We start from the raw sequence: 45,841 nt of genomic DNA, 5'->3' as shown, positions 1-45,841 counted from the left end.
GTGCCGCAGAAGAGGCCCGCATCGCTGCCGACGCCCGCGCCGCAGAAGAGGCGCGCATTGCTGCCGATGCCCGCGCCGCAGAAGAGGCCCGTATTGCTGCCGATGCCCGCGCCGCAGAAGAGGCCCGTATTGCTGCCGACGCCCGTGCCGCAGAAGAGGCCCGCATCGCTGCCGAAGCTTGTGCCGCAGAAGAGGCCCGCATCGCTGCCGAAGCTCAGGCTGCGGAAGAAGCCCGTATCGCCAAAGAGGCCCAGCGAGCGGAAGATATGCGCCTGGTCGCCGCGATGGAGGCTGAGGCCGCCGCACTGGCTGCTCTGCCGCTGGCCGCCAAGGTGGACGACGACACCCAGGAGAAGCCGCAGCGGGAGGGCTTCTTTGCTCGCCTCAAGCGTAGTCTGGTGCGCACCAAGGAGAATATCGGTTCCGGTTTCTTCGGCCTGTTCCGTGGCAAGAAGATTGACGATGAGCTGTTCGAAGAGCTGGAGACCCAGCTGCTGACCGCCGATCTCGGCGTGGATACCACCACTCGCATCATCGAGGGGCTGGTGCAGCATGCGGACCGCAAGCAGCTCAAGGATGCCGAGGCGCTCTACGGCCTGCTCAAGCAGGATATGGGCGAGATGCTGGCCAAGGTGGAGCAGCCGCTGGTGATCGACACCAGCAAGAAGCCTTACGTGATCCTGATGGTCGGCGTGAACGGTGTCGGCAAGACCACCACCATCGGCAAGCTGGCCAAGCAGTTTCAGGCTGAAGGCAAGAGCGTGATGCTGGCCGCGGGTGACACCTTCCGTGCCGCTGCGGTCGAGCAGCTGCAGGTATGGGGCCAGCGCAACAATATTCCGGTGATTGCCCAGCATACCGGTGCCGACTCCGCTTCAGTTATTTATGACGCCATCGAGGCTGCCCGTTCCCGCGGGGCTGACGTGCTGATTGCCGACACCGCAGGTCGCCTGCAGAACAAGAGCAACCTGATGGAAGAGCTCAAGAAAGTGGTGCGGGTGATGAAGAAGCTGGATGAAGAGGCCCCCCATGAGATCATGCTGACTCTGGATGCCGGCACCGGCCAGAACGCCCTGAGCCAGGCCAAGCTGTTCAGTGAGGCAGTGGGCCTGACCGGCATCACCCTCACCAAGCTGGATGGCACGGCCAAGGGCGGCGTCATCTTCGCGGTGGCCGACAAGTTCCAGATCCCGATCCGCTATATCGGGGTGGGCGAGGGGATCGACGATCTGCGCCCCTTCGTGGCCAACGACTTTATCGAAGCGCTTTTCAGTCGCGAAGAGTAAGCAGCGCATGCCCCGGCTCAGGCCGGGGTTTGTCAATGTCAGGGAACCGTTATGATTCGTTTTGACAAGGTCAGCAAGGTATACAGCGGTGGTCATCAGGCGTTGCAAAAGGTCAGCTTTCACCTGCGCAAGGGTGAGATGGCCTTTCTGACCGGTCACTCGGGGGCGGGCAAGAGTACCCTCCTCAAACTGATTAGCGTGATGGAGCGGCCAACCGATGGCCGCGTCTTCTTTCATGGTGACGACGTCAGCCACATCAAGCGTGATGAGATACCCTATGTTCGCCGCCAGATTGGGATGATCTTTCAGGATCATCGGCTGCTGATGGACAGAACCGTGTTCGACAACGTGGCGCTGCCGTTAGTGATCGATGGCTACAGCCATGCCGATATCAACAAACGGGTGGCCGCGGCTCTCGACAAAGTCGGGCTACTCGGCAAGGAGCGCTACCAGCCGCGGATGCTCTCCGGTGGTGAACAGCAGCGGGTCGGCATCGCCCGCGCCATCGTCAACAAGCCGCCGCTGCTGCTGGCGGATGAGCCGACCGGTAACCTGGATCCCCAGCTCTCCATGGATATCATGCGGTTATTTCAGGAGTTCAACAATTTTGGGGTCTCGGTACTGATTGCCACCCATGATCTGGGGTTGATCGCCCGCATGCGCTATCGCACCCTGACCCTCAAGGCGGGGCGCATGTATTCGGCCGGGGAGGAGCTCTGATGGCTATCGTTCGTCATAAACAACCGCCACTGCGCCGCCTGATGATGTACGGGGTTGACCATGTGCGGCAGGCGTTTGCCAGTCTCGGGGAGTTGTGGCGCAATCCGCTCGCCTCCCTGATGACGCTGGCGGTGCTTGGTGTCAGTCTGGCACTGCCCTCCTGTTTCCACGTATTGTTGAAAAACGCCGAGGTGGTGGAGGGGAGCTGGCAGACCAGTTCCCAGATCTCCCTTTACCTGCGTAAAGATCTGCCGGAACAGAGTATTCTCGAATTGCAGCACAGGATCCTGCTCTATCCCGAGGTGGATTCGGTCACTTATCTGAGCCGGGACGATGCGTTGCGCGAGTTTCGCGAGATCTCCGGCTTCGGCGATGCCCTCGATTATCTGGACAGCAACCCGCTGCCGCCCGTGTTGAGCGTTATTCCTGACCCGCGCTGGCAGAACCCGGAAGGGGCTGCCGAGTTGCTGGGCAAGCTCAACAACGAAGTTGGCGTTGAGCAAGGCAAGCTGGATCTGCAGTGGTTGACCCGACTGCAGGGGATCATGAACCTGCTGCGCCACACCATTACCGGCATCGCAGTGCTGCTGCTCTCTGCCGTGTTGCTGATTGTCGGCAATACCCTGCGTCTCAACATTCTGAATCAGCGTTCCGAGATCGAAGTGCTCAAACTGGTGGGGGCGACCGACTCTTTTATTCATCGCCCCTTCCTCTATACCGGCATCTGGTTCGGGGTGATCGGTGGCATGTTGGCCTGGTGGCTGACCGAAGTGATGGTGATCTGGAGCGAAGGAGCGGTGAAGGCGCTGGCTGGCTTGTATAACAGTAATTTCCGGTTGGTCGGCATGGGGGCGGTAGACGGGATCAATCTGATCTTGCTGGGCGCTCTGCTGGGGCTGATTGCCTCCTGGTTCTCGGTTCATCGCCACATTCGTGACATAGAGCCATCCTGATTACTTTATCATCAAAGTAAATCGCTGGATTTTGCGAGGCGGATCAAGTAAAAGAGGGGCCGTTTCTGGCTTGGCCCCCCTAGTCAGAGTATTCTGAATAACAATGATCTGCCGGATCTTCGCTGGATCCAGTGAACCTTCTAATTTATAAGCAGTCTATTAAAGCTGAAGCATTTATACGAGTGTGGCCCCTCTGCCTTGCTCGTCAGACTTGGCAAGCATGTGAAGGTTGCGAGCTCCGCAACAATGGACTTAGCATGCTACTTTTCGGGGGTCCTTCATTGTGACCCCCTTTTTTTGACTGTTCATTCATGATTCATTCTGCAGGCTTAAGATAAGCCGGTCTAAAACTGGGCATGTTCCTTGATACACGCCGCAGAATGGCATCCGGTCAGTAGACAGGCCCTCTCAGGGTGTTAGACTGATTCGATTGAAAAGTAAGAGGTAACAGATGGGAACTTCATTGCAGCGCACTATGGCTCTGATTCCGCAAGGTAGTCTGGAAAGCTATATCCAGGCAGTCAACTCGATTCCGGTGCTGAGCGCAGAGGAAGAGCGTGAACTGGCTGAGCGTTTGCAGCGGGATGGCGATCTCGAGGCTGCCCGTCAGCTGGTTATGTCGCACCTGCGCTTTGTCGTTCATGTCGCCAAGAGTTATGCCGGTTACGGTCTGCCTCAGGCTGATCTGGTACAGGAAGGCAACATCGGCCTGATGAAGGCGGTCAAGCGCTTCGATCCGACGGTCGGCGTGCGTCTGGTCTCCTTCGCCGTGCACTGGATCAAGGCCGAAATCCACGAATATGTCCTGCGCAACTGGCGCATGGTCAAGGTGGCGACCACCAAGGCCCAGCGCAAGCTCTTCTTCAACCTGCGCAAATCCAAAAAGCGTCTGGGCTGGCTGAACCACGAAGAGGTGCAGGCAGTGGCGGCCGATCTCGGCGTCTCTGCCAGCGATGTGACCGAAATGGAAGCGCGGATGGCCAACTACGATCAGGCGTTCGATCTGGTTGGTGATGATGAAGAAGAGGGCGGTTTCGCGCCTGTTCACTATCTGGAGGACAAGTCCTCCGATCTGGCCGCGACCATCGAGAACGACAACTGGGACGATCACGCGACCCGTCGCCTGAGCTTGGCCCTTGCCACCCTGGATGAACGCAGCCAGCACATCATCCGCGCCCGCTGGCTCGATGATGACAGCAAGACCACGCTGCAGGAGCTGGCCGATACCTACGGCGTCTCTGCCGAGCGGGTGCGTCAGCTTGAGAAAAACGCACTCAAGAAGCTGAAAGATGCCATGGAAGCCTGATGCTTCCTCTCATAAAAACAGGGCCTGATGGCCCTGTTTTTGTTTGGCTGGGATCTGGTCGGCCTTGCCTTTGTTACCCTTGTCTATGTTATGTTGCCGCTACTGCCACAGTAGGGAGAGCAGATAGTGAAACTGTTGAACGACCTGTTTACCAACAACCGTGAGTGGGCCGAACGGATCAAGGCCGAAGATCCCAATTTCTTTGCCACCCTTTCTGCCCAGCAGGCCCCTGAATACCTCTGGATCGGTTGTTCCGACAGCCGGGTCCCCGCCAACCAGCTGATGGGGTTGTTGCCGGGGGATGTCTTCGTCCACCGCAACGTCGCCAATCTGGTGGTGCACACCGATTTCAACTGTCTCTCCGTGCTGCAATACGCGGTGGAGGTGCTCAAGGTAAAGCACATCATCGTCTGCGGCCACTACGGCTGCGGCGGCGTCAAGGCAGCGATGCAGAATCAGGAACTGGGGCTCATCGATAACTGGCTGCGTAACATCAAGGATGTCTACTTCAAATATGATGAAGAGCTCGAGGCCATCGAGGATGAGCATGAGCGCTTCGACTACCTGTGTGAGCTGAACGTGGCCGAACAGGTCGCCAACGTCTGCCACACCACCATCATCCAGAACGCCTGGCGCAAGGGGCAGGAGCTGGCCGTTCACGGCTGGATCTACGGGATCAAGGATGGCTTGCTGCACGATCTCGATCTCTGCATCAGCGGGCCGGATCAGATCCCCGATGTCTACCGCGCCTGGCCGGACATGCGTCCGCCCCACCGTCGGCGCTAGGGCGCTTCATGGTGGCGCCAGCTCTCTATCTGCAGATCAAGCAGCACATTCTGGACGGGATCCGCGAACGCCACTATCAGGCGGGGGACAGGATCCCGACCGAAGTGGCCTTGTGCGAGCAGTTCACCGTGAGCCGGATGACGGTCAACCGGGCACTGCGGGAGCTGGTGGCTGAGGGGTGGCTGGTGCGTACCGCCGGTTCCGGCAGTTTCGTGGCGGACAGACGTACCGAGTCGCCGCTGCTGGCTATTCGCAATATTGCCGACGAGATTGCCGAGCGGGGCGGCGAATATAGTGCCCGGGTGATCCGGCTGCAGCGACTGGCCGCCGACGAGAAGGTGGCGGTACAACTGGGGCTGCGGGTTGGCGCCCCCATCTTTCACAGCCTGATCGTCCATCAGGCCGATGGTGAGCCGCTACAACTGGAAGAGCGCTTTGTCGATGCCGGGCGCCTGCCAGGCTATGGCGAGCAGGACTTTACCCAACAGACCCCCAACCGCTATCTGATGGATGTCTGCCCCCTCTCCGAGATGGAACACGTGGTGGAAGCCGTGCTGCCGAGCGCCGGTGAGGCGGGATTGTTGCAGATCCGCGTAGATTCCCCCTGCCTGTTGTTGCACCGGCGTACCTGGTCGGAGGGATATCTGGTCTCCTACGCTCGTTTGCTCTCCCCGGGCTCCCGTTACAAGTTGAGTTCCAAGACTCACATGACATAGGTGTATATACAAATCATCTGTTCTCAAGCCCACCTCTGGTGGGTTTTTTTGTGCTTAAACTCTAAGCGTGACGCTGTTATCAGGATGTAAATAGTGTTCTTCCTTTTGTCGAATAGATCGACTATAAGAATATGTATATACATTTGAGGTCGCTATGAACAAGGAACTGTTGAACTGCGAGCGGGTCTGGCTCAACGTGACGCCCGCTACCCTGAATGATGAGCTGGCCGACTACGGCCTGCTGCCGCTCCATGCCATCGGCGTGAGGGATGGCAAGATCCACTCCCTGGTGCCGATGGCCGAGTTGAAGGGGCCGTATCCCGCCCATTGGCTGGATATGCAGGGCAAGCTGGTCACCCCCGGCCTTATCGATTGCCACACCCATCTGGTCTTCGCCGGCAGCCGTGCCGAGGAGTTCGAGCTGCGCCAGCAGGGGGTGCCTTATGCCGAGATCGCCCGTCGGGGCGGTGGCATCATCAGTACGGTGCGTGCCACCCGCGCCGCCAGCGAGGAGCAGCTCTATGAGCTGGCGCTGCCGCGGATCAGGTCCCTGATCCGCGAAGGGGTCACCACGGTGGAGATCAAGTCCGGCTACGGCCTGACGCTGGATGACGAACTCAAGATGCTGCGGGTGGCCCGCCGACTGGGAGAGGCGTTGCCGATCCGGGTCAAGACCACTCTGCTGGCGGCCCATGCGGTGCCGCCGGAGTATCGCGACGATCCCGACTCCTGGGTCGAAACCATCTGTCAGGAGATCATCCCGGCCGCCGCCGAGGCGGGTCTGGCCGATGCGGTAGATGTTTTCTGCGAGCACATCGGCTTCTCGCTGGCCCAGACCGAGCAGGTCTATCTGGCGGCGGATCAATATGGCCTGCCGGTGAAAGGGCATATGGATCAGCTCTCCAATCTCGGTGGCAGCACCCTCGCTGCCAACTTTGGCGCCCTCTCGGTGGATCATCTGGAGTATCTGGATCCGGAAGGGATCCAGGCGCTGTCACATCGCGGCGTGGTCGCCACCCTGCTGCCCACCGCCTTCTATTTTCTCAAAGAGACCAAGCTGCCGCCGGTTGCCGCCCTGCGCAAGGCGGGGGTGGCGATGGCGGTCTCCTCCGACATCAACCCGGGTACGGCCCCCATCGTCTCGCTGCGGATGGCGATGAACATGGCCTGCACCCTGTTTGGCCTGACCCCGCTGGAGGCCATGCTCGGGGTGACCCGCCACGCCGCCAAAGCGCTTGGTGAGCAGGAACACCTTGGCCAGCTCAGGGTGGGGATGGCGGCTGATTTTCTGATCTGGCACTGCGCTCATCCGGCCGAGCTGAGCTACATGGTCGGCGTCGATCAGCTGGCAAGCCGCATCTTCAACGGCGAGGAGAGCCTCCATGGATAAGTTCAACCCGGTCGATATGTCGCTCTGGCAGGGACGGCAGGATCCGGAAGATGGTGAACTGGCCCTGCGCTGGCATGACAAAGTTCTGCCTTGGCAAGAGGCGCAGCCCTGGACCGCCGGGGCACAAGACACTGCCGGTGTGGTGCTGCTCGGTTTTGCCTGCGATGAAGGGGTGCGCCGCAACAAGGGTCGAGTGGGGGCGGCCGGTGCGCCGCAGGCCATTCGCAAGCTGCTGGCCAACACTGCTTGGCACCTCAATAGCCCCGTCTACGATGGTGGGGATGTGAGTTGCCTCGATGGCGATCTCGACGCTGCCCACGGCCGGCTGGCCGAGCGGGTCGCCGCTGCGCTCGATTTGGGCCACTTCCCGCTGGTGCTGGGGGGCGGCCACGAGGTGGCGTTTGGCAGCTGGAGCGGCCTCAACCGTCATCTTGGTGGCGAGGGGCGGGTCGGGATCATCAATTTCGACGCCCACTTCGACTTGCGGATGAAGCTGGAGCTGGCGAGCTCAGGCACCCCCTTCTTCCAGATTGCCGAGCAGTGCGCCGCTCAGGGCGCGCCGTTTCACTACGCCTGCCTCGGGGTAGCCGAGACCGCCAATACCCAGGCGCTGTTTGCCCGTGCCAAGGCGTTGGGAGTGTGGCATGTGCTGGATGAGGCGATGACCCAGGCCGAGCTGCCAGCCTTGCTAAGCGGGCTGGATGCCTTTATCGCCGATTGTGATCACCTCTATCTGACCATCGATCTCGATGTGCTGCCGGCGGCTGTGATGCCGGGAGTTAGCGCTCCCGCCGCCCGCGGCGTGGAGCTGGCGGTGATCGAACCGCTCATTGCCCATATCCGGGCCAGCGGCAAGCTCAGGCTTGCCGATCTGGCCGAGTACAACCCGACGCTGGATCAGGACAACCGCAGCGCCCGTGTGGCCGCGCGGCTGGTTCATCTGTTGACCCGTTAACCCTTTGGCCGCATATCGCCGAAGGCACCCTATTGATACAACAAGGAGTGTGTATGTCTGTGCAACAGCAGGATCCCCGTCATGATCCGAACCGCGTGATCCGTGCCCCGCACGGCACTGAACTGACCGCCAAGAGCTGGCTCACCGAGGCGCCGCTGCGGATGCTGATGAACAACCTGGATCCCGAGGTGGCCGAGCATCCCCAGTCGCTGGTGGTCTATGGCGGCATCGGCCGTGCTGCCCGCAACTGGGCCTGCTATGACAAGATTGTCGAGGTGCTGACCCGGCTTGAGGAGGATCAGACCCTGCTGGTGCAATCCGGCAAGCCTGTCGGGGTGTTCCAGACCCACAAGGATGCGCCTCGGGTGCTGATCGCCAACTCCAATCTGGTGCCGCACTGGGCCAACTGGGAGCACTTCAACGAGCTCGATAAGCAGGGCCTGATGATGTACGGCCAGATGACCGCCGGCTCCTGGATCTACATAGGTACCCAGGGGATCGTGCAGGGCACCTACGAAACTTTCTTCGCGGTGGCCAACCAGCACTTCAACGGCTCGCCTGCGGGACGCTGGATCCTCACCGGTGGTCTCGGTGGCATGGGCGGTGCCCAGCCGCTGGCCGCCACCATGGCCGGTTTCTCGATGATCGCCGTCGAGTGCGACGAGACCCGTATCGATTTTCGTCTGCGCACCCGCTATGTGGACAAGAAGGCTCACACTCTGGATGAGGCGCTGGCCATGATCGAAGAGGCCAAACGCAGCGGTACCGCTGTCTCGGTCGGTCTGCTCGGCAACGCCGCCGACGTCTTTGCCGAGCTGGTGGCCCGTGGCATCACCCCGGACGTGGTGACCGACCAGACCTCTGCCCACGACCCGGTGCACGGCTACCTGCCGCAGGGCTGGAGCGTGGCAAAGTGGCGCGAGCTGCAGCAGAGTGCCCCGCAGGAGGTGAATCTGGCCGCCCGTCGCTCTATGGCCCGCCAGGTGGAGGCGATGTTGACCCTGCAAGAGCGCGGCGCGGCGACGCTCGATTACGGCAACAACATCCGTCAGATGGCGCTGGAGGAGGGGGTTGCGAACGCCTTCGACTTCCCCGGCTTCGTCCCCGCCTATATCCGCCCGCTGTTTTGCGAGGGGGTCGGCCCATTCCGCTGGGTGGCCCTCTCAGGCGATCCGGAAGATATCTACAAGACCGATCAGAAGGTGAAAGAGCTGATCCCCGATGATCCTCACCTGCACAACTGGCTCGACATGGCCCGCGAGCGCATCGCGTTTCAGGGGCTGCCGGCGCGGATCTGCTGGGTGGGGGTCAAGGATCGGGTGCGCCTGGGCCTGGCCTTCAACGAGATGGTGAAAAACGGCGAGCTGAAAGCCCCCATCGTCATTGGCCGCGACCATCTGGATTCCGGCTCGGTGGCGAGCCCGAACCGCGAGACCGAGTCGATGATGGATGGCTCCGATGCCGTCTCCGACTGGCCGCTGCTCAACGCCCTGCTCAACACCGCCGGTGGCGCGACCTGGGTGTCGCTGCACCACGGCGGCGGGGTCGGTATGGGCTTCTCCCAGCACTCCGGCGTGGTGATCGTCTGCGACGGCTCCGATGACGCTGCCAAGCGGGTCGGTCGGGTGCTGCGCAACGACCCGGCCACCGGGGTGATGCGCCACGCGGATGCCGGCTACGAGATTGCCATCAACTGCGCCGTTGATGCGAAACTGGATCTGCCGATGATTGACGGCGCCAACGGTGTCAAAGGAAAGGTGTAACACCATGTTTGAATTGACTATTACTCCGGGCGAGCTGGGTCTTGCCACCCTGCGCCGCGTCAGCCGCGAGCCGGTACATGTTTCACTGGATCCGGCCGCGCTGCCGGGGATCCACGCCTCCGCTGCCGTGGTTACCAAGGTGATCGAGCAGAACCGGGTGGTGTATGGCATCAACACCGGCTTTGGCCTGTTGGCCAACACCCGCATTCCGGTGGAGCAGCTGGACGAGCTGCAGCGCTCCATTGTGCTTTCCCATGCCGCGGGCATCGGCGAATACATGGATGACGCCACCGTGCGGTTGATGATGGTACTCAAGCTCAACTCGCTAGCGCGGGGCTTCTCGGGCATCCGATTGACGGTGCTTGAGGCCCTGATACGGCTTATCAACGCCGAAGTCTATCCGGTGGTGCCGAAGAAGGGCTCCGTTGGTGCTTCCGGCGATCTGGCACCGCTGGCCCATATGAGCTGCCTGCTGATCGGTGAAGGCAAGGCCCGCCACAAGGGCGAGCTGATCGACGCCGCCACGGCCCTCAAGATTGCCGGGCTCGAGCCCATCTCGCTGGCACCCAAAGAAGGATTGGCCCTGCTCAACGGCACTCAGGCCAGCACCGCCTTTGCGCTGGAGGGGCTGTTCCACGCCGAGGATCTCTACGCCGGTGCCATCACCATAGGCGCCATGAGCGTGGAGGCTGCCCTTGGCAGCCGCCGCCCGTTCGATGCCCGCATCCACGCGGTGCGAGGTCAGCGTGGCCAGATCGACGCGGCTGCCTGCTACCGTCACCTGCTGGTGGATGGCAGCGAGATCGGCATGTCCCACCACAACTGCGAGAAGGTGCAGGATCCCTACTCATTGCGCTGCCAGCCGCAGGTGATGGGGGCCTGCCTGACCCAGATCCGCCAGGCCGCCGAAGTGCTGGTGTGCGAGGCCAACGCGGTCTCCGACAACCCGCTGGTGTTTGCCGAGGATGAAGAGATCCTCTCCGGCGGCAACTTCCATGCAGAGCCGGTCGCCTTCGCCGCCGACAACCTGGCGCTGGCCATCGCCGAAATCGGCTCACTTTCAGAGCGGCGGATGGCACTGCTGATCGACTCGCGGATGTCCGGTCTGCCGGCGTTTCTGGTCAATAACGGCGGGGTCAACTCCGGCTTTATGATCGCTCAGGTCACCTCGGCGGCGCTCGCCTCCGAGAACAAGACTTTGGCCCATCCCGCCTCGGTGGACAGCCTGCCTACGTCGGCCAATCAGGAGGATCACGTCTCCATGGCGACCTTCGCCGGCCGCCGACTGGCCGATATGGCCGAGAACACCCGCGGCATTCTGGCGGTCGAACTGCTGGCTGCGGCACAGGGGCTCGATTTTCGCGCTCCCCTGCGCAGTACTGAGCTTATCGAGCTGGCCAAGGGACGACTGCGGGCAGAGGTGAGCTTCTACGACAAGGACAGGTACTTCGCGCCGGATATCGAAGCGGCCGCCGCCCTGCTGGGTCGTGCCAGCTACAACGACCTGATCCCCGCCGGGGTGCTGCCCAGCCTGTAAGCCTTGCTCCCCCTTCTCCCCTGGCGGGAGAAGGGTAGAAGATGAGGGGAAGCTGCTTCTCTGGCGCCCTTGAGATCCGGGAGTAGATAACAAAAGACCGCCCAATCGGGCGGTCTTTTCGTGTTTGTTGTTGATTGAGCGCAGCTATGCGTGCTCGAACATCAGGAACAGATAGACCACGAACAGCACCAGATGAGTGGCGCCATGGAGCACATTGGTACGGCCGCTACTGAAGGTCACCTTACACACCATCAGAGTGGTGATGAGTAGCACCATGTCAGCGGGAGAGAGACCGAGGCGCACCTCCTGATCCAGCATGGAGCCGATAAAAAGCACGGCAGGCACGGTGAGGGCGATGGTGGCCAGCACAGAGCCGAAATAGAGGTTCATCGCCCGCTGCAGCTGGTTGTTGAAGGCGGCCTTGATGGCGCCGACTGCTTCGGGGGCCAGCACGATGCAGGCAACGATAAAGCCGCCCAGTGCGGCGGGTGCTTCCATCACATGCACCCCGTAGTTGATGGGGATAGCCAGGGTCTTGGCCAGCAGGATCACCACCAGCAGGTAGGCGAGCAGCAGCAGGGTGTGATAGACGTTGCTCTGCAGCGGGCCGTGGTGCTCCTCATAATCCTCGTGATCGCTGTCGACGAAGAAGTGGCTGTGGCTGCGGGTCTGGATCAGCAGAAAGACCCCGTAGAGCAGCACTGAAATGATGATCAGCATCCAGGACATAGCCCGCGACATGCTGCCGAGCGCGCCACCCTCGGTGAAGTTGGGCAGCACCAGACAGAGCAGCGCCAGTGGAATGATGGCCACCAGATAGGATTTGACCCCCTCCAGATTGAAGCTCTGGCTGTGGTAGCGCCAGCCGCCAAACAGCAGGGTGAAACCGACCAGACCATTGGTGACCAGCATCACTACGGCAAACATGGTGTCGCGGGCCATCACCGGGTTGGGTTCACCGGTCAGCATCACCGAGGAGATCATCACCACCTCCAGCGAGATGACCGACAGGGTGAGGATCAGGGTGCCGAAGGGCTCGCCCAGCTTGATGGCGAGGGCATCGGAGTGGCGTACTACCGAGAAGATGGCCCAGGTGACGATGGCCAGCAATGCCGCCGACACCGGAAGATAGATCCCGAGTGGCGTTGTCTCTGTCAGCAGGTCACTGCCCAACGTCTTGAAAAAGAGCAGGGTCAGCAGGCCAACGGGCAGGGCAATCTCTTGCCGGATAACTGTCTTCATAGGCAATGGTTCTCGTCTCGGGGCGGCACAAGCCGGCAGGGATTGTGGGAGGCGTGCGTAAAGGTGCGCACGGTAGCCGAATGCCTATGATAAGGGTTCCCATCCGCTTAGGGGCAGATCATTTTGTTGCCAAATGTTAATCGCAGACTAATCACGGATATTTTTCGGGTTTACTGCCAGAGGCTCTGCCACTTGAGCAACTGCGCCAGTGACATGGGCTTGCCATAGACATAACCCTGGATTAGATAGACACCTTGTTGGCTCAGATACTCCACCTGCTCTCTGGTCTCGACCCCTTCAGCGATCATCTCCATCTCTGATTCCCGGCCAAATGCGATAATGGCATCCAGCACGCTGCGCTTCAGATCGTTGGTGCCAATGGTATCAACGAACATCTTGTCGATTTTTATCTGGCGAATTCCGAGGCGTTGCAGATAGGAAAAGCCACCATAGCCGGTGCCGAAATCATCCAGCTTGAAGTGGTAACCACGCTGTTGCAAAACGGTGATCTCCCGGGCTGCAGCCTCGATATCAGTGATGGGGTTACGTTCGGTCAGCTCGAAGGTGAGACGCAACGGAGAGGGCCAGTGATGGCGCTGCAGTAGTGCCCGCAGTCGGGGCTGTTCGATGTGGGCAGCCACCAGATTGACGCTGACCCACTGCCCGGCGCCGAGCACGGTGAGATCCTTGATCACCTGTTCCAGCAGTTGTTCGGTCATCGGCATGATCAGACCTTGCTCTTCGGCATAGTCGATAAATGCGCCGGGGGGGACCTGATCGCCCCCGCGCTGCCAACGCAGCAAGGCTTCAAAACCAACCACTTGCTGAATACGACTGTCTACGATGGGTTGGTAGAAGGGGCTGAATTCACGGCGTTCAATACCAGCCTCCAGCAGGCCTTTCAATGAGCGCCGATAGTTGCGCAGCAGCCAGTAGATGGCGACCAGCCCCACGCCGAGCGCGGCGCTCCCCCAAAAGCCGTAAAGATATACCTGCTCTCTTGCATATTCGCGCAGTGCCGCGCCAGCCCACAAGGTCTGCTTTAGCTGGCTGGAAGGGCTGACGGCACTCAGGCTCTGGCTAGCTGGCTCTTGCTGGATGGCGCTCTCCCCTCTGGTAAATAGCAGGGCGTGCTGGCTTGTCTCCAGCGGGGTAAATTCGACAAAGAAGCAGTTGGCACAGGGTGTTTTCAGCAGGTCATGGGTCCAGCTGTTGTTGAGCACCCAATAGATGGTATTGCGGCCTATACGAAAGTAGGCAACCAGCTCCTGTTCGGTATGAAACTGGCTGGCGGTGGCCGTTAGTCCGCGCTCCTTTGAGGGAGGATGGTCCGATAAACCGACCGCCACGGGGGGAATGGCAGGCCCCAGACTGGAACACCCCTCGCCAGAGGCGAGTTGTAATCCCTGCAGCCGTATATGGTTGTTATAAAATTTGGGATCGCGCAGCAGTGCCAGGTCACCGGCACCACAGTCAAAGGTGAAGCGGCTCATCTGCTCGCGCAATACCTGATCCAGGTCTTGGTGGCGAATCTGCTGGGCGAGCAGTATTTGCTCCAGCTTGCTGCTCAGCAGATGGTGGGCCCAGAGATTAGTGGCCAGTGGGCTCAGGGGCAGAACAACCAGTACGGGGGCCAGCAACAGCAGCAGGCTGTTCCAGAGCGGAGAGATGCGCAGCAAGGGACACCGAGTAACAGGATGCAAATGAGAAACACATCATAGGGCATTAGCTGAATCGATGGAAATGCTCAGCTCTATTCATGCGTAATAAATATGTAAGCTTTTGAAAAATATAGCCTTTAATAAGTTTGCTTTCTGGATTCAATCGTTGACCTGTCATAAGTGACAATTGCTCAGCTTATCCGAACTCATTAGATTGGCCCTGCGGTTTGACTCACCGTGTGTTCAATACTCCTGTATCTGTTTTTTGTCAGTAGCACAGAGTGTTAGTTTTGATATGAGTGTTCCTTTTGGTCCCCTTTGAGGGACCATTTTTCTGCCTGTTATTCCGCCCTTTCCCCTCGGCTGCCCATCATGCTTGGTATTATCTCGCTGCTTTGGGTTATCCTTGCCCGCTTAAATTGCAGAAGCGGGATCTTCGTCCATAGCTGTGGCCCGATCGCCGCTGCTACCATGAGGCGACACGGATGATGCCGAGCATACGGAAAGGCGCATGAAACTCACAACACAGCTTGTCTCATTTATCACCCTGTGCGTGATTGCCGCCATGGCGACCGTGCTGATTGGCGGGGTGTTCAGCTTTCGCGAGCTGGGCATGGAGTTGCAGCAAAAGAAGGTCGATGCGCTGGTCGAAGTGATCGACAAGCAGCTCGATGTTGCTCACGACATGGAAGATATGAGTCACTGGCTGCCCACCCTGCTGCGTGCCGCCCATGTGGTAGAGCTGGAAGTGCGCCAGCATAACCAGCGGGTCTACTGGTTCCGCGATGTGCGCAATCCGGTCGATGAACAACTGCTGGTGCCATACAGCCACCCCTTGCCCCATCAACCCGGTATGCAGGCCAACTTCAAACTGGAGCGCCCCTTCAAGGAGGTGGAATACTCCATCAAAGCGATGTCCGGTATCTCGCTGGGTATCTTTATCGTGGTGTTTGGTCTCTGGTACTCCATCCGCTGGCTGCGTCAGCAGCTGTGGGGGGCTGAGCTGCTGGGCATTCGTGCCCAGCTGATCCTCGATGACAAACTCTCCAAACTGAGTCATGACCCCGCCGAAGAGTGGCCGGTGGCCGCCAGTCAGGCCCTCGATCATCTGCTCGCCGAGTTGGCGGATGCCCGCAAGGAGCGCAGCCGCTTCGACAACTTCATTCGCAGCAACGCCTTCGTCGACAAGCTGACCGGCATTGGCAACCGGCTGTTTTTCGACAATCGGCTGGAGAGCGCCATCATGGAGGCGAGTGTGATGAGCGGCGGTGTGCTGCTGATCGAGCTCGCCTGTCTGGAGGAGCTGGAGGCCGATCAATTCGAGCGTCTGGGGCACGATTTGATGATGGAGGCGAGCGCCACCATAGGTGCCTTCGTGCGCAAACATAACGGCGCCCTGCAGGCCCGCTACGCAGGTCATGTCTTTGCGGTGCTGCTGCCCAATATGTCTGAAAGCGAGATGGTGGATGGTGCCAGTCAGCTGCTCAAGAGCCTGCAGCGGCTGCACTGGCCGCAGCAGATTAACCCCGAGACGGCGGTCTATCTCGGTGCTGTTTGCTATCAGGCGCAAGACTCTCTGCTCAAGGTACAGGAGGAGGCGGAGCTGGCTCTCAAGAGTGCCCGCCTGCAGGGCCACAATGGCTGGTTCCTCTACGAGAAGCAGCTGGATGAGGAACAGAGCAGCAAGGGCACAGTACGCTGGCGCACCCTGATCAGCCGTCGCCTCGAAGAACGCGGTATCGAATTCTACATCCAGCCGATCCAGCAGGATCGGGGGCAGGTGGTATTGCAGCAGGAGCTGCTCACCTATCTGCACGACGAGCAGGGACGAGCTCTGCAGGCGGGGATCTTTATGCCGATGGCGGAGAAGGTGGGCCTGCTGCTGCAACTGGATCGGCTGGTGGCAGAGCAGACCCTTGCTCTGCTGCGCCAGCGCTCCGAGCAGAGCTGCCCCATCAGCCTGACCCTCAGTGCCCAGAGCCTGATCAACCGCGAGTTCCAGCGCTGGCTGTTCTTCGCCCTGTTCCAGCTGCCGCGCAGCACCAACGAGCGGCTGATCCTGCAACTCTCGGAATCCCAGGTGACCCGCCACTTTGAGGCACTCAAGCGGCCGTTGCGCTCCTTGCGGATGCTGGGCTGCCAGCTGGCCATTGATCATGCCGGTCAGGATGTGGTGAGCACCCAGTACATCAAGGAGTTCGAGATCAACTTCCTCAAACTGCACCCCAGCCTGGTGCGGGAGATCCATGCCCGTCAGGTTAACCAGATGGCGGTACGCAGTCTGGTAGGAGGCTGCGCCAATACCCGCACCAGAGTGCTGGCGGTGGGAGTGGAGAGTGGCGACGAGTGGAAGATGCTGCGCCACCTCGGGGTGCATGCCGGGCAGGGGCCCTGGTTTGCCGAGCCCCAGCGGCTGGTGCTGGAACCGGCTGGTGCGTGAGATAAACAACAGAGGGTCGCCTTGGGGCGACCCTCTGTTGTTTGCGGTGTTGTTTGCGGTGTTGTTTGCGGTTGCCGTCAGGCGGGGATCACAGTCGCCCCTGCTCCCGCAGCCCGGCGAGCCCCTGCATGCCGCCAGTGTGGATAAAGACGAGTTTGCTGCCGGGGGCGATGCGGCCTGCCGCCAGCTCGCGAAACAGCCCCCACATCGCCTTGCCGCTGTAGATGGGCTCAAGGGGCAGCGTGGTCGTGGCACTGAAATCCTGCACCCACTGCCAGAGGGCCGGGCTGAATTTGGCGTAGCCACCATCGTGGTGATCGAGCGCGATGCGCCAGCCGGCGGTATTGGTTGCCGCTGGATGGAGGCGGCACACCTCGTCAGTGATAAAGCCGCCTCCTTTCAGTACCGCAATGGCGAGGATCTGCTCCCGCTCCTGTTTGCCGGCGATCAGGCCTGCCAGGGTGCCGCCGCTGGCGCAGGGCAGTACCCAGAGATCCGGCGAGAAGGGCACTTCGCCGACCAGCTCCGCCACGCCGGGGATGGCCAGCGGGCTGCTACCCCCCTCCGGCACGATCAGGGTATCGGGGGCATCGAATTGGGTCAGCCAGTCGGGATCTTGCCGCCGCCGATAACTCTGACGGTCGACGAAAACGAGATCCATGCCCCAGCGCTTGGCATCCTGCAGGGTCGAGTTACTGATGGCGTCGGGTTCACCCCGTATGACCCCGGTCGTGCGCAGGCCATATTGTGATCCCGCCGCGGCAAGCGCGTGGATATGGTTGGAGTAGGCGCCGCCAAACGAGAGCAGGTGCCGTTTGCCGTGCTCTTTGGCGTGAAGCAAATGGTACTTGAGCTTGCGCCACTTGTTGCCGGAGATGGCCGGATGGATCAGGTCATCCCGCTTGCACCACAGCTCGATGTCATAGCGGGTCAGCAACGGATGGTGGAGGCGTTGCAGGGGAGAAGGGAGGATGGCTTGACCCTCTGACTCGGCGGAAAGGCTGGCTTGCAATGGTGAGTCCGTCTTTTAATATGGAGGCTAATCTGCTGTTTATGTTAATATTTCATACATTTAATCACCATTGATGGGCGGGCTTACATGAAACAACTGTTCAGACGGTCGATGCCAAGCCGCCAGGTCGGGCTCTTGCTGGCCAATGACAGGATCATGCTGGCTGCAGTGGGCAATCCCCCCGTCTTCGCAACGCGCACCATCAACGGTCCACAGGAGTGGGCCGTGGCCATGAGCGAGCTGTTCAGCCGTCATGGGCTGGCCAAGTCTAAAGTGCGGGTAGCCCTCGCCGCCAGCCTTTATCAACAGATCCAGATCGACAAGCCTGCCGTGCCTGACGCCGAGATGGCGGGGGCGCTCCCCTGGGCCATCAAGGACTATGTCAACGAACCCGTGCTGCAACTGGCGATGGACTATGTGGACTTGCCCACCCCGCCAGCCGGCCGTCCGCGCATCAATGTGATCTGCCTGCCCAAGAGCCGGGTGCAACAGCTGGCCGATGCCATCAATGGCATCGCCACCCTGCAATCCATCATCAGCGACGAGCTGGCGCTCACCTCTCTCTATGACGCTGACGAGACGGTGCGCATGCTGCTGTGGCAGCCCAAGGGGCAGGATCTGCAACTGCTGGTCTTCCATCAGGGGGGACTCTGCTTCTCCCGCCAACTGCGCGGTTTCACCAGTCTGACCGGCGAACAGGAACCGGACAGCATGCTGCTCGATTCACTGGCGCTGGAGATCCAGCGCTCCCTCGACTATCTGGCCGGTCAACTCAAGCTGCCCGAACTGGGTCAAATGCAGTTTGCCATCGCCTCGTCCTTTATCGGTACCCTGGTGCGCCACATGGAGCAGACCTTCGGCTTTGCCGTCTCCGCCATGGCCAACAAAGCGGTTCTGGCCGGCGTCGAATACCTTTCGGCCTATGCCGCCGCACTGGGGGATGATCAATGAGTTTGCCACGCATCCTTGACGCCATGGCCAACAAGACCATGTTCCTGGCCGGTGTCGAGTATCTGTCGGCCTACGCAGCCGCCATCGGGGAGGATGCGTGATGAAACGTCAGATAAACCTCTATGGCGCCGAGTTTCGTCCCAAGCGGCAGTGGGCCAGCCTCAATCAGATGGCGCTGGTATGGGGCTTGGCGCTGCTGCTGATCTTGCTGGCTGGCGCTGGCTATGGTTGGCAGCAACAACAGGTGAGGCAGGCGTTGACACAACGCTCTGCCGAGCTGGAACTCAAGCGTAGCGAGGCGCAGCGGCTCGATGCCGAGCTGGCGCGCCATCAGGCGGATTACAGCCTGCAACAGCAACTGGTCAATAAGCGGGATGAGCTGACGGCCAAGCAGGGGCTGATGCGCCAACTGGGCAGTCTTACCCTGCAAAAATCCCAGGGCTACGCCAGCGTGATGGCGGATCTCTCCCGCATTCGCAACAGCAACCTCTCGTTGCAGCGCATCGAGATTAACGAAGGACGGATCAATCTCTCCGGTTTTGCCGGACGCAGTCAGGATGTGCCAGCCTGGGTCAACCGCTTCAAGCAGACCCCGACTCTGGCGGGCAAGGAGTTTGGCGAGCTGACCCTCGGCCGTGACAAGGAGGGCCGTCTGACCTTCCAGTTGAGCGGCATTGAGCGGGAGAAACCCTGATGAACCTGAAAGCACAATGGCAGGAGTGGGGCCAGCGCATCGCCCGGTTGAGTCTGCGGGAGCGGGTGTTGATCCTGCTGACCGGCCTGGTATTGCTGGGCGCAGCCGGACTCTACGGCTGGCTCGATGACGCCGATACCCGTTTGCAGCAGGATCGCATGGCCCTGAGCGCCGCCGAGCGCGACCTCGAAATCATGGAGCTGGAAAACCTCGGCAAACAGGCCCGGCTCAAGCGGGATCCCAACCAGGGGGTTCGCGACCAGCTGGCGCAGGTCGAAGCGGATCTGGCCAGAGTCGACGATGAGCTGAAGTCCCAGACCGTCGATCTGATCCCGGCACACGAGATGCCGCAGGTACTGGAGGCGCTGCTCTCCCGCTCCGCCAACCTTCACATGCTGGCCCTCAGTTCGCTGGAGCCGACCCCGCTGATGGCGGGAGAGCAGCAGGTCAACCTCTACAAGCATGGCATCCGGCTCCAGCTTGAAGGTGGGTATTTCGATGTGTATCAATACCTTAAAGCGCTGGAAGCCTTGCCGCGTCACTTCTACTGGAAGCAGTTCGACTATCGGGTCAAAGCTTACCCCGGCGCTGTGGTGGAGATGGAGATCTACACCCTGAGTACCAGCAAGGAGTTTATCCGTGGCTAGAGCGTTTGCGTTGTGTTGTTGCCTGTTCAGCTTGCTGGTACAGGCACAGCAGGTCGAGGTATTGCAGGATCCCACCGCGCCGCTGGCGGATGTGGCAGTTGGCGCCCATGCGACCGGCGAGAGCAGCGCCGGTTTGCCGAAGCTGCAGAGTGTTGTGCTGGGTAATGGCCCGGCACTGGCGGTGCTCAACGGCAAGAGTTATCGGGTGGGCCAGCAGGTGGACGGCTATACGCTGGTGGCCATCAACGCGGATACCGTAGTGCTGGAAAAGGCGGGAAAACGTCATTCGGTGACACTGTTTGCCAGCAAGATCCGGGGTTGAGTCGTATCTGCCTGTTGGCAGGTGAACCGGCTTTATCGAGTTTAATTGCAAGTCAGGGTGCCCTAATTACATGAAAAAACACCGTCTCTGCCTGATCTGTGTGGCCATGATGGCTGCAGGTTGTACCACCTATCAGCACCCCGAGCCGACCCAGGCCAAGGATGCCCTCAAGCAGGCCATGGGCGAACAGCAGAAGCAGGCTGCCCCCCTGACCGCCTTGCCCAAATCGGTGCAAAGTGAATTGCTGCAGCTGAACCGGCCGCAGATGCCGGTCGGTATGCCGGAGAAGCGGCTACGTATCGCGGCGCACGATGTGGAGGCGGTGGAGTTTTTCGGTTCCCTGTTCAAGGGCTCCCGCTATAGCGTCGCCGTGCACCCCGGGGTGGCCGGGCTGGTCTCCGTCGAGCTCAAGGATGTGACGTTGCCGGAAGTGCTGGCAGTGGTGGGTGATATGTACGGCTTTGACGTGCAGCGCAAGGGCAATGTCTTCCATATCTATCCGGCGGGTCTGCGCACCGAAACCATCCCGGTCAACTATCTGATGATGTCCCGTCGTGGCCTCTCCCGCACCTCGGTCAGCACCGGCGGGGTGACTTCTAGTGAGAACAACTCAAACAACAGCGGGTTGAATTCCAACAGCAATACCGAAATATCATCTAGCCAGAATGGCATAGGTATTTCGAGTAATTCCAATACTCAAACCACATCGAATGGTACCCAGATTGAGACTGATACCAACAGCGACTACTGGACCGATCTGCGCGACTCCCTGCAAACCCTGATTGGTTCTGGTGATGGTCGGGCTGTCATCACCAGCCCACAGGCAGGCTTGGTCACAATTCGCGCTTATCCGAAAGAGCTAAAAGCTGTCCGTGAATTCCTGACTCAATCCGAAAGCCATTTAAAGCGTCAGGTCGTACTCGAAGCGCGAATTATGGAAGTAGCTCTCAGCGAAGGTTATGAGCAGGGAGTAGATTGGAGCGGTTTGACAGCTAGTTGGGATGGAAATAAAGGTATTCCCAAGGTGGCCCAGCCAGACCTGATGGCACCTAACATTCCTGAGAGTCAGCAAACCTATAACTTGCTTAAGGGGGGGGGATCCCTTGGCGAGAGTCTGGTTGGTGCAGTAAATCCCATCTTTAACGCACTTGGTGGGGGGGCTGGTTTCACTATGACTGACGGCAACTTCAATGTGGCGGTCAACCTGCTCAAGACCCAGGGGGATGTGAATACCCTCTCTAGCCCCCGTGTCACTGCGACAAACAATCAGAAGGCTGTGATCAAGGTTGGGACGGACGAGTACTTCGTCACCAATGCGACGACGACGATTACCTCAACCACAACAGGGACTGAGCGGACGCCGAATGTTGAGTTGACCCCCTTCTTCTCAGGTATCGCGCTGGACGTAACGCCACAGATCGATGAAGAGGGCAAGGTGCTGCTTCATATCCATCCGTCAGTGATTGATACCGAAGAACAAAACAAAACCATCGATCTGGGCACCACGGGAGGCAAGATGACCCTGCCGCTCGCCAAGAGCTCGATCCGCGAATCCGATACCGTGGTGCAGGCCAATAACGGTGACATTATCGTTATCGGCGGTCTGATGAAGACCGACAAGCAGCAGATCGTCAGCAAGGTGCCGCTGCTGGGGGACATTCCCTGGGTGGGCGAAGCCTTTACCAATCGCCGGGAAAGTACCAAGAAGGTGGAGCTGGTGATCATGCTCAAACCGACAGTGGTAGAGAAGGATACCTGGCAAAACGAGCTACAGCGCTCGGCCGAGCTGCTCGACAAGTGGTATCCGGCCAAGGAGTAAGCCATGAGCTGGCGATTGGCATTTTCCCATCCCACCACCCAGCGGGCCGTAGCTCGCAGTGGCAGGCTAGCCGTACTGGCTGGTGAGCGCCCATGTACCTGAGCCACTTTGGCCTGCAGGAGGCGCCATTCAGCCTCACCCCCAATACCGGCTTCTACTACGGCTTGCCGCCGCACGAAGAGGCGTTGCAGGTGCTCAACTGGGCGCTGGCGCAAGGAGAGGGGTTTATCAAGGTGACCGGCGAGGTGGGCACCGGCAAGACTCTGCTCTGCCGCAAGTTGCTAAGCGAATTGGGCTCGGAAGCGCGACCGGTTCGACTCGCCTGGTTGCCCAATCCTCATCTCACCCCGGCCGAGCTGCGCATCGCGCTGGCGCTGGAGCTGGGGTTGGCGGTACGGGATCAGAGCGAGCTGGATCTGACCGATCGTATCCATCGCCACCTGATCAGCCTGCACCAGCAGGGAAGCCGAGTGGTGGTGCTGATCGACGAGGCACAAGCGCTGCCGGATGAGACCCTGGAGGCGATCCGCCTGTTCGGCAATCTCGAGACCGAATCGAGCAAGCTGCTGCAGATAGTGCTGTTCGGCCAGCCCGAGCTGGATGCCAGACTGGCCAAGCCGCATCTGCGCCAACTGCGCCAACGGATTGGCTTCTCCTACTGCCTGCGGCCGCTGCGTTTTGACGAGACCCGCGCCTATCTGGAGCACAGATTGCAGGTCTCCGGTTACCGCGGGGCGCCGCTGTTTGCCGGTCGAGCCATGCGTCTGTTGTGGCGGGCATCGCGAGGGATCCCGAGACTTATCAATATCCTGGCGCACAAGTGCCTGATGCTGGCCTATGGTCAGGGTGTGCGTCAGATCAGCGGCCATCTGGTTCGGCTCGCCATTCGCGATACCGACGATGCCAGCCGTGTTTCGCTATGGCGCTGGTGGCCCCTGCTGCCGTTACTGGTGCTGGGCTCAGCCCTGGCTTATGGAGTCTGGCCATGAGCGTTATCAACCAGATGCTGAAAGATCTGGATCAGCGTCAACAAGGATCCGAGGGGGCAGCCGTCTATATTGCCCCTGCGCGCCAGCTGGGATGGTGGATGTTGCTGCTGACCCTGATCTGTGGTCTGGCGCTGGGGATCCTCGGTTGGCGAACCTGGATCTACTGGCAGCAGACCCAAGCCGTTACGACTGGCAGCGCAGTGGTCGCCCCGGATGCGCTGATTCCCGATGTGGTGACAAGGGTCGCCGCCCCAGTCAGCCAGCCCGAGCCGGTTGAGGTAGCACGGATCGCCGCCCCAGTCAGCCAGCTCGAACCGGACAGGATGGCCGCGGTGCTGCCGTTACCAAGCAGTGAAGAAACGGCCAGCGAAGAGGGGGCGGCGGGGGAATTTTACGCATCGGCCGACGGCGCCTCTTTTGATGCCTCCACGGATGTTGAGGAAGCGGAGCTGACTGATGAGGAGCTGCAGCCCGAGCTTTACGCCGAACTGGCGGCAGAGCAGCAGGCCGTTGCCAGCGCGCCGCGCAAACCGGGCGTATTGAAGATTGAGACGGTTGAGCTGTCGGCCAAGGAGCTGGCGGCACTGGCGGAGCGCAAGGCGACCACCGCCATGGCCAAGGGAAGCCTGCGGGATGCGCAGGACAACTATTACGACGTGCTGGCCCATGACCCCTACAACCAGGGGGCGAGGGAGCAGCTGGCGGGGCTGCTCTACGGCGAGGGCCGCCTGAGTGAGGCACGTCAGCTGCTGGAAGAGGGGATCCGGCTCGATCCCCAACAGGCCGATTTTCGTCTGCTGCTGGCCCGTCTTGCCATCAGCGAGGGGCAGCAGCAGCAAGCGCTTGGCTGGCTGTCCGGCTATCAGCCGGATCTCGCCAGTAACCTGGACTACTACGCCACCTGGGCCGGGCTGACTCAGGAGCTGGGCCAGAATGCCGATGCGGCAGCGCTCTATGTGAAGCTGCTGCGTCAGCAGCCGGATCAGGGCCGCTGGTGGCTTGGCCTCGGCGTGGCCGAGGATGGTCAGGGCCACAGCCAGCGGGCGCTAGATGCCTATCGCAACGCCTTGCTGCACGGCAACCTCGGCGAGGCGTCGACCAACTGGTTGCAACAACGAATTGGCCAACTAACCCCTTGATAAACAGTAGGTTCGATTAGCAAAGCCTAATCGGATGCGGCAACGGGTGTGAAGTAACAGAGATCGGAGCAAACATGGCACAACCCAGACTGAAAATGCGCCTCGGCGACCTGCTGGTACAAGAGCAGATCATCTCTGATGATCAGCTGCAGCTTGCCCTGCAGCAGCAGCGTCAGACCGGCCGCAAGCTGGGCACCACCCTCATCGACCTCGGCTTTATCAGCGAGGTGCAGCTGTTGCAGTTCCTCGCCCGCCAGCTGGATGTGCCCTTCTTCGATCTTAACAACCTCACCATCGATGCCGCCGCGGTGCCGCTGCTGCCTGAAGTACAGGCGCGCCGTTATCGGGCGCTGGCAGTGAACCTCACTGACAACAAGGTGACGGTGGCCATGTCTGATCCGGCGGACTTGAGTGCGCTGGATGCGATCGCCGCCCTGCTCAGCCCCCGTGAGATGGTGTTGGCGGTGGCGCGTGAAGGGCAGTTGCTGGACTATTTTGACCGTCTCTATCGCCGTACCCGAGAGATCGAGAGCTTCGCCGAACAGTTGCAGGAGGAGTATCAGGATACCGGCTTCGAGCTGGGCTCCAGCAATCTGGGGGCCAATGACGAAGGGGAGGCAACGGTGGCCAAGCTGCTGCGCTCCCTGTTCGAGGATGCGGTGCAGGTGGGGGCGTCGGATATCCACATCGAGCCGGACGAAAAAGTGCTGCGCATTCGCCAGCGGATCGACGGCATCCTGCACGAAAATATCCTCAACGAAGTGCGTATCGCCCAGGCGCTGGTGCTGCGCCTCAAGCTGGTGGCCGGGCTCGATATCTCCGAGAAGCGGTTGCCACAGGATGGCCGTTTCAACATGAAGGTGCGCGGCCGTGATGTGGATGTGCGGATGTCCACCATGCCGGTGCAGTATGGCGAGTCGGTGGTGATGCGTCTGCTGGATCAATCCTCCGGCATCCTCTCGCTGACCGACACCGGCATGCCGCCGGAGATCCTGACCCGTTTCCGCCGACAACTCAAACGGCCGCACGGGATGATCCTGGTGACCGGCCCGACCGGTAGCGGCAAGACCACCACCCTCTATGGCGCACTCTCCGAGCTCAACCAGTCCAGCAACAAGATCATCACGGTCGAAGATCCGGTGGAGTATCGCCTCTCCCGCGTCAATCAGGTGCAGGTCAACCCCAAGATCGGCCTCACCTTCTCCAACGTGCTGCGCTCCACCCTGCGTCAGGATCCGGACATCCTGCTGGTGGGTGAGATGCGGGACAGCGAGACGGTGGAGATCGGTTTGCGTGGCGCCATCACAGGTCACCTGGTGCTGACCACTCTGCACACCAACGATGCGGTGACCAGTGCCTTGCGCCTTATCGACATGGGGGCGCCCGGCTATCTGGTGGCGAGTGCCCTGCGGGCAGTGGTTGCTCAACGGCTGGTGCGGCGGGTATGTGAGCACTGCGTTGAGGAGAAGGCGCCCGACGAAGGGCAGGCCACCTGGCTTACTGTGCTCTCCGGCGAGGCGCCCGGCCAACACACCTATCACAAGGGCCGGGGTTGCCAGAGTTGCAACTTCACCGGTTACTCCGGTCGGATCGGGGTCTACGAACTGCTGGAGCTGGATCAGCCGATGATGGATGCCCTGCGCCGCAACGATGCGGAAGGGTTCGCCAAGGCGGCCCGGCAACATGAACACTACCGGCCGCTGGCCCTCACTGCCCTCGATTATGCCCGTCAGGGGATCACCTCGGTGGATGAGGTACTGCGACTGGCCGAGGATTTGGGGTAAGCGATGGCTAACTTTGCCTACAAGGGGCGTGACAGTCAAGGCAACCCCACCAGTGGCGTGGTTGAAGCGGCCAACGAGATGGCGGCCGCCGAGCAGCTGATGCGACGCGGCGTGATGCCCACCGAGCTCAAACCGGGCAAGGCCAAATCCGCTGCTATCGACTGGTCGCTGTTGCTGGAAGGGGGCGTCAAGCTGGATGAGCTGGTGATCTTCAGCCGCCAGATGTATGCCTTGACCCGGGCCGGGATCCCGATCCTGCGCGCCATTGCCGGGCTGGAGGAGAGCACCCACAGCAAGCCGCTCAAACGGGCGCTGCATGCGCTGGGGGAAGATCTCGGCAACGGTCGCCCGCTGTCGAGCTCGATGCAGGCGCACCCCAAGGTATTCAGCAGCCTGTTTGTCGCCATTATCCATGTGGGGGAGAACACAGGTCAGCTGGAAGAGGCCTTTTTGCAGCTGGCCAACTATTTCGAGCTGGAGCTGGAGACCCGCAAGCGGATCAAGACCGCCATGCGCTACCCCAGCTTTGTGATGATCGCCATCGGTATCGCCATGGTGATCCTCAATATCATGGTGATCCCGGTGTTTGCCGGCATGTTCGCCAAGTTCGGGGTGGAGTTGCCGCTGGCGACCCGCATTCTGCTCGCCACCTCGCACTTTTTTGTCAACTACTGGTGGTTGTTGCTCGCCATTCTGGCGGTGATGGGGTTTGGCTGGCACCGCTGGGTTGCTACACCGAAAGGCAAGCTGACCTGGCACCGCTGGCAGCTCAAGTTGCCGATCGTCGGCTCCATCATAGAGCGCTCCCTGCTGGCCCGTTTTGCCCGCAGTTTTTCCATGATGCTCAAAGCCGGGGTGCCCCTCAACACCGCGTTGACCCTGGTGGCCGATGCGGTGGATAACGCTTATATGGCCGGGCGGGTGCGGGATATGCGCGCCGGTATCGAGCGGGGCGAGAGCCTGCTGCGTACCGCCAGCAGCAGTGGCCTGTTTACCCCGCTGGTGATGCAGATGATCGCCGTGGGGGAGGAGACCGGTCAGGTCGATGACCTGCTCCATGAAGCGGCCGAGTATTACGAGCGGGAGGTGGATTATGACCTCAAGAGTCTCACCGCCCGTATCGAGCCCATCCTGATCGGCATAGTGGCGATCATGGTGTTGATCCTCGCACTCGGTATCTTCACGCCCATGTGGGACATGATGAGTGCCGTGCGTGGCAAGTAATCCTGTTGGTGCTGGATATCTTTACGCCCGAGTGGCGGGACATGATGAGCATCGTAAGAGGCAATAGGGCGATGGAGTCGATTGCTGGATGAGCAGACAGAGTGAGCATGATGGTCGCTGGTTGGCGGGATACCGGCGGATCGCCGTGGTGATCCTGCTGCTGGTGATTGTGGCGACCCTGGTGCGCAGCTACCAGGTGCACCGGGAGCAGGCGCAACAGCTTGCACTCACCCTGCTGGGGGAACGCTTTGCCGAGCGGGTACAGCGTTTGCACGGGGTCTGGCTCGATGAGCGGCGCCCGCAGACACTGCATGTCGCCGGCAAGGGGTGGCAGTTTGACGCCCGGGGTTGGCCTCTGGGGCTGGTGCCGCTGCAATCTCCATCAGAAAATTGTCGTCAGTTGTGGCTGGCACTGGTGGGGGAGAGGGAGAGCGGTATACCTCCCCTGCAGTTTCTGGCCCGCCCCGATGGCAGTGGTTGCGAGATGGGGTTTGACGGTTATTGGCTGGTTTATCAGTTTTCTGATGGGCGGGTGATAAAAAAGCTTTGATTGGCACCTGGCTGTGAGTCAACTACATGATTTTTTTAGGTCTGCATGAAATAATGCGGGCCATTACGAAGGGAGCATGACAATGAAACCAATGGCACCAACAATGCCGGAACATGGGATGAGGAGACGGGCTGCCGGCTTTTCCCTCATTGAGCTGGTGATCGTTATCGTGATCCTGGGGATCCTGGCGGTGACTGCCCTGCCGCGCTTTCTCGATGTGACTGACGAAGCGAAAAAGGCCAGCGTGGAAGGGGTCTCTGGCGGTTTTGCTACCGGCGTTTCACTGGTGCGGGCCCAGTGGGAGGCGGAAGGTCGCGCCAAGCAGGACGCTCTTAATACCGTGCTTTATGATGGCAGCCGCTTCTATCTGACTACCCCGACCGAGACCCAGATCCGTAACGGCGAGCTGTCGCCCGGCTATCCCATGGATACCGCTGCTGGCGGTACTCCCGATGTGGATCCGGCCAATCTGACAGCAGCGCGGTGTCTGAAAATTTGGGAGGGGTTGCTGCAAAACCCGCCCAAGGCTACCGCCAGCTTCAATGAAGTACGCGGTAGCGGCAATGACCTGAAATACTATGCCACTGTGAGCAGTAATGGGCTGGATTCGGTCTGCCGTTACTATCTGGTCAATAGTTTGAGTAAGGGCAGCGATGGCAAGTATCAGGATCCGCAAGGCAAGACTGATGCATTTATGAGTTTCAGTTACCGTCCGGCGTCCGGTCAGGTGACTACCAATATCAATTAACAGAGGGAAGTGAAATGAAAAAACAGGCGGGTTTTACCCTGATCGAACTGGTTATCGTAATCATCATTCTGGGTATTCTGGCGGTTACCGCTGCACCCAAGTTCCTGAATCTGCAGGATGATGCCAAGAAGTCTGCCGCTCAAGGTGTGCAAGCCGCGGTGAGCAGCTCTGCACAACTGGTCTATAGCAAATCAGCATTGGAAGGCGAAGAGCGTGCCAGTAGTGCAGCAGTGACCGGCTCTGATGGTACATCGATTGATACTGCTTATGGTTACCCAAAGGCGACTGATGCAGGGATTAAAAATGCAGTAACGATCGATGGCTCCTGGAAGGGGAGTGAGGCTACAACAGGTACCTCGTATCAGTTCAAAGCTGACAACGACCTGAAAAAAGATGCGAAGTGCGTTCTTTATACTCAGGCTACAAGTACCGCCACTGCTACCACCATCGTTGGCAAGTTGAGTGCTGATAATGGTACGTGTGTGCAGCCCTAAGACTTTGAATGACGAGCGAGGCTTCGGCCTCGCTTTATCTTTTCCCTAATGAGAAAACCCATGCCTGCAACCAAGGGCTTTACCCTGATTGAACTGGTACTGGTGATCCTGTTACTCGGGATTCTGGCCGCCTTTGCCGTGCCAAAATGGCTGGGCAAAGGCGGCTTTGAAACTCAAACCGTGCGTGACGAGTTGCTGACCCGGCTGCGGCTGGTGCAGACCGTCAATATGCATGAGCCCGCCAACCGCTGCACCCAGCTGGTGGTTGCCTCCCCCCGTTTTGCCCACCGTACTTATGCAGTGTGTCCTGCCAGCGATGATCTGAGCAGTGGCTGGACCGATAATCTGCGTACCCGTGGTCGGCTGGTGACCTCCTCTGCCGGTATGTCTATCTCCCTCAATAACAGCAACAACTTCGTGCTGCGCTTCGATCAGATGGGCCGCCCGCTCGGTAGCTGCACCGGTGGCTGCGAGCTGCAAGTCACCGATGGTCGCGAGAGTGGCCGTATCAAGATTGAATCCGAGGGGTTTATCCATGAGATCCCTTAGGCGCGGTTTCACCCTGATTGAGCTGATCGTCGGCATAGTGCTGCTGGCGGTGGCACTGACCGGCATCTTGGGATTGCTTATCAATCAGGCACCGCAGGCGGTGGACCCCGTGCAGCAGGTGCGTGCCGCCCAGCTGGCCCAGCGCCTCGCCGGCGAGATCTTGCAGAAGTCGTTTGATGAACAGTCGGATCATAATGGTGGCCGTTATCGCTGTGGCGAGACCTTCAATGGCCAATTCTACGGGGATTGCAGCTGCCCTGTCGGTGTGACCTGTACCCAGCAACCTCCAGCTCCGGTGATTGCGGGTTGGCAGCCCAGCCAGTATGGCCCCGATGGCGAGCTCGCCCCCTATGCCTATAACGATGTGGATGATTTTGATACTGCGGGAAACTGGCGCAGTGCCAGCTGGTTTACCCAAACCAGCTTGGGGACGAATAACGACGATGAGTATCGCAACTATCAGGTCAGGATCACTGTGACGCCGGATGACCTGTTTGGTAGTCCGGGCCCTAAGGCGGAGTCTATCGGCAAGCGAGTTCTGTTGCAGGTGAAGCTGCCGGATGGGAGCGTGCTCGACTTCTCCTTTTATCGGGGGAACTACTGATGGGCAAGTCTGTGCCAACTCAGAATTTCGGTGTTGGGCTTCGCAGGCTCAGCGCCAACCTACCGCGTACCCGGGGTTTTACCCTGGTCGAGCTGGTGATGGTGATCCTGCTGCTCGGGATTATGGCGACCTTTACCAGCCAGTTTATCGGTATCGGCAGCCAGATCTACGGCGATGCCAGCAGCCGCGAGCAGCTGATGAGCGATGCCCGCTTCGCCATGGAGCGGCTTAACCGCGAACTGCGTGATGCGGTGCCAGGATCCGAGCGGATCGAAACCATAGATGGTGCCTGGGTTGACTCTGGTGTCTGTCTGCGGTTCTGGCCCATCAGCACCTCCAGCCGCTATCTTGCCCTCAATCGCCCGGCGTCTGGTAGTTCATCCTCACTGGAGCTGGTGATGGCGACCCCGGCTTCTGCCGCCAATCCACTGGATATGGATGCCAATGCCGTGAAAAAAGATGATCAGCTGATCGTCTTCCCTGTGCCGGACAAAAACAGTGGTTCGCTCACGGCAGGCTGCGATTATGGCCGCTGTGTAGCCAAGGTTACGGATGTGCTGACGCCCGTATCCGGCGCGCAAACCATCCGCTATACCAGTGCCGAGAGCCTGGCTGGCCTCTCTCCGGGCAGCCGGGTCTACTTTGCCAACCAGCAGGTACGTTACTGTGTGGCAGGAAACACGCTGACCCGCGCTAGCGCACCCATTGGTGCATCCTTACCTGCACAGGGTGTATTGATGGCAGATTCCCTGCGTATTGGCACCTTCTATCGGGAAACCTCGGCGTTTAACGCCGAAGGGGAGTTTGGTATGCGCTTTGTGTTCGAGCGCCAGGGGGAGTCGGTCACCTTCAACCACAAGATAGAGGTGTTCAATGTGCCCTGATCCACAGGCTCTCGGACGGATGCGAGGCAGCGCCTTGATGATCGCCCTGTTTGTGATTGTGGTAATGGCGCTGCTGGCGGCGGCTATGGGCCGTTTTCTGGTCGATAGCGGCGAGAAAAATACGGTGGAGGTGCGCAGCGTGCGGGCTCTGCTGGCCGCCCAGAGCGGGTTGGAGGTGGCTCTCTATCGGTTGTTCCCCAATCGCACTATCGCTCAACCGACGCCCCCAGTGGTCTGTCCGGTAACCAGCACGCTGAACTTTGCCGGCAATCCTGGATTGAGTAACTGTCAGGCTGTGGTTCGCTGTGTCATGGTGCCAGTGACCTATAACAACCAGAGCAACACGGGCTACCGGCTCGAGAGTGTCGGAACCTGTGGCAGCTCCGACCTTAACAGTGCCAACCCGGATTTTGCCGTGAGTCGAACCCTGATGGTCGACGCTTATGATGGAGGCGGATAATGAAATGGTTATGGGCGCTTGCCCTCTTCACTGGCCATGTCTGGGCGTTCGACCCCATCGACACCGGTTCCCTCTTCCCTGGCGTGGTGCAGGGCCATCATGGTGACAGCAGCAATAATTGCAATCTGATCAGCGGTTACCAGCTTAGCCAACTCAACAACGCCAAGATCAATGGTTCCGGCGGCCAGCCCCTCGACTTCTGTTCCATCCAGCCGGATCAGAACAATACGCCGCGCTGCGATGATGGTACTGGCGGCTACAAGGTTTGTACCGTCACCGGCCGTGACGTTCGCGGGTTGGCCCTGAACGGAAATAATGCTTTTCCCACCATTACGTCCAATACGAGTCAAAGCTGTTTCTCTGGCACGCAAACCGCCTCAAGTGCGTCATATGGTGCCATGGCGGTGGAAAATTGCACCATGACGTTCCCCAGCCGCAATACCTACCAGTTCAAAACGCTGACTGTGCGCAACAACGCGATCCTGGTGCTGGGCGAGGGGGATTACTTCATCGACAAGCTGATTCTGGACAACGGTACCATCCGTCTCTCTGGTAGCGGCACCACCCGGATCTTCGTCAATCAGGATGTGAAGCTGGTCAATACGGTCAATATCAACGCCAATAACCAGGGCAGTCTCATCTGGGTTAACTATAACGACATGGTGATCGACAACCGCACCACGTTTTATGGTTATCTCTATGCCGATGGGAAGCTCACCATGAACAACAATGCCACCGTTTATGGCAGGGTGACGGCCCGTTACCTGACCATGGATGCCCAGTCCAGCATCAATGAAGCGCTACTTCCCCCCATGTTGAGCTGTTTTGCCGATGGTTTTGACAGCAGCCAGATCAACCCGGACAGCTGGGTGGTGGCGCAGCGCAACAACAGTACATTGCCATCGGTACAAAACGGTCGTCTACGCCTTACCCAGAACGTCACCGACCAGGCCACCTCGGCCACTTTTCAGCGCCTCTTCCCCGGGGCCAGTAACCTGGTGACGGTCGAGTTCGATCAATATGCCTACAAGACTTCCGGCAGAAGCGGGGCGGATGGCATGGCGGTGGTGCTCTCGGATGCCACCCTGACGCCACAACCCGGTGCGTTTGGTGGCCCGCTGGGATACGGCTTCAAGACCGGGATCAGCGGGTTTGCCGGCGGCTGGCTCGGGGTCGGGATCGACGAATACGGCAACTACGCCAACGAGGGAGGGTCGTATAATATCGGCTCCCGGCCACAGGCCGTCTCCATTCGCGGATCCGGTTCCGGCACCTCCGGTTACCGTTACCTGGCCGGGACCGCCAGCAATCTCAACCCGACCGTCGACAGCGGCACCAACAGCAATCGCCCCCACCGCTATCGCATCACAGTCGACTCCCGCACGGCGGGCAGCTCGCTGGCCACCGTCGAACGGGATAGCGGCACCGGGTTTCGCACTCTCGTTGGCCCCATCAACATGACGAGCCATGCCGGTCAGGCAGCGGTGCCGGCCAACTTCCTGCTGTCGCTGACCGGCTCCACCGGTTCGGTGACCAACTTCCACGAGATCGACAACGTGCGGATCTGTGCGCTGCGTTCCAGTCCTGTGGGCACCCAGATCGATCATTTCGAATTCGATCACAGCGGCAATGCGCTGACCTGCAACCCTGAAACCCTGACCATTCGGGCCTGTGCCAATGCCGACTGTAGCCTGTTGGTGACCGAACCCGTGACTGCCACCCTGCAACCCGCAACGAGTGCCAGCGGTGGTTGGGTGGGGGGTAATCAAGTGAGCTTCAGCGGAGGAACCACCACGCTGGCGCTGCGACAGAATACCGCCGGCACGGTGACCGTTGGGGTCAGCGGTTCAACGCCTTCGACCAAACCCTTGAGTACCACCCTGTGCCGGATTGGGGGGGGCGCCAAGAGTGCAGCTGCCTGCACCCTCACCTTTGCCGACAGCGGATTTATCTTCGATGTGCCTGATACCTACTCCAATCAGCCTCAGGATGTGACTATCAGTGCGGTCAAAAAAGACGACATTACCAAGCAGTGTGTGCCGGGATTTACCGGGGTAAGGTCGGTCGGTTTTTGGGGCACCTACAACAATCCAACTACCAATAGCTTTGGTAGCAAGATTTCCATCGATGGCAATGCTATCGCTACCTATGCCGCGAGTGCGCCTTCGCCAACGCCAACCACCCTTAACCTGACTTTCGATAATCAGGGTAAGGCGACCTTGAAAAAAGTGACCTACCCGGATGCGGGTCAGATGCAGCTTTCAGCCAGTCATAATGGCAGTGGTGAGACGGCGGGTCTGGTGATGACGGGGTCCGACACGTTTGTGGCGCGCCCGGTCGGCTTGTGTATAACCCCTCCACAAGGGGTCTGCGCGGCAGGTGATAGCAGCTGTCCGGTCTTCAAGAAAGCGGGGGAGACTTTTCAGGTAGATATCAAGGCGATGGCCTGGGAGTCGGCCAATGATGGGGATATCTGCGCAGGAAATCAGACTACGCCCAACTTTGCTTTGGCTAACATCGCTCTTGGTACTCAATTGGTTGCTCCGATTCCTGGGCAAAATGCGCAGGTCGGTACGGCGAGCTATAACCACTCTAACGGGATGGGCAGCAACAATATCAATAAGGTCACCCAGTCAGTCAGCGAGGTGGGGGTGTTCAGAGTGACGGCGACCCCGCCAGCCAACGGCTACTTCAATTACACCATTCCATCGGCCCAGAGCCAGCCAGTGGGGCGCTTTGTGCCTTGGGATTTCAATTTGCTGAGCGGGGTGCTTACTCCTGCTTGCGGGCAGTTCAGCTATATGAGTCAGCCATTCGGGGTCAAGATGGCGGTGCAGGCTCGTAACAAGAACGCTGGGGTGACCCGGAACTATGGCGGAGAGTTTGCTAAGGGGCGGCTCTATCTGGTTGCAGGCAATGATCATGATGGGGTTGATCGCACGGGTCGAGTGGGGACTATGGCGTCAAATTGGATATTAGGTGAAGCTGATATTGACAGCCAAAGTCGCTTTGCCCGGCTTTCTGAGCGCGATCCTGGCCTGACTGCACCAGAAGAGCCCTTCAAGTCGTTGCGGTTTGGTCTGCTGGTGGAGGATGGGGAGTCACCTTCCGTCAGCTTCATAGTTGACGCCGACCTGAATCCTGGCATCAAGCATGGTTGTACCAAGGGGGTCAACTGCAATGCCAAGCAGTTGACGATTCCTACGCGGGGGGATAGCACCATGACGGCTTATTACGGCCGCTTGCTGGCAGGGACTGAGGCCGGTGTTGCCTCGGCGTCGCTGGCCATTTCACAACGGATGCAATATTACGAAGGGGGCAACTGGCTACCTAACAGAGAGGATCAATGTACCCAGCTGTCGCTGGCCAATCAGGGGATCAATTTCCTCAATCCGGGTCAGACCTTTGACGGGGCTAGCCGTGATCTCGAGTTGGGGGGCGGTCGCAAGATCAGGCTGGGGTTGGGCAGCCCGGTGCCGGGAGGCGTTGCAGCGCAGGCAACCGATGGCGAGATCCTGTTCCATTTTGCCAAGCCGGAGATCTCGGTTCGCATTCCCTACAAGGTTGATTTGTCCAAGCAGCCATCCCGACCTGTCTGGTTGTCGGATCCGTCCAGTGCCAATGACGGCAACCTGCAAGGTGAGGCCATTTTCGGCTCCAGCCGGGGTAATGACAGAATTATTTATCGGCGCGAAGTAATGCATTGAATAATGTGACAGGGGGGACGACCCAACAGCATCCCCCTAAATCCTTGTTTGTTAGCGTTTGCAAGTGTGTGCGAGTGAGTGATGACTCGCATTTTTGTCGCGCTTGATTGATTGGTGACAGTTTGAGCGCTTGCCCATTGGGGTATGCATTGGTAAAGTTAGCCGGTTTTCTGCACCTCCAAATTCTTAGGATTTCCCGTAGCCATGTTCAAAAAGCTCAGAGGCGTCTTTTCCAACGATCTGTCGATCGATTTGGGAACTGCCAACACCCTGATCTATGTAAAAGATCAAGGGATCGTCCTTAACGAACCCTCAGTTGTCGCCATTCGCCAAGAGCGCGGGAACGCCAAATCGGTCGCTGCTGTCGGTCATGCCGCCAAGCAGATGCTGGGCCGTACCCCGGGCAACATTTCCGCCATCCGCCCGATGAAAGATGGCGTGATCGCCGATTTCTACGTGACCGAGAAGATGCTGCAGCACTTCATCAAGCAGGTTCACGACAACAACTATTTCCGCCCCAGCCCGCGTGTACTGGTGTGTGTACCGTGCGGTTCCACCCAGGTTGAGCGTCGCGCCATCAAGGAGTCCGCACTGGGTGCTGGTGCCCGTGAGGTCTACCTGATCGACGAGCCTATGGCTGCTGCCATCGGTGCCGGCCTGCCGGTCTCCGAAGCGACTGGCTCCATGGTGGTTGATATCGGTGGTGGTACCACTGAAGTGGCCATCATCTCCCTGAACGGTGTGGTCTACTCCCAGTCCGTCCGTATCGGTGGCGACAAGTTTGACGAAGCGATCATCAGCTACGTCCGTCGCAACTACGGCAGCCTGATCGGTGAAGCGACTGCCGAGCGCATCAAGCACGAGATCGGCTCCGCCTATCCGGGCGAAGAGGTGCGCGAGATCGAAGTCCGTGGTCGTAACCTGGCTGAAGGTGTGCCGCGCAGTTTCACTCTCAACTCCAACGAGATCCTGGAAGCGCTGCAAGAGCCGCTGTCCGGTATCGTGGCAGCCGTCATGGTGGCGCTGGAGCAGTCTCCGCCCGAGCTGGCTTCCGACATCTCCGAGCGCGGCATGGTGCTGACCGGTGGTGGTGCCCTGCTGAAAGATATCGACCGTCTGCTGATGGAAGAGACCGGTATCCCTGTCGTCGTTGCAGAAGATCCCCTCACCTGTGTGGCCCGTGGCGGCGGCAAGGCGCTGGAGCTGATTGATATGCACGGTGGCGATCTGTTCCACTACGAATAAGACCCAAAGCCGGCCAGCGTGCCGGCTCTTTTTTGACGACCCATGAAACCCATTTTTGGTAGAGGCCCTTCGCTTCAGTTACGGTTGTTTCTCGCCGTCATCATCTCCATCGCAGCCATCGTCGCGGACTCCCGCTTCGGTGTGTTTGCCCATGCCCGCGTCTACCTCAGTTCGTTAGTCAGCCCCCTGCAATACCTGGCCAATGCGCCCGGTACCCTGCTTGACACCATGTCGACCCAGGTTCAGACCCGCGCCGGTCTTATCGAGCAGACCAAGCAGCAGGAGCAGCAGCTGTTTACTCTGCGTTCCCGTCTGCTCAAGATGGATCATCTGGAGCACGAGAACCAGCGGCTGCGTGAGCTGTTAGGCTCGCCGGTGCACAAGGAGTCCCGCAAGATGGTGGCCGAGCTGCTGTCGGTGGATTCCGACCCCTTCAGTCATCAGGTGTTGATCAACAAGGGTGCGCTGGATGGCGTCTATAACGGTCAGGCGGTGATCAACGATCAGGGGGTGATTGGTCAGGTGCTGCACGTGGGCTCCACTACCAGTCGGGTGCTGTTGATCACCGACTCCAGCCACGGCATTCCGGTGCGGGTGCTGCGCAACGACTTGCGCGCCATCGCTTCCGGTAGTGGCGAGCTCGACAAGCTGGAGCTGCGCAACCTGCCGCGCAATACCGATATTCAGGTGGGAGATCTGCTGGTCACTTCAGGGCTGGGTGGCCGCTTTCCGGAAGGCTATCCGGTGGCGACAGTGACTCGCTCCGATTATGTGGAGGGTAAGCCCTTCGCCCAGATCGAGGCCAAGCCGCTGGTGGAGCTGGACAGGTTGCGCTATCTGCTGCTGCTGTGGACCGACAAGAAACCTGAAGTGCATGATGAGGATGGTGAACGGGCGGTGCCCGTCGCGTCTGCCGCTGGAGCCACCCGCTGATGTTGGAACCCGCTAACGGCAGGATCTGGATCTGGCTCTCGATCCTGCTCGCGCTCAGTCTCTCGATCTTGCCGCTCCCCTTTCAATTTGAGCCGTTCCGTCCGGACTGGCTGGCCATGGTGCTAATCTACTGGGCGCTGGCCTTGCCACACCGGGCCAACGTCGGCACCGCCTGGGTGGCGGGCCTGCTGCTGGATGTGCTGCTCGGCAGCACTCTGGGAGTGCGAGCGATGGCGATGGCCATTACCACCTATCTGGCTGCCTTCCAGTTCCAGAAGATCCGCAACTTCTCTCTCTGGCAGCAGGCACTGATCATCGGTGGTCTCGCGCTGGTGGGCAAAATGACGATATTCTGGGCCGAGCACCTGTTCAGCCAGGCCAGTCTCAACTTCTCCTACTTTTGGTCGATGTTGACGACGATGTTAATATGGCCCTGGGTGTTTCTGGTGTTGCGCAAGGTGCGGCGCCGCTTCAATATCAGGTAAATATGAACACAAACAACGAACTGCAACTCTATCTCGCCTCGGCCTCTCCCCGTCGCCGTGAATTGCTGACCCAGCTTGGCTACCGCTTCGAGGTGCTGAAACTGGATGTGCCCGAGCAGCGGGAAGAGGGTGAAAAGGCGCAGGATTATGTCTGCCGGTTGGCCCGCGACAAGGCGATGGCAGGCCAGGCCTGTGCGCCGATGGCGCTGCCGGTGCTGGGGGCTGACACCATAGTGGTGCTGGGGGACCGGGTGCTGGAAAAACCGTCCGATCTGCTGGATGCCAAAGATATGCTCGAAGCGCTCTCCGGCAAGGTGCATCAGGTGATGACGGCGGTGGCGCTGGCCAGCAAGGATCGTTGTGACGTCCGCCTGGTCACCACCAACGTGGCGTTTCGCAAGCTGGACGAGGCCGAAATCGAAGCCTATTGGCAGACCGGTGAGCCCTGTGACAAGGCCGGGGCGTATGGCATTCAGGGCATTGCCGGCAAGTTTGTCAGCCGTATCGAGGGGAGCTATAGCGCCGTGGTTGGCCTGCCCCTGCTGGAGACAGACCTGTTGATCAAACATCATCTGGAACAACATAAGTAATTTTCCGTCAGCTGTGCTCTGCTGCGTTATTCCTTGCGCGCGTTGTACCAGATTGGCTGTATAAGAATTCAAAACTGGAACAGGCAAGGTCAGTTATGTCGGTAGAACTGCTGGTTAACGTTACCCCCTCCGAAACCCGGGTTGCCCTGGTCGAAAACGGTCTGCTGCAGGAAGTGCATGTAGAGCGTCAGGCCAAGCGCGGCATCGTCGGCAACATCTACAAAGGCAAGATCAGTCGGGTGCTGCCCGGCATGCAGGCTGCATTCGTCGATATTGGCATGGACAAGGCCGCCTTTTTACACGCCTCAGATATCGTGCCCCACACCGAGTGTGTGGCGGTGAAGGAGAAGGAGCAGTTTCAGGTTGGCAACATCGCCGAGCTGGTGCGTCAGGGGCAGGACATCATGGTGCAGGTGGTGAAAGATCCGCTGGGTACCAAGGGGGCCCGTCTTACTACCGATATCACCTTGCCATCCCGCTATCTGGTGTTTATGCCGGGCAGTGCCCACGTGGGTGTTTCCCAGCGCATCGAGTCCGAAGCGGAGCGGGAGCGCCTCAAGCGCACCGTGGCCGGTTATGTGGACGAGCTGGGTGGCTACATCATTCGTACCGCTGCCGAAGGGGTAGGGGAGCTTGAGCTGGAACAGGATGCCGCCTTCTTGAAGCGCCTGTGGCGCAAGATCCTCGAGCGCAAACAGAAGTATCCTCCCTGCAAGATCCTCTACGAGGATCCCAGTCTGGCCTTTCGGGTGGTGCGCGATTTTGTCGGCACCGAGCTCGATAAAATCCGGGTCGATTCACGCCAGAGCTTCGATCAGCTCAAGCGCTTCACCGGGGAGTACGTACCCGAACTGGCCAGCAAGCTGGAGTACTATCCCGGTGAGTCGCCGATCTTCGATCTCTACGACGTGGAGAACGAGATCCAGCGTGCGCTGGAGCGCAAGGTAGAGCTGAAATCCGGCGGTTATCTCATCATCGACCAGACCGAAGCCATGACCACGGTGGATATCAACACCGGCGCCTTCGTTGGCCATCGCAATCTGGAAGAGACCATCTTCAACACCAACGTCGAGGCGACGGCGGCCATTGCCCGCCATCTGCGCCTGCGCAACCTCGGCGGCATCATCATCATCGATTTCATCGATATGCAGTCGGAAGATCACCGTCGGCGGGTGCTGCACAGCCTGGAGCAGGCGTTGTCGAAGGACAGAGCCAAGACCAGTGTCAACGGTTTCTCCCAACTCGGTCTGGTGGAGATGACTCGCAAGCGCACCCGCGAGAGTCTGGAGCATGTGCTCTGTTCCGAGTGTCCCGAGTGCAAGGGGCGTGGTCGGGTCAAGACGGTGGAGTCGGTCTGCTTCGAGATCTTGCGGGAGATCATCCGGGTCAATCGTGCCTACGATGCGGATCAGTTCACCGTCTACGCCGCCCCGGCCGTGGCCGACTACCTTCATGGCGAGGAGTCCCATAGTCTGGCAGAGCTGGAGGTATTTATCGGTAAACAGGTCCGGGTGGTGAGTGAACCTCTCTGTGGTCAGGAGCAGTTCGACGTGGTGATGATGTAATTGGTCTACCGCTGGCTGAGTAGGGGCTGGTTGCTCCTTGGGGTCTTCTTCGTGCTGCTGGCCATGCTGGTCACGCTGGTACGGGTTGGCGGCCCTTGGCTGAATCAATACCGGGAGAGTCTGATCCACACTCTGCTGGGTGATTCACAACTCAAGGTCAGCGTGGCACAAGTGGGACTGGACTGGACACACTCCGGGCCCGCCCTCGAACTGCAGCAACTCGCCATCGCCCCGGATTCGGGGCGTTTTGCCGTGCAGCTCGGCAAAGCCTGGGTGCATCTCGACTTCTGGCGCACTCTCAACGAGCTCAAGCCGGTGTTTGGCGAGCTGATCCTCCGCGATGGCGATATTACCCTCGATTTCAGCCAGCCCGCCAATAGCAGCGAGTCGCAAGGGGATCCCCAGCAGGGTGCCCTGCTGCGCTTCCTGCTGACCCAGCTTGCCACCTTCGATGTGCACGATACTCGCCTCAACATCACTACCTCGCTTGGCAACTTGCGGGCACTCGATATCGCTCAGCTGCGCTGGCAGAACCGTGGCAAGCGCCATCAGGGGGTCGGCAAGGCTTACCTCGTCAACGGAGTGGGCGAGAGCGCCATCGATCTGATTGTGGATGTGGACGCCCCGACCACCCGGCTCGATCGCCTCAAGGGGCAACTCTATCTGGGGGCCAGCCAGCTCGATATCACCCCGACCCTGGCCAAAATCCATGGGGGCGAACCCAAGGTTGCCGGTCAGCTCGACTTCCAGCTCTGGAGCGAGTTTGACAGCGGCAAGTTGGGCAATACCCTGCTGGCGTTTGGCAACAATTACCTGACCTGGCAGGATCCCAAGAAAGGGGAGATGCACCGCTTCGGCCTCGATGGCGGCAAGATCCAGCTGCGTCGCGATGGCACCGACTGGCAACTGGCCAGCCACAATCTCACCTTCAAGCTGGATGGCAAACCCTGGCTACATAGCCGCTTGCAGTTGGAACGGATCGGGGAGCGGGTGCAGGGCTATCTGCCCAGCATAGAGTTCGACAAGATTGCCCAGATCAGTCAGCTGGTCTCGGCGCTCTACCCCACACTCAGCGAGAGCCTGCGTCAGACCAATCCGCAGGGGTCAGTGCAGGATCTGACGCTGCTGGCCAGCGCCGACTGGCAGGATCTCTCCCTCAGCGGCAGCTTCAGCAAGGTGCGACTCACGGCCTGGCAGGATATACCCGGGATGGAGGATCTCAACGGCGAGTTCTGGCTTACCCCGACCGGCGGTAGCGCCAGATTGGCACTGGCGAATGACAAGGTGGATCCCGCCCGTCACTTCAAGATGCCGATCCCGGTCGACCGCTTCTCGGCCCGCCTCGACTGGTGGCGTGAGCCGCAAGGCTGGGTGCTCTACGGCCAGGATATTGCGCTGGATAACCCGGATCTGACCCTGGCCAGCCGTTTTCGCCTCGATCTGTTCGAGCACCCCTTCCTGGCCCTGACCGGTCGCATCGATGTGAAAAATGCGGGCCATGCGGATCGCTACTTCCCGCTGCAGGCGATGGACGAGGAGCTGGTCGAATATCTGAGCGGCGCCATCAAGGGGGGCCAGGCCAAGGGGGCCGACCTGCTCTGGTATGGGGAGTTTCGGGATTTCCCCTACGACAACGGCAAGGGTATCTTCCAGGTGGCGGTGCCGCTGGAGCAAGCTACCTACGAATTCTTCCCCGGTTGGCAACCGCTTACCGAGCTGCAGATCGATCTCTTGTTCCAGAATGCCAGCCTCGATATGCGCAGCCGATCCACCAAACTGGGCAAGGCGAGCTCCGACTCGGTGCATGCCTGGATCCCGGATCTCTCCCCCGGTGCCCACCTCTATGTGGATGCCAAGGTGCAGGGGGAGGGCAAGGCTATCAGCGACTACCTGCAGGACTCTCCGCTCGGCGGTTCGGTCGGCCAGGCGCTGCGGGAGATCGAGATCCGCGGCCCGATGGCCGGTTCGGTCAAGCTCGATATCCCGCTCGATGGCGAGAGCGAGGTAAAGGCGAGCGGCGATGCCACCTTCAGCAACAACAAGGTGCGGGTCGCCAGTCTGGATCTGCCGCTGGAGAAGGTGCAGGGGCGCCTTGAATATGACAACGAACAGACTCGTTTCAGCAACCTCAAGGCGAGCCTGTGGAACCAGCCGCTGACCCTCGACTATCAGGGGCGTCAGCATCCGGATCGCTATCAGGTCGACCTCGATTTCAAGGGGCAGTGGGATAGCCGCCGCCAGCGCCGTGACATCCCGCTGCTCGAGATCCTCAACGGCCGCAGCAACTGGGGCGGTAAGCTGGGGCTGACCCTGCCTGAGAGCAAGCCATTCAGCTTCCAGCTGGCGCTCGACTCCAACCTCCAGGGGATGGGGCTGGATCTGCCGCTGCCGCTGGCCAAGAGCAGTGCCAGCCGGCTGCCGCTCAAGGTGATCGCCCGTGGCCGGGATGGCAGCGCTGACATTCGCGCCGTGCTGGGGGCTGATGTGGATATGCAGACCCGACTGGTCTACGGCGAGGGGGTGCCCTATCTCAGTCGGGTGCGGGTCAATGTGGGTCAGCCGGGTGCCCGGGTGCTGCGCGATGCCCCCATGCTGCTTGCCATCAACCAGCAGGAGGCCGATGTGGGCGGTTGGTTGGCGCAGCTCAAGAAGTGGCTGCCGGCGCAGAATCAGACCGGTAATGCGGTGGTCGGTCCTGCCTTCCTGCCGCAGGAGTGGTGGGTGGATGGTCAGCTGGCTCGCGCCTATATCGGCAGTGCCACCCTCAAGGCGGCGCGCTTTACCGTGGGGCCAACCAAGCAGGCGACCGAGGTGATGATCGATAGCCCCGATGTGATGGGGGTGATCCGCCTGCCTGCAGTGGCCAATCGCCCGGTGGATGCCAAGTTTGCCCGCATCTATTGGTCCGGCAAGAGTTCGGATCTCAGCCCGGATCCCGATGCCAAGCAGGATAACGCCATCATGGCCTCCATTCCCTGGCTGACGTTTAGCTGCGTCGATTGCCGTTTTGGCGAGCTGCCGCTCGGTGAAGTGAAAGGGGAGCTGCTGCCCGGCGCCAACAAGGTGATCCTCAAGGGGTTGGATATGCGACTGGCTGGCAGTCAGTTCACAGGCCGCCTTGACTGGCAGGCCGATGGCCACCGGATGCAGACCCGGGCTCGTGGCAAGCTGACCAGCAACAACAGCGAGCTGCTGCTCAAGCGGCTCGGCTACACCTCCCCCATCGGCGATGCCCCCGGCTCGTTCTCCTTCGACCTGAACTGGCAGGATGTGCCTTACCGCCCGAGCCTGCCGACCCTGGCGGGCAGTGCCAACTATCAACTGGAGAGTGGTACATTGCGGGAGGTTAATGACAAGGGGGCGCGCCTGCTCTCCTTGCTCAGTCTCGACTCCCTGTTGCGCAAGCTGCGGCTCGATTTTCGTGATGTGTTCGACAAGGGCTTCTACTTCGAATCCATGTCCGCCTCGGCCACCATCAAGCAGGGGCAGGTCAAGAATGATGACTTCTATATGAAGGGGGCAGCTGGTAACCTGCGCGGCGAGGGGATCGCCGACCTGGTGCGCTGGCGGCTCGACTTTGATCTGAGTTTCTCCCCCAATCTGGGGGGCACCCTGCCGGTGGTGGCGGCCTTCTCCATCACGCCGGTCACGGGTCTCTATGTGCTGGCCCTCTCCAAGTTGCTGGAGCCTGTGGTGGATGTGGTAACCCGCATCGATTTTCGCATCTCGGGCCCCCTCGACGACCCCAAACTGGTCGAGGCGGGGCGAGATCGGGCGCGCATCAAGCTCAATCAGCAGCAGAAAGAGGCGGTTGATGCCGTTGCCCCCAGCCTGCCGACCCAAGAGGTGACCCCTTTCCTGCTGAGCCCCAAACACGCGGGGCCTGCTCAGCGCTGAGCGAGCGGCCCGGCACCATCACAAGGAGTGAGCCATGATCCGACATATCCTGCTGGTCGCCTTCAAGCCGGGCACCTTGCCTGCCCAGATAGACGCGGTGCGTACCGCCTTTCTCGCCATTCCCCATCAGGTCAGCGGCGTGACCGCCGTGGAGTGGGGGGAGAATGATAGCCCGGAGGGGAGGGATGATGGCTTTACCCACTGCGTGCTGATGACCTTCGCCGATGAAGCGGCCCGCCAGCGCTATCTGCCCCATCCTGATCACGATGCCCTCAAGGCCATCTTCCGTCCGGTGCTGGCGCGCATCATAGTGCTGGATTACACCCTGCAGGCGGGGGATCGGGTTGTGCCAGAGGGGCCGTTATGATGGTGGATGAGCGCAGGTCTACCATCCTGCCATTGCAGCGCGCACTACTGGAGTCGGTTATTGAACATGGCGCGACCCATCCTGCCATTGATGCCGGGGTAGTAGTCGGGTCGCTTGCAAAGGGCAAAGCAGACCGGGTATCCGATGTCGATCTCTTGCTGCTGGCCGAGCCGGGCTTCCATAAGCAGGGAGATGAACTGGTGCGCGCCATTGTGGGGGAGCGGCCCGTTTTTCACTGCTGGCAAGGTAGTCATGACGATACGGCCTCTTACTGGCGGTTTATTTTTCTCGATATGTCCAGTATCGAGATCCATATCCTTGATCGGGGGGGTTGAGTTCCCCCTTGCCAAACCTTACTTGCCACTGTTCGATAAAACGTCCTCCCTTGGTGCGCTTGAGGTTTCTGGCCCTGCCCCAAGCCATTGGGACTTTCCTGCCTATATGGCTGAAGGGGATGGGCTGGTGTGGGAGTTGTTCGATTGCCTCAAATGGGCGGAGCGGGGGCAGCGGGGATTGGTCAGGCATCATCTTCGCAAGTTGCTGGCAGAAATGGATAAAGACCCGAATATTGTGGATCGCGATTAAGGCGGACAAGGAGAACGTCATGTGGTTAGCCGCAATACAGCTAGTATCTGGCCGTCACTGGCAGGATAACCGGGAGCAGATCGCCGCCGAGCTGGCGGCCTTGCCCAAAGAGCGGCCGCTGCTGGTGCTGTTGCCGGAGAACTTTGCCCTGTTTGGCGAACGGCAGGGTTATCTGGATGGGGCCGAGACCATAGGTGAGGGCCCGATCCAGCAGCAACTGGCTGAATGGGCCCGCGATTACGGCATCTGGCTGGTGGCCGGGGCTATGCCGACAAGAATGCCGACCACCATCGCAGGTTCCGACCATATCCACACCAGCTCGCTGGTGTTTGACCCCAGCGGTGAGCTCAGGGGCCACTACCACAAGATCCACCTGTTCGACGTGGATGTGGCGGACAATCACAGTCGCTACCGTGAGTCGGAGACCTTCAGCCCCGGCGAGTCGCCTGTGCTGGTAGACTCCCCCTTTGGTCCTCTTGGCCTTTCGATCTGTTATGATTTGCGCTTTCCCGAGCTCTACCGCCAGTTGGTCCGTGCCGGTGCCCGCGTGTTGCTGGTGCCTGCCGCCTTTACCGCCGTGACCGGTGAAGCGCACTGGGAGCCGCTGCTGCGGGCTCGCGCCATCGAAAACCAGTGCTACGTAGTCGCTGCCAATCAGGGGGGCACTCACGAAACGGGGCGCCAGACCTGGGGTCACAGCATGGTGATCGACCCCTGGGGTCGGGTGCTGGCGAGCAAAGAGTCCGGGCGCGGCACCGTATTGGCGAAGATGGAGCCCGGGCTTATCGATGAATTGAAACGTACCATGCCAGTGCTGCAACACGCCCGTTTGCTCTGAATCT

The 45,841-nt window shown here is 59.9% G+C and carries 40 protein-coding genes; 37 read left to right on the top strand and 3 right to left on the bottom strand.

What is annotated here, in order from left to right:
• The 10 genes from ftsY to hutH all read left to right on the top strand — a co-directional run.
• A partial coding sequence (gene ftsY, locus BN1117_RS03865; protein WP_040094943.1) for a signal recognition particle-docking protein FtsY occupies nucleotides 1-1,286 on the top strand: 1,286 nt, incomplete at its 5' end.
• 51 nt (nucleotides 1,287-1,337) lie between these two features.
• Nucleotides 1,338-2,006, top strand: a complete 669-nt coding sequence (gene ftsE / locus BN1117_RS03860) for a cell division ATP-binding protein FtsE (RefSeq protein WP_040094942.1) — start codon at nucleotides 1,338-1,340, stop codon at nucleotides 2,004-2,006.
• Nucleotides 2,006-2,959 carry a permease-like cell division protein FtsX gene (gene ftsX, locus BN1117_RS03855; RefSeq protein ID WP_040094940.1) on the top strand — a complete coding sequence of 318 codons (954 nt, stop codon included), beginning with the start codon at nucleotides 2,006-2,008 and terminating at the stop codon, nucleotides 2,957-2,959. The genes ftsE and ftsX overlap by 1 nt, the downstream gene beginning before the upstream one ends.
• A gap of 451 nt (nucleotides 2,960-3,410) precedes the next feature.
• Nucleotides 3,411-4,265, top strand: coding sequence for an RNA polymerase sigma factor RpoH (gene rpoH / locus BN1117_RS03850; protein WP_040094938.1), 855 nt, complete (start codon nucleotides 3,411-3,413; stop codon nucleotides 4,263-4,265).
• Between the two features lie 126 nt (nucleotides 4,266-4,391).
• Nucleotides 4,392-5,051, top strand: a complete 660-nt coding sequence (gene can, locus BN1117_RS03845; RefSeq protein ID WP_040094937.1) for a carbonate dehydratase — start codon at nucleotides 4,392-4,394, stop codon at nucleotides 5,049-5,051.
• Nucleotides 5,052-5,062: 11 nt separating this feature from the next.
• Nucleotides 5,063-5,767 carry a histidine utilization repressor gene (gene hutC, locus BN1117_RS03840; protein WP_040094949.1) on the top strand — a complete coding sequence of 235 codons (705 nt, stop codon included), beginning with the start codon at nucleotides 5,063-5,065 and terminating at the stop codon, nucleotides 5,765-5,767.
• Nucleotides 5,768-5,921: 154 nt separating this feature from the next.
• Nucleotides 5,922-7,157 carry an imidazolonepropionase gene (hutI, locus tag BN1117_RS03835; RefSeq protein WP_040094935.1) on the top strand — a complete coding sequence of 412 codons (1,236 nt, stop codon included), beginning with the start codon at nucleotides 5,922-5,924 and terminating at the stop codon, nucleotides 7,155-7,157.
• Entirely contained in the window at nucleotides 7,150-8,112 is a 963-nt protein-coding gene (gene hutG / locus BN1117_RS03830) for a formimidoylglutamase (RefSeq protein WP_040094933.1), read from the top strand. Before hutI ends, hutG begins: the two co-directional genes overlap by 8 nt.
• Before the next feature lie 53 nt (nucleotides 8,113-8,165).
• Nucleotides 8,166-9,875: a urocanate hydratase gene (gene hutU, locus BN1117_RS03825; RefSeq protein ID WP_040094932.1), complete on the top strand. Its 1,710-nt coding sequence runs from the start codon at nucleotides 8,166-8,168 to the stop codon at nucleotides 9,873-9,875.
• A gap of 4 nt (nucleotides 9,876-9,879) precedes the next feature.
• Nucleotides 9,880-11,412: a histidine ammonia-lyase gene (gene hutH / locus BN1117_RS03820; RefSeq protein WP_040094931.1), complete on the top strand. Its 1,533-nt coding sequence runs from the start codon at nucleotides 9,880-9,882 to the stop codon at nucleotides 11,410-11,412.
• Nucleotides 11,413-11,556: 144 nt separating this feature from the next.
• Here hutH and BN1117_RS03815 read toward each other — a convergent pair whose 3' ends face one another.
• Nucleotides 11,557-12,654: a calcium:cation antiporter gene (locus BN1117_RS03815; protein ID WP_040094930.1), complete on the bottom strand. Its 1,098-nt coding sequence runs from the start codon at nucleotides 12,652-12,654 to the stop codon at nucleotides 11,557-11,559.
• Nucleotides 12,655-12,824: 170 nt separating this feature from the next.
• Complete coding sequence (locus tag BN1117_RS03810; protein ID WP_156129866.1) at nucleotides 12,825-14,333, bottom strand: EAL domain-containing protein; 1,509 nt, start codon at nucleotides 14,331-14,333, stop codon at nucleotides 12,825-12,827.
• A gap of 493 nt (nucleotides 14,334-14,826) precedes the next feature.
• Here BN1117_RS03810 and BN1117_RS03805 point away from each other — a divergent pair, with 493 nt between their 5' ends.
• Nucleotides 14,827-16,755 (top strand): EAL domain-containing protein, encoded by a 1,929-nt coding sequence (locus BN1117_RS03805; RefSeq protein ID WP_040094929.1) that lies wholly within the window; start codon nucleotides 14,827-14,829, stop codon nucleotides 16,753-16,755.
• Between the two features lie 88 nt (nucleotides 16,756-16,843).
• Here BN1117_RS03805 and BN1117_RS03800 read toward each other — a convergent pair whose 3' ends face one another.
• Entirely contained in the window at nucleotides 16,844-17,767 is a 924-nt protein-coding gene (locus tag BN1117_RS03800; protein WP_040094928.1) for a 1-aminocyclopropane-1-carboxylate deaminase/D-cysteine desulfhydrase, read from the bottom strand.
• 87 nt (nucleotides 17,768-17,854) lie between these two features.
• Here BN1117_RS03800 and BN1117_RS03795 point away from each other — a divergent pair, with 87 nt between their 5' ends.
• The 26 genes from BN1117_RS03795 (at nucleotide 17,855) to BN1117_RS03670 (ending at nucleotide 45,837) form a co-directional block, all read left to right on the top strand.
• Nucleotides 17,855-18,718, top strand: coding sequence for a hypothetical protein (locus BN1117_RS03795; protein ID WP_040094927.1), 864 nt, complete (start codon nucleotides 17,855-17,857; stop codon nucleotides 18,716-18,718).
• Between the two features lie 100 nt (nucleotides 18,719-18,818).
• Nucleotides 18,819-19,412 carry a PilN domain-containing protein gene (locus tag BN1117_RS03790; RefSeq protein WP_040094926.1) on the top strand — a complete coding sequence of 198 codons (594 nt, stop codon included), beginning with the start codon at nucleotides 18,819-18,821 and terminating at the stop codon, nucleotides 19,410-19,412.
• Entirely contained in the window at nucleotides 19,412-20,059 is a 648-nt protein-coding gene (locus tag BN1117_RS03785; protein ID WP_040094925.1) for a hypothetical protein, read from the top strand. Before BN1117_RS03790 ends, BN1117_RS03785 begins: the two co-directional genes overlap by 1 nt.
• Nucleotides 20,052-20,381 carry a SctD/MshK family protein gene (locus BN1117_RS03780; RefSeq protein ID WP_040094924.1) on the top strand — a complete coding sequence of 110 codons (330 nt, stop codon included), beginning with the start codon at nucleotides 20,052-20,054 and terminating at the stop codon, nucleotides 20,379-20,381. The genes BN1117_RS03785 and BN1117_RS03780 overlap by 8 nt, the downstream gene beginning before the upstream one ends.
• 70 nt (nucleotides 20,382-20,451) lie before the next feature.
• Nucleotides 20,452-22,200 (top strand): pilus (MSHA type) biogenesis protein MshL, encoded by a 1,749-nt coding sequence (gene mshL, locus BN1117_RS03775; RefSeq protein ID WP_040094923.1) that lies wholly within the window; start codon nucleotides 20,452-20,454, stop codon nucleotides 22,198-22,200.
• Nucleotides 22,201-22,292: 92 nt separating this feature from the next.
• Entirely contained in the window at nucleotides 22,293-23,189 is an 897-nt protein-coding gene (locus BN1117_RS03770) for an ExeA family protein (RefSeq protein ID WP_040094922.1), read from the top strand.
• Nucleotides 23,186-24,328: a tetratricopeptide repeat protein gene (locus BN1117_RS03765; RefSeq protein WP_040094921.1), complete on the top strand. Its 1,143-nt coding sequence runs from the start codon at nucleotides 23,186-23,188 to the stop codon at nucleotides 24,326-24,328. The genes BN1117_RS03770 and BN1117_RS03765 overlap by 4 nt, the downstream gene beginning before the upstream one ends.
• 74 nt (nucleotides 24,329-24,402) lie before the next feature.
• The gene (gene mshE / locus BN1117_RS03760; protein ID WP_040094920.1) at nucleotides 24,403-26,112 is read left to right on the top strand and encodes an MSHA fimbrial ATPase MshE; all 1,710 of its coding nucleotides are present in this window, start codon (nucleotides 24,403-24,405) and stop codon (nucleotides 26,110-26,112) included.
• Between the two features lie 3 nt (nucleotides 26,113-26,115).
• Nucleotides 26,116-27,336: a type II secretion system F family protein gene (locus BN1117_RS03755; RefSeq protein WP_040094919.1), complete on the top strand. Its 1,221-nt coding sequence runs from the start codon at nucleotides 26,116-26,118 to the stop codon at nucleotides 27,334-27,336.
• A gap of 88 nt (nucleotides 27,337-27,424) precedes the next feature.
• The gene (locus BN1117_RS03750) at nucleotides 27,425-27,886 is read left to right on the top strand and encodes a hypothetical protein (RefSeq protein ID WP_040094918.1); all 462 of its coding nucleotides are present in this window, start codon (nucleotides 27,425-27,427) and stop codon (nucleotides 27,884-27,886) included.
• A 76-nt stretch (nucleotides 27,887-27,962) separates the two neighbouring features.
• Entirely contained in the window at nucleotides 27,963-28,634 is a 672-nt protein-coding gene (locus BN1117_RS03745) for a type II secretion system protein (RefSeq protein ID WP_052441403.1), read from the top strand.
• Nucleotides 28,635-28,648: 14 nt separating this feature from the next.
• Entirely contained in the window at nucleotides 28,649-29,128 is a 480-nt protein-coding gene (locus BN1117_RS03740; RefSeq protein ID WP_040094916.1) for a prepilin-type N-terminal cleavage/methylation domain-containing protein, read from the top strand.
• Between the two features lie 60 nt (nucleotides 29,129-29,188).
• Complete coding sequence (locus BN1117_RS03735; RefSeq protein ID WP_040094915.1) at nucleotides 29,189-29,677, top strand: prepilin-type N-terminal cleavage/methylation domain-containing protein; 489 nt, start codon at nucleotides 29,189-29,191, stop codon at nucleotides 29,675-29,677.
• Nucleotides 29,664-30,281 (top strand): prepilin-type N-terminal cleavage/methylation domain-containing protein, encoded by a 618-nt coding sequence (locus BN1117_RS03730; RefSeq protein ID WP_040094914.1) that lies wholly within the window; start codon nucleotides 29,664-29,666, stop codon nucleotides 30,279-30,281. Before BN1117_RS03735 ends, BN1117_RS03730 begins: the two co-directional genes overlap by 14 nt.
• Nucleotides 30,281-31,165 carry a prepilin-type N-terminal cleavage/methylation domain-containing protein gene (locus BN1117_RS03725; protein ID WP_082032544.1) on the top strand — a complete coding sequence of 295 codons (885 nt, stop codon included), beginning with the start codon at nucleotides 30,281-30,283 and terminating at the stop codon, nucleotides 31,163-31,165. Before BN1117_RS03730 ends, BN1117_RS03725 begins: the two co-directional genes overlap by 1 nt.
• Nucleotides 31,166-31,202: 37 nt before the next feature.
• Nucleotides 31,203-31,625, top strand: coding sequence for an MSHA biogenesis protein MshP (locus BN1117_RS03720; protein WP_156129865.1), 423 nt, complete (start codon nucleotides 31,203-31,205; stop codon nucleotides 31,623-31,625).
• Entirely contained in the window at nucleotides 31,625-35,332 is a 3,708-nt protein-coding gene (locus BN1117_RS03715; RefSeq protein WP_040094912.1) for a DUF6701 domain-containing protein, read from the top strand. The genes BN1117_RS03720 and BN1117_RS03715 overlap by 1 nt, the downstream gene beginning before the upstream one ends.
• A gap of 204 nt (nucleotides 35,333-35,536) precedes the next feature.
• Nucleotides 35,537-36,577, top strand: a complete 1,041-nt coding sequence (locus tag BN1117_RS03710; RefSeq protein WP_005340051.1) for a rod shape-determining protein — start codon at nucleotides 35,537-35,539, stop codon at nucleotides 36,575-36,577.
• Between the two features lie 42 nt (nucleotides 36,578-36,619).
• Entirely contained in the window at nucleotides 36,620-37,510 is an 891-nt protein-coding gene (gene mreC / locus BN1117_RS03705; protein WP_040094911.1) for a rod shape-determining protein MreC, read from the top strand.
• The gene (gene mreD, locus BN1117_RS03700) at nucleotides 37,510-37,995 is read left to right on the top strand and encodes a rod shape-determining protein MreD (RefSeq protein WP_040094910.1); all 486 of its coding nucleotides are present in this window, start codon (nucleotides 37,510-37,512) and stop codon (nucleotides 37,993-37,995) included. Before mreC ends, mreD begins: the two co-directional genes overlap by 1 nt.
• Nucleotides 37,996-37,997: 2 nt before the next feature.
• Nucleotides 37,998-38,585: a Maf family protein gene (locus tag BN1117_RS03695; RefSeq protein WP_040094909.1), complete on the top strand. Its 588-nt coding sequence runs from the start codon at nucleotides 37,998-38,000 to the stop codon at nucleotides 38,583-38,585.
• Nucleotides 38,586-38,680: 95 nt separating this feature from the next.
• Complete coding sequence (gene rng, locus BN1117_RS03690) at nucleotides 38,681-40,150, top strand: ribonuclease G (RefSeq protein WP_040094908.1); 1,470 nt, start codon at nucleotides 38,681-38,683, stop codon at nucleotides 40,148-40,150.
• Nucleotides 40,151-44,047, top strand: a complete 3,897-nt coding sequence (locus BN1117_RS03685; protein ID WP_040094907.1) for a YhdP family protein — start codon at nucleotides 40,151-40,153, stop codon at nucleotides 44,045-44,047.
• A 34-nt stretch (nucleotides 44,048-44,081) separates the two neighbouring features.
• The gene (locus BN1117_RS03680; RefSeq protein ID WP_040094906.1) at nucleotides 44,082-44,414 is read left to right on the top strand and encodes a Dabb family protein; all 333 of its coding nucleotides are present in this window, start codon (nucleotides 44,082-44,084) and stop codon (nucleotides 44,412-44,414) included.
• Entirely contained in the window at nucleotides 44,411-44,749 is a 339-nt protein-coding gene (locus BN1117_RS19800) for a nucleotidyltransferase domain-containing protein (protein ID WP_244463505.1), read from the top strand. The genes BN1117_RS03680 and BN1117_RS19800 overlap by 4 nt, the downstream gene beginning before the upstream one ends.
• Nucleotides 44,750-45,018: 269 nt before the next feature.
• Nucleotides 45,019-45,837 (top strand): carbon-nitrogen hydrolase family protein, encoded by an 819-nt coding sequence (locus BN1117_RS03670; RefSeq protein ID WP_040094905.1) that lies wholly within the window; start codon nucleotides 45,019-45,021, stop codon nucleotides 45,835-45,837.
• Nucleotides 45,838-45,841: the final 4 nt, after the last annotated feature.

The organism is Aeromonas australiensis (assembly GCF_000819725.1).
Lineage (GTDB): Bacteria > Pseudomonadota > Gammaproteobacteria > Enterobacterales > Aeromonadaceae > Aeromonas > Aeromonas australiensis.
The sequence above is the reverse complement of the archived record's forward strand: the minus strand, read 5'-3'. Positions and strand labels throughout refer to the sequence as shown.

Bases quoted from the DNA above. Each gene is read 5' to 3' on its own strand.
- ftsE (WP_040094942.1), top strand. From the start codon at position 1,338: ATGATTCGTTTTGACAAGGTCAGCAAGGTATACAGCGGTGGTCATCAG.
- ftsX (WP_040094940.1), top strand. From the start codon at position 2,006: ATGGCTATCGTTCGTCATAAACAACCGCCACTGCGCCGCCTGATGATG.
- rpoH (WP_040094938.1), top strand. From the start codon at position 3,411: ATGGGAACTTCATTGCAGCGCACTATGGCTCTGATTCCGCAAGGTAGT.
- hutI (WP_040094935.1), top strand. From the start codon at position 5,922: ATGAACAAGGAACTGTTGAACTGCGAGCGGGTCTGGCTCAACGTGACG.
- hutG (WP_040094933.1), top strand. From the start codon at position 7,150: ATGGATAAGTTCAACCCGGTCGATATGTCGCTCTGGCAGGGACGGCAG.
- hutU (WP_040094932.1), top strand. From the start codon at position 8,166: ATGTCTGTGCAACAGCAGGATCCCCGTCATGATCCGAACCGCGTGATC.
- hutH (WP_040094931.1), top strand. From the start codon at position 9,880: ATGTTTGAATTGACTATTACTCCGGGCGAGCTGGGTCTTGCCACCCTG.
- BN1117_RS03815 (WP_040094930.1), bottom strand. From the start codon at position 12,654: ATGAAGACAGTTATCCGGCAAGAGATTGCCCTGCCCGTTGGCCTGCTG.
- BN1117_RS03805 (WP_040094929.1), top strand. From the start codon at position 14,827: ATGAAACTCACAACACAGCTTGTCTCATTTATCACCCTGTGCGTGATT.
- BN1117_RS03795 (WP_040094927.1), top strand. From the start codon at position 17,855: ATGAAACAACTGTTCAGACGGTCGATGCCAAGCCGCCAGGTCGGGCTC.
- BN1117_RS03790 (WP_040094926.1), top strand. From the start codon at position 18,819: ATGAAACGTCAGATAAACCTCTATGGCGCCGAGTTTCGTCCCAAGCGG.
- BN1117_RS03785 (WP_040094925.1), top strand. From the start codon at position 19,412: ATGAACCTGAAAGCACAATGGCAGGAGTGGGGCCAGCGCATCGCCCGG.
- mshL (WP_040094923.1), top strand. From the start codon at position 20,452: ATGAAAAAACACCGTCTCTGCCTGATCTGTGTGGCCATGATGGCTGCA.
- BN1117_RS03770 (WP_040094922.1), top strand. From the start codon at position 22,293: ATGTACCTGAGCCACTTTGGCCTGCAGGAGGCGCCATTCAGCCTCACC.
- BN1117_RS03765 (WP_040094921.1), top strand. From the start codon at position 23,186: ATGAGCGTTATCAACCAGATGCTGAAAGATCTGGATCAGCGTCAACAA.
- mshE (WP_040094920.1), top strand. From the start codon at position 24,403: ATGGCACAACCCAGACTGAAAATGCGCCTCGGCGACCTGCTGGTACAA.
- BN1117_RS03755 (WP_040094919.1), top strand. From the start codon at position 26,116: ATGGCTAACTTTGCCTACAAGGGGCGTGACAGTCAAGGCAACCCCACC.
- BN1117_RS03750 (WP_040094918.1), top strand. From the start codon at position 27,425: ATGAGCAGACAGAGTGAGCATGATGGTCGCTGGTTGGCGGGATACCGG.
- BN1117_RS03745 (WP_052441403.1), top strand. From the start codon at position 27,963: ATGACAATGAAACCAATGGCACCAACAATGCCGGAACATGGGATGAGG.
- BN1117_RS03740 (WP_040094916.1), top strand. From the start codon at position 28,649: ATGAAAAAACAGGCGGGTTTTACCCTGATCGAACTGGTTATCGTAATC.
- BN1117_RS03735 (WP_040094915.1), top strand. From the start codon at position 29,189: ATGCCTGCAACCAAGGGCTTTACCCTGATTGAACTGGTACTGGTGATC.
- BN1117_RS03730 (WP_040094914.1), top strand. From the start codon at position 29,664: ATGAGATCCCTTAGGCGCGGTTTCACCCTGATTGAGCTGATCGTCGGC.
- BN1117_RS03725 (WP_082032544.1), top strand. From the start codon at position 30,281: ATGGGCAAGTCTGTGCCAACTCAGAATTTCGGTGTTGGGCTTCGCAGG.
- BN1117_RS03720 (WP_156129865.1), top strand. From the start codon at position 31,203: ATGATCGCCCTGTTTGTGATTGTGGTAATGGCGCTGCTGGCGGCGGCT.
- BN1117_RS03715 (WP_040094912.1), top strand. From the start codon at position 31,625: ATGAAATGGTTATGGGCGCTTGCCCTCTTCACTGGCCATGTCTGGGCG.
- BN1117_RS03710 (WP_005340051.1), top strand. From the start codon at position 35,537: ATGTTCAAAAAGCTCAGAGGCGTCTTTTCCAACGATCTGTCGATCGAT.
- mreC (WP_040094911.1), top strand. From the start codon at position 36,620: ATGAAACCCATTTTTGGTAGAGGCCCTTCGCTTCAGTTACGGTTGTTT.
- mreD (WP_040094910.1), top strand. From the start codon at position 37,510: ATGTTGGAACCCGCTAACGGCAGGATCTGGATCTGGCTCTCGATCCTG.
- BN1117_RS03695 (WP_040094909.1), top strand. From the start codon at position 37,998: ATGAACACAAACAACGAACTGCAACTCTATCTCGCCTCGGCCTCTCCC.
- rng (WP_040094908.1), top strand. From the start codon at position 38,681: ATGTCGGTAGAACTGCTGGTTAACGTTACCCCCTCCGAAACCCGGGTT.
- BN1117_RS03680 (WP_040094906.1), top strand. From the start codon at position 44,082: ATGATCCGACATATCCTGCTGGTCGCCTTCAAGCCGGGCACCTTGCCT.
- BN1117_RS19800 (WP_244463505.1), top strand. From the start codon at position 44,411: ATGATGGTGGATGAGCGCAGGTCTACCATCCTGCCATTGCAGCGCGCA.
- BN1117_RS03670 (WP_040094905.1), top strand. From the start codon at position 45,019: ATGTGGTTAGCCGCAATACAGCTAGTATCTGGCCGTCACTGGCAGGAT.